The organism is Companilactobacillus musae, assembly GCF_003967595.1.
Classification (GTDB): domain Bacteria; phylum Bacillota; class Bacilli; order Lactobacillales; family Lactobacillaceae; genus Companilactobacillus; species Companilactobacillus musae.
The window spans coordinates 288357-346027 of sequence record NZ_BIFW01000001.1; the positions used below are offsets into that span (position 1 = coordinate 288357).

Here is a 57671-nt window from a genome sequence, read left to right on the forward strand (position 1 = left end):
CCTGTGCAACTAGATTCAATAATTTAGTCGCTATAATTCCTAAATCTCTTTTTTGAGAGTAACTGTTACTTCTATGTGCTCCACCTAGATTCAAAGCACTGATAGTAATACCCTGCTGAGCAAGAAAATTCTGATCAATCGATTCTGGAGCTTCGTTGATCCAAACTAATTGTCCGTTATAAGCCAGTCGTTCTTCAATATCTGTTTTTGCTTCACCACTGACTGTATTCAAAATCAAATCGACGCCAACTCCATTGGTATACTTCATAACCTCGGTAGTTACATCTTCTTTTTTGTAGTCAATTATTTTGTCAGGATGAAAAGATTTAACAAATTCTATCTTGGATGATGAAACTGTGGTAATTACAGTTAAGCCCATTAACTTTGCCAATTGAATCGCAATCAAGCCAACACCGCCCGCACCAGCATGGATCAAAATATTTTTCTTACCGGTTAAATTCATTTTTCGAAAAATAGCTTGATATGCCGTCATGGCTCCACATAACATAGCTGCAGCCTGCTCAAAAGAAACTTTATTAGGAATTTTGGCTAAACAATAATCGGGAAAGATTGCGTATTCTGCAAAGGTTCCATCGTTTACTAAGTTATTGTGTCCCGAAACGCGCTCACCAACTGTAAAATCTGTGACATTTTTACCAACAGATACTACTGTACCAGCAGCATCCAAGCCAAAAATATGCGGATATTCAAAATCAGATGATGGTGATCCAATCAATTTATAATCGACTGGATTCAAACCAATACTATCTACCTTAACCAAAACTTCGTCAGGCTTTGGACTGGGAATTGTCGATTCATGTATTTTTAAATCTTCTAAGCCAGCCTGTTTTGGGGAAGTAAAACTGTATCCTTGCATTTAAAATCCTCCTGAATTATTTAGTGTTATTAAATATGATAATACAACTAGGAATGATGTTTCATTTCAATATCAGTTAACCAATTACTAAATTCAACCAATAAGTGAATTGCGTGTTGGTTGATGAAATAATTTGGCATCGATGCGGGAAACTCAACTTGTAGTCTCGCATGAAAAACACCATTGCTAGATGTCATTAAATGTCTGACACCACCAATCACAAGTCCAGAATCATTTTTTCCAGTTCCTGCAGACTCAAATTGAAAATCGGGATTAGGATTAGTCTTTAGTCCTGATTCATCCCCATAAACGAGAGTAAATTTATTTGCAATCCTTGTGCCACCAGTCATTTCAACGACCGTTTGACTAGTATCTGAGCCACTGCTGTAGAAATGGTTCGGATTAGCCTTAAAATTGTAAAATTGGTTTTCTTCACTATTTACGGTCATCATCTGATTAAAAGTATCAATAAAAAATTGTGAATCAATATCAGTATCTAAATAAAGATCCGCGACAGAGACTTTTCGCCGTTGAAAAGCTGTTTTTACCCCAGCAATCGTAGCTAAGTTTCCCAGTTTCAATTGTTCTGAAAGCCGTCTAGATAGTGTTTCTTGACCAATAGCCATTTTAAAAGTTATTACAGATTTCTTTAAATCAAGATATGGCAAATTTAAATCTAAATTGGCATTAAACAATTTATTCAACAATGTGGCTGTCTTTTTATATTCTCTGTATTGCCAGTCAGTTAAATCTTCTTTTGAAAAAGCCTTGTTTCTAATAATAAAATTAAAAGGTAATTGATCATACATAGATTCAGCATTTTGAACATTATCATAAATGTCTTTTTCTAGCATTAGCTTTCTCCAATCTTTGTATAACATATATATTAGAACTTTAATGCCTTATTGCATATCCTAAGTGCAAAGATTCATAAACCAATTTGTCATAGTATGTAATTTTCTCTTATAATAAATTTGAAACACAGTAATCGACAAACAACTCTATCTCACTTAGATTAGGATTAAGAATTAGGAGTAGATACTCATGCAGCTTTCTAAAAAGATAAAAATATGTCGCCAAGAAAATCATCTAACTCAAGCTGAATTTGCGGACTCTTTGAATGTCTCCAGAAAAACAGTTTCTGGTTGGGAAAATGATCGTAGTTTTCCTGATATAACAACATTAATTAAAATCAGTGATAACTATGATATTTCATTAGATAGTTTATTAAAAGATAGTGGAACTGTTAATTACTATCAAACTCAAATTGAGGGTAACATTAAAAATCAAAAAAGAATTCTTCCATTATATCTGATATTAATGGCAAGTTCTATTCTGCTTTTCATACAATTCCTAACAGAATGGAAGTTGCCCTTTCATATTGTCATCATTGTCTTTTTGATTACTTTGGTGTCCTATCTAATCAACTACCCGTTTAACAGAAGAGCTAATTCAATTGGCAATTTAATCAAATTATCGACCTTATTTACGATCATATTTATTGTTAATGCTACATTATTCGTCGTAACCGGGAATCTTGCAACGTCAAATGATGTCTATTGGAATTATGGAATTATTATCGGTTCCATCTTTTTAAATTTCTTACTTAGTTTGGCCTTTGTTATTTTGATTTCATTCATACCAAGAAACGTTACAGACTTCATAAATGAATTTAACCGCAAAAAAATAAGCCATCATAATTGATGACTTATTTTTTATTCTTAAAGTTGAGCCAATTGATTTTGTTGAATCCAAGCATTAGTACCGATACGGTACATCTTTACATTTGTCAAAGGATTTGTGGCACGTCTGTCAACGATCCATTGAGTTCCAGCAGCTACTGTTTGACCAGTATAAACACCAGAATCATTATAAACTTTAGCAGTTGTTGTTGCTTTAACTGTTGTACCAGCTAAGAATGTTGCCCATGGGAGTGCATCCTCAGCAGCAACGAAACCATTGGTACTTACATGATAGTAGAAATTACCATCGATAATTGCGATAACATCTGAGATCCATGATGAATTTGGTGCTAATTCATAATCAGTACGTTGATTACCATAACGATCGTAAACTCTTGTAAGCTTATCCTTAGTAGTTACACCACCACGAATATCGGCTGTCTTATAGTTATCACGGTCTTGATAATCAGCGCCAGTTTTACCGGCATCAGCAACATCATATTTTGACACATTAGCGTAATCATTTTCGTTAGTTAAATAGTATGAATAAATATCGCTGGCATCATATTTACTGTGTGCTGCTTGGTCATTTCCCATTTCCTGTGAAAAGTAAACCATACCATTGCCGCCAACACTGACACCAATTCCAACATAATTAACATAAGGATTCAGCATGTTCTTTCTGTGACCATAATTTGGTTCAGGATCATATGTTTCACTGTAAAATTCATGTGTGATCTTTTGGGCAATAGTTGCGGGATCAATAGTACCCAACATTGAGTAAGGCATTTGAGCAATGTTTTCTTCAGCATCTAAATTATAAGGATACATATATGCAGAGTTCCAACCAGCATGATTATCAACCCCAGTATTGGTAAAACCATCAGTTCTTGACTGTGCATATGAATTTAAAGTATTAACCGAAGTAAGTGCTGAAAGGCCATTTTGAGCACGTAAACGATTCAATTCAGTTAACATTGCTGACTTAACTGCTGCTACATCAATATTATTATACTTAGCCTGAGTTGTAGCCACACTATTATTAGAATCAGTAGCATTTGAGTTGGCAGTAGTTGCGTTATCCTTTGAATCCAAAGTGGTATTATTAACAACTTGATTATTCGTATTATTGGTGTCGTTAGTAGCAGTTGCTACATTGGTATTAGTAGTAGTCGTAGAATTAGTATCTGCGGTTACATCAGCATACGCAATATTACCTCCTAAACTTGTTGCAAGAAGCGCACTTGCAGCTACTAAAATAGCTGCTCTCTTAGTCTTAGAAAACATGATACTTCCCCTTTTCATCGTGAAAATAATGGTTACATTTATTTTAACTCAATGGGTATATTAATAAAGCATTAATTATAATAAATATTTTATATTAATCTGGAAAAATAAAAAAGCCTTACGGCTTTTTATAGTTATGATTTATCAAAATCCCTAATCCAGGCAATGGCAATGGCACCTTTACCCAAATGAGCTCCAATAACGGGGCCGAAATATGAACGGTCTAGTGTAACGTGAGGGTACTTTTCATGAAGTTCTCCCGCCCAACGATCTCCAGCTTTGGGATCATCAGCGTCAATAACTAACAATCGTAATGGATGTGTTGCCTGATCCATAGCTATTGCAAGTTTTTCTTCGGCCTTTAATTTGGCTTTTTTCATGGAGCGGACTTTATCATAAGCCACAATTTTATGACTATCATTGTCAAATTCCAGTAAAGGTTTAATATTTAATACAGTACCAATAACAGCAGAGGTATTAGATAATCTGCCACCTTTAACTAAATTTTTCAAATCATCAACGACGAATGATTCACCAATTGAATCTCTCAGCGTATCAAGACGGGCAATGATATCATCCAATGGTTTATTTTCTTGGGCCATTCGTGCAGCTTCTTGAGCCAAATAGCCCATCAAACGCACTGTGATCTGAGAATCGTAAACAACGACGTTAATATTATCAATTGTTTGAGCAGCACTTTTAAGATTATTTACAAAACCTGAAATAGTGCTTGCTAAATGAATCGAAATTACGGTATCATAGCCTTCTTTAGCCAGTTTATCGTATATGTTCATCATTTCACCAATCGAAGGTTGAGCCGTTGAAGGTAATTCTGGTGATTCTTGTAATAAATCATAGAATTGGGATGTAGTAATATCAATATCTTCACGATATGTTTTAGTATTAAATACTACTTCTATCGGCACAACTGTTATATTATATTTATCGACGATTTCTTGTGGCAAATAAGATGTACTATCTGTTACAATGGCTATTTTCATAAATTTATCAATTCCTTGTTTGGTTACGTATAATGATTGTATAACCATTAGATTATATCATATTCATTCATTTTATTTTTACTACAGAATAAAAGTTTCAGAAATTATCAAGTATTTTTAGAAAGGACTTAAAATATGTCTTTTGACGGAATGTTTACCCACTCAATGGTAAACGAATTAAATCAGAACCTCAGTGGCGGTCGAATCAGCAAAATTCAACAGCCATTTGCTAACGAACTAATTCTTACAATTAGAAGTAATCGTAAGAATCGTCAGCTTTTATTATCGGCTCACCCATCATATGCTCGTGTTCAGATAACAGATCAACCTTTTGCTAATCCTGCTAAACCATCAACCTTTGTGATGTCTTTGAGAAAGTACATTACTAGTGCCATCGTTCAAGAGTTCAGACAACTGAACAATGATCGTGTAGTTATGATTGATCTTTCAGCTAAAAATGAATTAGGAGATATTCATGATTACACCCTAATTACTGAAATCATGGCTCGTCACAGTAATATCTTTTTAATCAGTAAAGAAACTGGAAAAATAGTTGATTTAATCAAACGTGTTTCTCCAGAAAATAATAGTTTTCGTGGTCTATTACCAGGAGATGATTATAAACTACCGCCTGCACAGAATAAAATCAATCCATTTTCAACAAAAAATGAGAACCTTCAAAATTTATCTGCTAGCGATATTCGTAAAAAGTATGAAGGTATCGGTTTAGATACTTCGATGGAATTGGAAAAATTCATCGCCCAAGGTAATTCTTTAAATGATTTTCTCAGTTTATATCAAAATGATCTTCACCCTAATACAGCCAATTCTAATAGTAAAAATAAATTAGGATTTTTCCCAATTGCTTTTACTAATACAACTAAAGAAGTAAATGATTATCCTAATTTAAGTACACTTTTAGATAATTATTATCTTGATAAAGCACGTGTTGACCGAATTGAGCAACAAACCAAGAGTATAACTCATCGCTTAGATATTATTTTGAAAAAAGATAAGTCCAAGGTTAAAAAGCTTAACAAACAGTTGCAACAAACTGATGTTATGAGTAAATACAACCTCTATGGTGAACTACTAACGACTTATATGTCACAAATCAAACGCGGTTCTAGTTCAATTACTTTGACCAACTATTATAATAATGAAGAAGTTACAATCAAACTTAACCCTGAGTATTCTCCTTCGTTAAATGCTCAAAGTTATTACAAAAAATATCGTAAACTTCAAAATTCAATTCCTCATATTAAAGAACAACTCGAAATCACTACTAACGAAGTCAACTATCTAGAATCTGTCTTGGCATCGTTGGAATACGTTGATATCGAAGATGTTGATGGTATTGTCGATGAATTGATTGATTCTGGCTATATTAAGAAGAAACGTAAGAACGCTCGTAAGAAACGTAAAAAGAAGATTGGCGAAAACTTCAAGTCAACGACTGGTGTTGAAATTACAGTTGGTAAAAATAACCTTGAAAATGACCAATTGACTATGAAGATTGCTCAAAAGAATCATTATTGGTTCCATGTTAAAGACATCCCTGGTTCCCACGTCATTTTAAAAACTAGTGAACCAGATGAACAATCAATTACTCAAGCAGCTACAATTGCTGCCTACTACTCTAAGGCTCGCGACTCTAGCAAAGTTCCCGTTGATTACGTTCAGGTAAAACATATCCGTAAACCTAATGGTGCTAAGCCTGGGTTTGTGATATTTGAAGGACAAAAAACTATTTTAGTTGATCCTGACCGTAAACTGGTTGCAGAGTTGCAAGAAAAGTAAAAAAATATCTATTTAGAGATACAGTACCCATATTGAGTACTTAATCTTAAATAGATATTTTTTTATGCTTCCGTTTTACTTAACTCGGTAAGTTTATTTTGGATTTCTTCTTTATCTAATAGTTTGTACTTTTTATCATCAATAGTTAAAAGATATTTCTCATCAAAATTATCAAAGATTTTTTCCAAACTCAAATCAGAATCAATTTTATTACCAAGCAATAATTTTACTAATGTGTCGATAACATGGACTGAACTTGCCAACTCATGACGAATAATATCGTTCGTCATGCCTCGATATTTTTTGGTTACTAACCAATGATCATGATTTTTGACCATTTCAAAATTATAGATATCAACATTATGATCATCTTCTAATTCTTGAGTGATAAGTTCGGCAATATCAGCTCGATCTTCTGGTGTCATAAAATTATTAACTGAACTGATCTCATAAAGATGATTATCTCGTTTAGCTTGATAGATCACTGAAGGAGCCAAATAGTTCTCACCATCGCTGACGACCATAACTCTAACAGAAGTATTACCTTCAAGATCAATATTCTTAATCTCTTGAGCACTGAATTGAAAGACTCGCTTATCATCTGTGTCGACTAAATTCTTTGATAAGTCAATAATATTTAAAACACTATCATTGTCAATCAAACCTAAGCTCTTTACTTCCATGTGTGGATCATCAATCTCAACAACCTTTCGGCGCATCTCTAATGGTGCATTCCAAGGTTCTCGACCAATAATGATTGGTTCTAAACCATTTTGATCAATGGATTTTGCTAATTGGAACAAAACAAACTGGCGAATCATTATATCGGTTTTGGATGTAATGATCGGTGTTCTAACTACAAATTTTTTACGATCACTCAATTCTAGTTCATTACTAATGCCGCTAGTAACAAAGTAATTGTGATTCATAAAATCATTGTTAGCTACGGAAACAGCTTGTTTATTCTTAACAACCGTTTTAGTAACGATATCAGAACTATCTAACAATAATTTACTATGACCTACTCCTTTGACGCCCATTTCAACCATACGCTCAACGTTTTTTCCATCAATTTCGCCTTCGCGAATAATCAAGCTATTATCAATGATATTTTGTAAGGCTGATAAATATGGTGGATTAATGCCCGTAATCTCAGACAGAACAGGTTTTTCAAAGTTTCTTCTTAAAGCTTCAAGTAAAACATCTAGCATCCAGTTGGTAGGATGAATAATCTTTTCAAATAACTCATCATCATCGAGTTTTCTCAACTCGTTGTAACGATCAAAATTATTGTTTAACTTGTCATTCAAGGCACCCTTGTTTAAGACCTCTTCCAAGCTAAAGCCATTCACGACAATACTGGAATCAGAAGTCTTACTTGGACCTAGATATTTTTGACCGGGAGTCTTCCATTGTGGGAAGCGAGATGTTATATGGTCCACAAAGGGCTCTGTTGCCCCGTTAAAGAAACTTCCGGCATCTAATTGTAACTTATCTAAATGATATCCCAAACAAAGCTCAGCCACTGCTGTGGCAACTGGATAACTAGTAGCATATTCAAGAAATTTAGTTTCTTCACTCAGACGAGGAATAAATTCAGTAATATAAGACTCATTTGTTACATGATTATAGGCAAAATGGACTGTACAAATACCAATAATATTGAAAGCTCGAGCCAATTTAATAGAGTAGTTTCTTAAGCGCTGCAACTTGGAATCATTCAAAGAAATAGCTGGAGAAATTAAATTTGAATCCAAATGATGAATACCAATAGGTTCAATATCTTCAATCGTTCCAACTAGTGAAGAATTATCATAACGATCACGTAAAATTGTGAACGAATATTCACTAAAACCACGAATACTACGTTCAATTTCTATTTTGGTATCTTCGATATCTTCCAAGGCCATGAAATTATCAAGTTCAAACAAATTATTAATATTAGTCCAGCCACTGGAATGACGATTAGAATAACGTCTTCTAGCAATAATTGGAAAACCGATCGAACGAATGAAACTATAAATTTCTTTTTCGTCATCAGAAGAGATAAATTTAATAACTGGCAAGTGTGCTTTTGTCAATCGTTTAATAAATAACTCTCTTTTGAAAGTAGCTAATGAAGCGGCAAAATTAGGCCCTAAAATTTTAGTAGTACCGATTTTACCATTCAAACTAGAAATAATTCCCAAAGCATTACGATCCCCAACGGTTGGTAAAATAGCGTCGGGATGATATTTATTGACATACTTTAAAACATTTTCACCTGTCACTTTTTCGACCATAGTTTTATCGTAAAAGACTCCCGATGAAAGTAGTGAAGTAGGATTTTCGACAATTATCGACGTTTTATAACCTAATTGATGCAAAATGTTTACAGTATCATACAAGGCGGTTGAAAGATCAACATTTTTATCACTATTAGTTGGTCCAATAATTAAGATAGTATGTACATCATCTAACTCCATTGACTTCTAACCCCCTCTTGCTGTTTAACCGATTCAATTAAATCAATAAATTCGTCAAAAACATAATAACCATCAGTGGGTCCTGGAGCAGCTTCTGGTTCAAACAAAACGCCCATTATAGGTAAAAATTCATGACGAATACCTTCGATTGTTCCATCAGCTACACAGACATTTGTAACGATAAAATCAGATGAACCAATATACTTTTGGTCCAAAGTATAAGAGTGATTATGATTAACAAAATCAATTTTGCCACTGGCAACTTCTTTAACTGCTAAAGAAGATTCATGATGTGGATGCGCCAATTTTACAATTTGACATTCATTTGCCAAAGCTATCAAAAGACTGCCCAAACCAATTCCTAACAAAGGATACTTTTTTTGAAGGATTTGAATGTTTTTAATGGTTCTAGGTAAATCTTTAGGGTCCCCAGGACCATTTGAATAGATAATTCCATCGGGATGGAGATCCTCTATCTCCTCAACTGTCGAGTTATAGTTGACGATAATAGAATTACAGTCACGATATGACAACTGTCTAAGAATTGAATACTTTAATCCTAAATCTACAATAACGATTTTTAATCCCATATTAGGATTAGGATACGATTGACGAGTTGAAACTCGTTTAACAAGGTCAGGAGGTAAAACCAAAGCCTTGATCTGGTCAATCGCGTGTTCGTCATGGGTATCCATAATACTAGCTTTCATTTCGCCATGTTCAGCGATATGTTTTGCCAAGGCTCTAACATCGACGTTTTTTATCCCAGGTATTTTTAAACTAGTGATCCAATCTTCAAATGAAATAGAACCATCAACAGTTGATCGACTTGAAGAGCCAATAACCACACCTTTGCACTGTGAATTGATTGACTCATAAAAATCACGATTAATTCCTGAGTTACCAACAGAAGGAATCGTAAAAGCTAAGATTTGGCCCTCAGCATCAGGGTCAGTAACCGATTGCTCAATTCCTGTACGATTATTTGATATTACCAATTGTCCAGTGGTAATAATAGAAGATCCAAATCCTTCACCAGGAAAGACAGTTCCATCTTCTAAAATTAAATAACGTTTCATCTATAGCAACTCCCCAAAATATTTATTCGATTTCGATCTTATCTTCTCCATCGATCTCTTTCATAGATACTTTTATCTTTTCCTTTTGAGAAGTTGGAATATTTTTACCTACAAAATCAGCTCTGATTGGTAATTCACGATGTCCACGGTCAACCAAAACTGCCAAAGAAATCTTCTTAGGACGTCCAGCACTCATCAAAGCATCCATTGCAGCTCTAATTGTTCTACCAGTATAAAGAACATCATCAGTCAAAATAACGTGCTTATTATTGATATCAATATTCAAAGGTTCAGTCTTTACTTTAGAAATATCTTTTTCCTCATGTGTTTGGTCATCACGGTAAGGTGTAATATCAAGCTCGGCCACTGGAATATTAATATTTTCCAATTGTTTTAGTCGAGATTCAATTCGATGAGCCACAAAGACACCGCGAGTCTTAATTCCAACTAGAACAAGATCTTCGATCCCCTTGTTTCTTTCAATAATTTCATAAGTGATTCGGGTCAAGGCACGAGTCATTGTTTGACCGTCAATAATTTCTTTAGCCATAAAATTCTCCTTACTTTCAAAAAAGCACTCACAAAGTGAGTGCTTTACTTTTTTTATAATCGCACACAATTCTATTTTTAGATTATAGCACGAAGGTACGACTGTCAACGACGTAATTGTGCTAAAGTATCTAGAAAAATCTTAGGAGGTTCAACAGAAAATTCCATCCATTTATTAGTTCGTGGATGAACAAAACCTAAGGTTTCTGCATGTAAGAATTGTCCCTTACCAGGTAAGGTGTTCTTAGGTCCATATAAAGGGTCTCCCGCTACTGGATGACCGATATATTGCATATGAACTCTAATCTGGTGCGTACGACCGGTTTCTAATTTTAATTTTAAAAGAGAATAATTTTCAAATTGTTCTAAAACTGTAAAGTGCGTAACCGCATGACGACCATCTTCCACAACTGCCTGTTTTTTGCGATCAAACTTTGAACGCCCCAAAGGAGCATTGATCTTACCAGTTTTTTCTTTGAAGTTACCATGAACGATAGCCAAGTATTCACGTAAATTACTCTTCTCTTTCAATTGTTTCATCAATGATTGTTTAGCCAAGTTATTCTTAGCAACCATCAACAAACCTGAAGTATCTTTATCTATTCGATGGACAATACCCGGACGAACCATATCATCGTCATTGATCTTGGAGTGATAAAGGATAGCATTGACCAGAGTTTTGTCAGGATGTCCCGCTGCGGGATGAACTACCATCCCCTGTGGCTTATTAACTACAAGTACATCTTGATCTTCATAGATAACGTCAAGTGGAATGTTTTCCGGAATTGCCTTGATGGGTTCTTCTTCAGGAACATTAACTAAAATTTTATCTCCATTAGTCAATTTATAACCATTTTTGCTGACAGGTTCATCATTCACTAGAACATTTTGTTCTTTGATCATTTTTTGTAACTGTGATCTAGTTAGATCACTGAGTTGCTCGTTTAAAAAAGCATCCAAACGAGTTTTTTTTGTTTCGTCATATTGTAAATTAAAGGACTTACTTATTATTTTTCTCACCTGCTAATTGGATAATCAAGGAACCGATAATCAATACCACACCAATCGTGATATAAGTATCAGCCAGATTAAAGATTGGAAAATTGATAAAGTCCAAGTTAAACATATCGACAACAAAATGTCTTGTAAAACGATCAATGGCATTACCAATTGTTCCCGCTAATAAGAATATCAAAGAAAATCGATAAAGATAATCTTTTTTATCAGCTTTCACAAATAAATATATTAACACGACCACTGCGATGATAGTAACTAGATAGAAAAATAACATTTTCCCTTCCAACATACTCCATGCAGCACCTGTATTTGTAATATGAGTTATAGACAAAACTCCAGGAATAAAATCATGGACGCTCATTGGAGCAATGTTATTAGTCACATAAAACTTCAGACTTTGATCCCCAACTACCAGAGCTGCAAAAAGCAGCCAATAAATCAACTGCACTAGAATAAGCCTCCGATAGTTCCTTCATTATCAACGTCCATTCCTAATGCTGCAGGCTTTTTAGGTAATCCTGGCATTGTCATAACATTACCAGTCAAAACAACCACAAATCCAGCACCAAGCTTAGGTACAATATCCGTAACATGAAGAGTAAAGTCACGAGGAGAACCTAGTTTTTTAGGATCATCACTTAATGAATATTGAGTTTTAGCAATACAGATTGGTAGATCATCCCAAGCGTTGTCTTTTAATACTTGCAACTGTTTACGAGCTTTGCTGCTATATTCAACATTGTTAGCTCCATAAACTTCAGAAGCAATTGTGGCAATTTTAGCTTCAGTAGTTTCTTCATCTTCGTATAAACGAGTATAGTTTGAGTCCTTTTCAGTAGCTTTGATAACAGCTTTAGCTAAAGCTTGTCCACCTTTACTACCATTATGATGGATTTCAGCTAGTTCAACATCTACGCCTACTTCATCGCAAAGACTTGTTAATAGTTTGATCTCATTATCAGTATCAGTTGCAAATTTGTTGATAGCAACAACAACGGGAATATGATAATAACGCATATTATGAATGTGACGTTTCAAATTCTTAAAGCCGAGATTTAAGGCATTAAGATCTTCATTTTGAATATCAGCCAAAGTCTGACCACCGTTGTATTTCAAGGCACGAACAGTAGCAACAATAACAATCGCATTAGGTGCGTGATTCAATCTAGGTGTAACGATATCAAGGAATTTCTCCCCACCCAAATCAGCTCCAAATCCAGCTTCAGTAACAGCATAGTCGCCTAACTTCATTGCTAATTTAGTTGCTAAAATACTGTTACAACCATGAGCAATATTAGCAAATGGTCCACCATGAATAATTGCTGGTGTGTTTTCCAAAGTTTGTACTAAATTAGGTTTTAAAGCATCCTTTAAAAGAACTGTAATAGCTCCCTCTACATGTAGATCTCTAACAAAGATTGGTTTTTTGTCATATGTATAAGCAATCAAAATACTTGAAATACGTTCTTTTAGATCATCAATATCTTGAGCTAAACAAAGAACTGCCATTAATTCACTTGCTACAGTAATTTCAAAATGATCTTCACGAGGTACTGAACTGAATGGTCCACCCAATCCAATAACAATGTTACGTAATGAACGATCATTGATATCAAGTGCTCGTTTCCAGACAATTCTACGAGGGTCAATGTTTAAAGTATTACCTTGATGAACATGATTATCGATCAAGGCAGCTAAGGTATTAACAGCACTAGTTAAAGCGTGCATATCACCAGTAAAATGAAGGTTAATATCTTCCATTGGCACAACTTGGGCAAAACCACCACCAGTAGCTCCACCCTTCATTCCCATAACAGGACCCAATGATGGTTCACGTAATGCTAAAACAGTTTTCTTACCTAACGATTGCAATGAATCTGCTAAACCGATAGCAACAGTTGACTTACCTTCACCAGCGGGAGTGGGATTGATAGATGTAACAAGAATTAACTTACCATCGTCCTTCTCCTCCATTGTCTTAGTAATACTACGACCAGAAAACTTAGCCTTATAGTGACCATATGGTTCAATATCATCTGGTGTTAAACCAATCTTATTAGCAATTTCGTTAATATTTTTCATATTGTCATGCTCGTTTATTTGAGCAATTTCGATATCACTTGGAAATGACATTGCTTTCACCTGCTTCTTTTTTTATTATATTTAAAATTCCCTTTGTAGAAGTGACCCTAAATGGAAAGAAATCTCGACTATTAAAGTTGAATTCCAAAGTCCACTTATTATTCGCTTTTATACTCACGTCGGTATGATTAAACCTTCGTGTTTTATAATATGGTTCTTTGACGATGACTTCATCGGCCGTTATGCTAACCCAAGAGTTAGTTATAATATAGACAATGTAGATTGCATCAATTATCCAAATAAGAAAAGGAATAAAACTGAACGCCATGATCTCCAGTTGCAAAATAATACCTAGACAAGCCAGGCTCAAAGCAATGGACCACATGATTATTCCCCAGGCGCCAGTTGGTTGAACGAAATGTTTCTTTGACATAAATATCTCCTGAAAGGTTCTAAATAATATGATTAAATTGTACACCGATGCCGGATTAAATACTAATCTAAATCTTGGTGTAGTGGCTTATGTAATAAGGATTAATAATAATACTTATAAAGAAGCGACTCAAAAAAATAACGCCGATAATCACTATCTTGAATTCTTAGCATTAAAAATGGCTTTGAAAAAAATTATAGAAAAACATTGGAATAATGACATTCTTTTAATCCATTCCGATAGCCAAATTGTCATCGACAGTATAGACAAAAATTATTCTAAACACTACCAACCGATATTAGATGATATTCTTGAGGAACTAAAAGCCTTTCCAGAATACTTTGCCAAACATATCAGTGACAAGGATAATGGTGAAGCTCACGGGCTTGTTCATCAAAAAATGTTAAATATTCGGACACATGGCAATAAATAGTTTCTGAAATTCACAAACTGTGCTACTATAAAAACGTTTTCAATTCTGATGAGGGGGTTTTCCTTATGTACTACGTTGTAATGAAAGATCGCGATATCCGCGATAACTTAGCTACCGAGCAATATTTAATGAATAATGTGAAATTTGATGAACCATTAGTGCTATTTTACATTGAAAAACCTTGTATTATCGTCGGTCGTAATCAAAATACGATCGAAGAAATAAATAGTGATTATATTAAGGACCACAATATTACTGTCACTCGTCGTATTTCTGGTGGCGGTGCGGTCTACCAAGATCTTGGTAACCTTTGTTTTAGTTTCGTTGTCGACTCAGATGATAAGAACTTTGGTGATTTCAAATCATTTACCCAACCTATTATTGATGCATTACATCAAATGGGTGCCACTACAGCCGAAGTTTCTGGTAGAAACGATCTTCTAGTTGATGGCAAGAAATTCTCTGGTAATGCTATGTACTCCAGAAATGGAAAAACATTCTCTCATGGAACACTTTCACTAGATGTAGATTTAGACGTCTTAACAAAGGCTCTACATGTCCAAAAGGATAAAATCGCATCTAAGGGTATTAAATCAATTAGAAGTCGTGTAACTAATTTACGGCCTTATTTAGCTCCTGAATATCAAGATCTTACAACTGAACAATTCCGTGACAAACTACTTTTGGAATTATTCCATGCTAATAATTTAGACGAAATTAAAGATCATGAATACATCGTATCTCCAGAGCAACAAAAAGATATCGATAAAATTAAAGAAGATTATTATTACAATTGGGACTGGGTTTACGGCAAATCTCCTGCTTTCACTGCTAAATCTAGAAAACATTTTGATATGGGTACAGTTGATGTCCGTTATAATATCGAAAATGGTAAAATCGAAAACATTGAAATCTACGGTGACTTCTTCGGTATGAAAGATGTTAATGATATTAAGCAAAAATTATTGAATGTTAAATTTGATCGTGACGAAATCTTAAAAGTCTTAGATCAATTCAATCTCGATGATTACTTTAAAGGTATCCCTAAGGAAGATTTAGGCAAACTATTTACTCCCTAATCTAAATAAATTCAGACTTATAAGAATTAAAAAATGAGCCGAGAAAAATAATTCTCGACCCATTTTTTATTTTTGATATGATTATCATTAATGAGGATATAAAAAATGATTAATGAAATAGTTTTAAATGAAAAGATTCAATTAATTGATGTTCATTCAACTCAAAATCTCAATGACGATGATCGTTCTCAATTAATTGAAAAATATCAGTTAACTAACGAAATCTTAGATTACGCCGATGATGAAAATGAACGAGCTCGTTTTGAATATGACGAATTTTCAGATACTTATTTGATCGTCTACAACGTTCAAAACGAAAATGATCAAACTACTGATCTTTCACAGCGAGTTTTGCCGATATCTCTAGCAATTAAAAATGAACAGCTCTTTTTATTCACAAATGATGCGACCCATTACCTAAAAGATTATCTATTATCTGCCAAGGATCACTTAAAAACATCAATTCAAGGCGAAATATGGGAATTCATTTTTAATACTTTCGATCAAATATCAAGTGATTATAGTGATCAAATCAGTGAGATTGACGTTCGCCGCAATAAGATTCAAAGGTTGATCAAAAAACACCACTCATCTGAAAGCCAAATTTTAGACTTGGCCGACCTAGAAGATTTAACTACTTATTTAAACACTGCCATTAATGGTAACTTAACTGTTGTTAAACAATTAGAATTAATCTCTTCAGGTAATGTCCAAAGTTTACATCTATCTAAGACTACTCGTGAGCATCTTCATGATTCTTTAATTGAAATCGAACAAATTAAAAATCAAGCCGATCTCAGTTCTGATATTATTGATCGTATCTCTAATACTTATAATAATATTTTAAATAATAGAACAAATACGACCATGAAGGTACTGACTATCTACACTATTGTGCTCAGTATCCCCACGATCGTATCAGGATTTTACGGAATGAACATGAAACTACCTATTGCTGACCAAAAGTGGTCTTGGGTATTTTCATTGATCATTACTATTATTATTATTTTAGTTATTTTATGGGACTTACATCGCCGGGATAGTCTTTAGTGTCTAGCCCAGTATTGGTAAAGGTCGGTTCTTAAAGAACCATTATAAAGTTTACGCTTTTTAGTAGCCTTTTGACCGTAGTAAGTTTCAAATTCAGTATCACTAGTCAAAATATATTTATTCCAAGTGGGAGCGGTCGCAAAGACTTCTCCCATTTCTTTATATAGCTTACGAACACTTTCCATATCACTCATACGTTGACCATAAGGTGGGTTGGTAATAATTGTTCCATACTCCCCTTCAATCTTAAGGTCCTTAAGAGCAATTTGCTTAAAGTTGATATCATGCAGTACTCCTGCATCATGGGCATTAAGCTTAGCAATATCGATCATTGAACCATCAATATCACTTGCGAAGATATCTAAATCAACATCTTTAACGTTTGCTTGTGCCTCTTCTTTAAGATCTTCTAGAAGCTTATTGTCAAACCAATCAAAATCTTCAAATAGGAAGTGACGTTTGATACCAGGTGCAATGTTCTTAGCCATTCTGGCGGCTTCAATAGCAATTGTCCCTGAACCAGTAGTTGGGTCCATGAAAGGATCTTCCTCTGGATGCCAAACTGTTAATAGGATCATTGCGGCCGCAAAATTTTCCTTCAAAGGAGCAGCACCATGTTCAACACGGTAGCCACGCTTATAAAGTGATTCACCAGTCGTATCCAAGGTTACTTCAACTTGATCTTTATGAATTCGAGTTTCAATTTGAAATTTTGCTCCAGTCTCTGGTAAACGTCCACGACGCATGAAAACATCGGCCATTTTATTAACAATGGCTTTTTTAGTGATTGCTTGAATATCACGTTCGGAATGCAATTGTGATTTAACAGTTCTGGCTTTAATAGGAAAAGCTGCGTTTAAAGGTAGCCAATTATCCCAGTCAATAGCGTAAACCTTATCAAAAAGTTCCTCAAAGGTTGTTGCTTTAAAAGTACCAATCAAAATTTTAATTCGATCAGCACTACGCAACCAAAGATTAGCTTTTGCAATATCTTCGTATTCACCATCAAAATAGACTTTACCATTCTCAGTCTTTGTATCGTATCCCAAATTTTGTAGTTCTTTTGCGGTTACAGATTCAAAGCCGCTTGACATAGTCGCAATTAATTTCATATTGCCCCTCTTGTTTTTTAATTTTTTGTATAAAAAAAGGACGAACAAGGTCGTCCCTTTGCCTCGATAAACTCCTATAGGCCACGTTCTGTTCATGTGTTAGGCTGGCAATCCTAACACAGTTAGTAATCATCTATCTACAATTAAGCCTTCACAGTAGATTCATTTCTCGTTATGAAGCGCCCCTACCAAAGTTTGGGTTGCCCGCTTGCGGGGTTTACCTCGTTCCACTATTGCAATTTCTCACAATAATACGTCTCTGTGGCACTTTCAAGCTATTAACACATAGTCAAAAGACCTTAGTGGTTTCGCTGCCGTTACCCGAAGGTACCTTGGCTTATTGGGCCAAGCACAAACACTGCAAGCATCTCAGCTCGCGCGGGCGTGGACCTTCCTCAGCCTAGAAAACTAGACCGCGATTACTCGTAATTTACCGACTTGAATAGTATACACTAAAACTTGTTGAATTTGTTAAAATAATTCATATTTTTTCAAAGAACATGGCTTAAAAGCTATTCATCAGCATCGCGTTGCTTTGATTTATAAATATAAACTTGAAGTGCTAAATTAGCCAAGCTCAATCCTAGACCAATACAATCCAATTTAAAGTAAAACTTTTCTTTATCAGTCATAAGTACCCTTCCTTAAAAAATAACCAAATCAAGTATCCACCTTCATTATAAAGACATGATATTGATCTGGTTATTAAATATTAAAATTGATTAAAGTTATTAGAATTATTCATATTTCCATTGAAATTGTTTTGTCCAGGATTAGCATTGTTATTCATTGGACGATTTGCTTGGAAATTATTAGGGTTAGCATTAGGATTATTAAATCCATTGTTACTCATAGGTCTTTGTTGATTCATACGAGGATTGATTTCTGTATGACCGCTTTCGACACCATCATGATTGCCCATATTATTGGGAACAACAGCCGAAGCAAATTGTTTAGCTTCGTTATTTTCTGGAAGACCGTTAGCAAAGTCATGACCAAAGACACGTTTTTCAAGATTTGAAAGACGTCTTAAAATATCATAATTTGTAGATGTTTCGGCCGTAGCACTTGTACTTGGTTTTGTTTGAGGTCTCATTCGATTACCTTGTTGTCTTGGTTGTTGAAAATTTTGATTGGTATTGGCAGCAGTATTACCTGCCCCAGCATTACGAGCTTGCATCAATCTTTCATTTTCAGATTTTAATTGACCGATTTCATTTTGCATTGTTTCGTAATCTTTGATAATTCCATCTAAGAATTGATCAACTTCTGTTGGATCATAACCACGCATCTTTGTTTTGAATTCTTTTTGCAAGATATCGTTTGGTTGATAATTCAATGAGAAGTCATTACCATTTCCGTTAGCTTGTTGTTGATTCATTCCATTCATGTTATTCATATAAAACACCCCAGTGTTAATTATTGTCGATTTATCTTATACCTTAACTATCATATAACATATTAGCAAAATCTTGCATAGAATCAAAATCTATTAACTCTAATTGATAGTCATTGCCTTGATCTTGATATTCTTTGATAGCTTCAAAATCATATTTTGGTTTGCCACCACTCTCAGGATCATAAAAAATCAATGCTCCGTCAGTATGTTGCAACATAAATTGTTGCCATACTTTCAGTTGTCTAGGACTATGATAACTCATATTGGAAACTTTATTGACATAGTCAGCCTTTCTTAAAAAAACATTTAACAATGCCTGATTATTCTCATTCCATTGATTCCCAAACTCTGCAAACGGTAGCATAACTGCATGCTTTATATTATAGTCTTTTTTTTGAATTTCTTGTACAGCTTTTCCAACTATTTGTTCAGTCCCCATTTGAGCACCGGTAATGATCCATTCTGTTCCATCTTCAGCATAATCAGTTAACCTTTGTTCAAAAAAATCTTGAATTACTTTAGCTTTTGGGTCATTATCTTTAAAAATACCCAGCTCATAAGAACGGTATCCAGTGACCCATAAATTTTTGATCATAAAGAATCTCCCCAATAATTAATATCTTTGCTATCATGGTATAATTTGCACAGTAGGAGTTGATATTTTGAAAATAAACTACCCTGATGGGCGAATCTTCAACAGTCCATCAAAACCTTCGCTGCATACAACGAATGCCAAAAAGAAACTTATTTTTGGTGATCGTGGAATGACTTTGGAGGAAGAAATTAATGAAAGCAATAAGTATTATCGCAGTCATGAAGTTGCCGTTATTTACAAAAAACCAACGCCAATTCAAATCGTAAAAGTCGATTATCCCAAACGTAGTCGTGCTGTAATCAAGGAAGCTTATTTTAGACAAGCATCTACCACTGACTACAATGGCGTTTATAATGGTTACTATGTTGATTTTGAAGCTAAGGAAACAAAGAATAAGAATACCTTTCCCTTAAAGAACTTTCATCAACACCAAATTGATCACCTACGGATGTGCCAAAAACAAGGCGGTATCTGTTTTGTTATTATAAAATATGTTACCTTAAAACGCTATTTTGTAATGCCTGCTGATGATCTTTTTGAACATTGGGATGCGCAAAAACACGAGGGTGCAAAATCTATTCAGCTTAAGGATATTGTCGATTGCTCAATCGAGATCCAAGCCAATTACGATCCTACTTTACCCTACATTGATGCGATACAACAACTAATAGAAAGTGGGAAAAAGAAGAAATGAATAATAAGAATACCAATATATTCACCTTCAAGAATATTTTAAAATGGATCATGTCCATTGTGGCTGTTCTAGTTGGAATATTCTTGTTCATCTTCATATATTATGCTTTTAGTGCACCAACTGTTAGTCAAGAAAATCTTCAAAGTGGTGGTTCCTCCACAATTGTCGATTCGAGTGGCAAACAAATTGCCTCTTTAGGTGATAATAAAAGAAACTACGTAACTATTGATAAAGTTCCCCAACAAATGGAAGATGCCGTGGTTTCAATCGAAGATAAGAATTTTTACAATGAACCATTGGGTATTGATCCCATCAGAATTGCTAAATCTGCCTTCAACAACATTACCAGGGGAACGATGCAAGGTGGAAGTACCTTAACTCAACAATTGATTAAATTGACAGTTTTCTCGACTGAAACCAAAGACCAGACTTTTAAACGTAAAATGCAAGAAGCTTGGTTGGCTATGCGTGTTAGTCAGAAATTCTCGAAGCAACAAATTCTTGAATTCTATATGAACAAAGTCTATCTAAATAACGGTATTTATGGTGTTGAAACCGGAGCTAAATATTATTATGGTAAGAGTTTAAAGCAACTTACACTGCCAGAAATGGCATTATTAGCTGGCTTACCAAATGCTCCAAGTAATTATGACCCTTATACTCATCCTACTGAGGCTAAACAACGTCGAGATCTTGTTATTCGTGCTATGTATAACAACAATAAGATCACAAAAACTCAAGCTCAAGAAGCTATCAATACGCCAATTAGTACCGGTTTACAGCCATATAAGAAAGTAACTAACAGCAATAATAATAAACGTATCATTGCTGATCCTTATATCAAAGAAGCTATTACTGAAGTTAAGAAAAAAGGCTTCGATCCTTATCGTGATAATTTAAAGATTACGGTAAACATGGACTATGATGCACAAAAACGTCTTTACAATATTGTTAATACATCAAATTATGTTCAATTCCAAAGTTCAAAAATGCAAGTTGGGGCTTCAATTGTTAACCCTAACAACGGTAAAGTCGTTGCTATGATTGGTGGGCGTAATTTAGGAAACGTTCAATTTGGATTGAATCGAGCTGTTCAGACTACACGTAGCAATGGTTCAACTATGAAACCAATTCTTGACTATGCTCCAGCAATCGAATATCTTAATTGGTCAACTTACCATCAATTGGAAGATACTGAATATACCTATCCTGGAACTGATATCCAATTGAAAGATTGGGATGAACAATATGAAGGTCAAATGAGCCTTCGTAAGGCATTGGTAAATTCTAGAAACGTTCCTGCTATTAGAACTCTTTCTGCTGTTGGTTTTACTCAAGCTAAAAAGTTTGCTTCAAAACTTGGTATTACAATTGCTAAGGATCAAGGATTATCAGCTGGTATTGGTAGTGATGTATCTTCATTACAAGGCGCTTCAGCCTATGCAGCCTTTTCGAATGGTGGTACTTACTACAAACCATATTATGTTTCAAAAATTGAAACAGCTGATGGTATAACACACAATTACAGTAAATCAGGCAAACGTGTGATGAAGGATTCTACCGCTTATATGATCACTGATGTTTTAAAGGGTGTGCCAACAAGTTATGCAACCTATGCAAATATTTCAGGATTACATCAAGCTGGTAAAACTGGTACAACTAACTATGCTTCCGAATCCTTAGCAGCTAATCCTGCATTAAGCGGTACAGCCAAAGATTCATGGTATAACGGTTATACTAAGAATTATTCAATGAGTGTTTGGACTGGTTATGATTCTCCAAATGAAAGTGGTGTTTCCTCAACCTATCAAGAAGTTGCTGGTAAAATTTATAAAGCTGAAATGAGTTATCTAGCAAATCAAACCAATAGCAACCCTGACTGGAAGAAACCAAGCTCAGTTGTATCAATGATGATTCGAAACTCTGGTTCAACTACTCCAATTGTAGCTTCACCAAGCTCAAGTTCATCATCTTATACCAAAGAATTATTCGTTAAGGGACATGCTCCATCAAATCCTTACAAGAGCTCTGATTACAATACAAGCAGTGCTTCTGGATCAAGCAGTAATGAAGTAACTACACGTCGTCCTTCAAGCAGTTCTTCCGAATCAAGTGACGAGGAGAACGATACGACGACTGATAGAACTGAAACAGGATCTGGAACTAACTCAGAAAATGAATCAAATTCTAATGAGAGCACCAATAGTAATTCCAATAGTTCTACAAATAATAACAATAGTAGTAATACTACTGGTGGATCTTCATCAACTAACACTGGTGGCAATTCTAATACTGGAAATACTGGTGGTACCTCTGGCGGCACAAATGAAAATAATAGTTCCAATAGCGGCAGTACAAATTCTGGTGGTTCAACAGGTAACACTGGTGGCAGTACCAACGGTGGTGCTACAACTAACGGATCATCTACTGGTGAATAATAAATTTTAAAATTAAAGCACTATTCAATTCAAATGAGGATTGAATAGTGCTTTTTTGTTATAAAAAATCCCCTTGAAATGGCCATCTCTAATGGTCACTACAGGGGGATTCACTGTTATTCTCTTCTAAATTTAATTATTTATTTCATCATTAGCATTAGCTTGATTCAACTTATCACATTCAATAATCAATTGATTGGTTTCTTTTTCCGGAGCTAATTTCATTGAATACTTACGTCCATATTCAATCATCGTATGATGAGCTCGATGTAATTCTTCAGGCTTTAACACACTAACAATCTTTTTTTCAACTTGTAAAGGATTAGCTTTTTGATCAACAAAATGTAATCGTTTAGAGATTGCTGAAACGTGTGTATCAACAGCAAAGGTTGGTTGATTGAAAACATCGCTTAAAACAACATTGGCTGTTTTTCTCCCTGCTCCAGGCAAGGCCATAATTCCCTTACGTGTTTCAGGTACAATGTCATTTAATTCCTCATGAACTACTTGAGCCGTTTTAATAATATTCTTAGCTTTATTATGAAATAATCCGACGCTTTTAATGATCTGTTCAACATCCTCAATATCTGCATTCATTAAATCCTTAGGGGTCGGATACTTGGCAAAAAGAATCGGTGTAACTTTGTTAACAGAAACATCAGTTGCTTGTGCACTTAAAATTACTGATACCAAATATTGAAATGGCGTTCTTGAATCCAATGACGGACCAACCGGCCCAATATCTTCTTCCATCTGGTGAATAGCCCAGACAATCTGTTCATCCTTTAACATTAATATCCCAACTTCTTTCGACGTTCTTGTAATTGTTCTGCTGACTTAATATTACTCTTTTCCCAGCTGATTAGAATTCGATCCATATATTTCAAAGAATAAGCCTGATTCAAAACCGCTTCACGTAATGAAAGATCAATTAATTCAATACTGTAATGATCGTCATCAATCCATTGATGAATTTGTTCTTGTTCGATTGGTGACAAAGGACGGCCAAATTCAACTTCGATTTTTTTGAATAATTCCTCGGTATCAGACATTAACTTGTCCTGCTTATTAGCTTGATGTTCTTGACTTAAAAGATTCTTGATTCGATGAAATATTGGTGTTAAAGAGTAAATATCTCGTTGTTGATGATGATCCATGACTGTTTTTAACTCAATAATACCCAGTTTGATCAAGCCCTGAATGATTGTATAAATACTAGCTTCATCCATACCAGTATCTGAAGCTAAATCTTTTGCCATAGGAAAAGTATTTCCCTTTTGAGCATACATGGAAAGTGCCAAATAGACAATTAAGTCTTTTTCAGTCATACCCAACTTATGATAATTTTTTAAAATCAAATTATTAATGCTAGTGTTGCCGCTATCGACAAATGTATTGAATAAATCATCGTTCATATTAATTACTCCAATGAATAAAAAAAGCCCGAGAATCCTTTTTTCATCTCGACTTTTTTTAAGAAAAATTTTTTTAAATATTATTTATGATCTGCACACTCTTACCCGTTTTAAAATCAACCAAATTGTAACCGATACTTCCATTCTTTTTCTGGAAGGTTACCTCCCATGTTGGTTTATCTTTATAAAGGCCTAAGTTGATGTGTAAGATCTTTTTAGCATTATATCTATCTACTACCCCATTAACAATTGATTGTCTAACAGGAGCACTGTTTTTATTGAAAGTATCAGTTTTACCACTCTTGGCATCAATTATAATATAACGATACTTCTGGCCTTTAGTTAAGCCACCTACTGCGTAATATTGCTTTTGACGAGTATAATTTCCGAAATAATCGGGTTCCACAATACCCGCTTTCTCTTTAGCAATATCATTAGCCTGTGACTTAGCGCTGGCATAAGGTTCAAAAGAAAGATTCAAATAAGTTAATGCTGAAACTATTGCTAATGCAATTAGAGAAATGGTCAATAAAATTTTTGTACTTCTATTCATAAAATATGTCCTTTTTTTAACTAACAAAAATAGTATAGCAATAATTTACTTAATTCAAGGTTGTTTCTTGAATCTGATTGTAGTTATACACTGCCCGTCCTACAAAAAAGAAAATTAATTCAAAAACTCATTTATATCTTTTTTAATTAAATTCATATCTTCATTGATTACCGGCAATCCCTTTGGTAGAGAATCAAGAATCGTCTTACCATAATTCTTCGTTAAAATCCGATTATCCAACAATAAAATCACGCCTCGATCATTTGGAGTTCTAATCAAACGACCTAATCCCTGTCTTAATTGCAGAATAGCATTAGGCAATGAATCAACTTTAAAAACATTCATATCTTGTTGTTTTAAGATATCTTGCTTAATTTTAACGTCTGGTTGTTCTGGTGATTCAAATGGAATTCTTGTAACAATCAAAATTTCCAAGACCTTCTTAGGAAAATCAACGCCCTCCCAGAATGAATTAGCTCCTAATAAAACTGAACGCTGTCCAATCGCAAAACGTTTCTTGATTTTTTCGTTGGATCCTGTAACTCCTTGAGCCAGAATCTCCCATTTACCCTTAACACTAGTTTCCATCAAACGGTTATAAACATTGCTCAAAGTATTTAGTGAATTGAATAAAATCATTGTTTGATGATCTAAATTATCTAAAATATCGACAATATATTTAGTTACCATATCAAAATATTCTTCACTATTCAGAGATTGAATATCAGGTAAGTTAGACGGCAAATAAATTTTACTGTTCTTAGAAATGCTATTTGTATCTGGCAAAATAACCATCTGGTTGATCTGTTTTTCGCTCAATTGTGTATCCAAAATAAAATGAGAAAAATCTTTTTGAATTGTTATTGCTGCTCCGATTGCAAAAATCTGACTAAACCTATCAGTCGTTTCTTCAATTAAGCTATGAATGTCATACTGACGCCAACTTAATTTAAGCGATTTTGGATCATAGTAATCACGCATTTCAATTTGAATACCAAATTTATTATCAGAACCTTGCAAAGCTTGCAACAACTCGTCTAAATTCTTAATGACATTTTCTAATTTACTATTTTCAATCGTAAGATTAGAGATAACTTTAGACAACTCAACGGAAATAAAATTCTTTTGAAAATTGTATTGATCAAAGAGTGTTTCAACTCGATTAGAAATCAAGGACAATTCTACAATCAAATCTGATAGCAATTCTATTAATGAATCATTATCTTTACCAAATTTATTGCTACTATCTAAAATCGAAACAAAATCCTGACGATCTTTGAAACGTACTTTATTACGAACATAATTACCAAAGATATTATATTCAAGCCGTTCCATCAATTCATCGACAGCTTGGAAGTGAGTTTCCATAGTTTGCAAATCTTGATAGTTCCATAATTGCGTTGTTACTTCGGTAAAGGCATAACGCAGAGTAACTCGATTTTGATACAAAATGTCACTAATCTTTTTAACATAATCGTTCAGTTGAACAAAATCAATTGTCGGCGAACTTGCATCGCGAAGACTACCTGCAAAATGATTAGCCTCATCAATTACTAAGTATGAATTATCACCCCAATAAGCACTATCCAAATGACGTGACAAGAATGCTTGATTAGTAACTAAAATCTTTGACTCTAAATAACGATTCTGTTGATACAACCAAAAATCATCGTTACTAAAGATAGTATTCTCCTTAGGTTCTCCACGATGACGAATAATACTAAAGATAGGACTGTTGTAATTAGTCAAATGCAATTCACTAAGATCACCAGTAGTTGTCATGGTTAACCAAACAATAATTTTCATCTTTAAAATTGCCGTATGACTATGTAACCGATAATTATCCAAAGCTTCATAAAATCTATCTAAATCAATAAAATTGTAACTACTTTTAACAATTTCAGCATGGTAATTATTATCCGTAACTTGATTCAATAGTGGAATTGATTGTTCGACAATTTGTTGCTGCAAAACTTTAGTTGTTGTCGCAATAACAAGTTTTTGATTGCTATTTATCAAATAAGACAGTGGCAATAAGTAGCCCAAAGTCTTCCCTGCTCCAGTTGGAGCTTCGATTAGATTCCACTTTTTGACCTTATCTCGATGTTGACTTGTTCGATAAATATTATCCATTAATTTTGATTGATTAACTCGATAATCTAGGACACCATCAAGCAATTCTTTCTTGGCATCCCTAGTTAAAGGATATTTAGTCGAATGATCAATCTGTTCACTTACGTGATAATCTTTTTTACGTAAAATCAGACCATTACGCTCGTACAAATAAGCCGGCAAGACCTCTGTCCGAGCTTTTTTTTGACGTTCCTCTAAAACTGTCTTAAAAACCAAGTCAGTTTCACGTAAAGTGTTTTTGCCAAATTTAGCTAATAATTTTAAGGTTTCCAGTGGCAATTGTTGAACTCGTTTTAAAATAATCAAAAATAGTTCTGCTGTAACATGAGCATCACTATTGGCACTATGTGGATTCTTATGTTCAATGCTTAAATAATGCGTTAAATCTTGTAGTTTATAACTACTAATGGTTGGAAAGAGTATCTGCGATAATTCAACAGTATCGATAGCTTTGACATTGAGTTGGTTCATTCCGATACGTTTAAGTTCTCGATTTAAAAAGGTCAAATCAAAATTCACATTATGTGCAATAAAAACTCGATTTTTTAAAAGTTTAAAAATATCAGGTGCAACTTCTTCAAATGTAGGTGAATCTTTAACATCTTCGTCACTTAGACCGGTTAAAGCAGTAATTCTACCAGGAATTGGTACTTTGGGATTGATCTTTTGATCATAAATATGTGTAATTTCACCATTTTCGATAAGGGCACAGCCGAATTGAATTATACGCCCGTTGTCATGCCAATTAGAATTGGTTGTTTCTAAATCAACAACAGCGTAAGAATTTTTCAAATCATTCACCTCTCATCTTTTAATTTTCTTGTAAATCAACTGCTTGGTTAACCTTCAAGAAATAAAGATATTTGCCCACGACGGGCTTGTTTTTAATTACAGAAATAGCTTCTGCATATAAATTGACTTGTCCGGAATATTTAGAAATAAGTTCACTCATATTTTGACTTGTGACGCGATCAGTCTTGTAGTCAAAAATGATTATTCCGTGATCTAATTCAATCACACCATCAATAATACCATGAACTAATATTTTATCGTTAGTGGAATAGTCTTTTGAAGACTTTTTAAACAACTTTTGTGCGGGCATTAGAATAGAACAAGGAAATTCGCGACTAACACCTGCTTGGTGATCAATAATCATCTGTCCTAAATTGCTTTGATAGAAATTGGCCAAACTTTGACAATCGATTTTTTCAGCCAATTCCTCTGTTAAAAGCCCTTCATTTGTTAATTGAGTTACCAGCTCTTGAAAATCCTCAAGAGTTGGAGTGTGATCAAGGCCAACTTTTTGTAGAACTAAATGCGTTGCACTACCAATTTCAGCATTAGTAACCTTTTTAGTCTTAGTTAAAAATTGTGGTTTGGCAAAAGAACCTAAGTTATAACGAGTTTTATCATTCTCTTCTATCAACAAGTCTTCTGCCATATTCTCGTCATCTGGATCAGCAAACAAACCTTTGATTTCAGATACAGACTGATAAGCTGTTGTATCAACTGAATCTTGATATTTATATTTCAAATCTAAAATATCGTTAACAGATTTCTTAAATAACTCACTTGGTTCAGTTGGGGTTATTTTAATACGAGCTGTATTTAACTGTGTTTCATCTTCCTTAGTTGCTTGAATCAATTTGAAGTTCAATTGGCAATTTTTATTAAAGAACTCCGGTTCATTGACATCGGGCAAAGTACTAATACCAACTAAATTTTGAAAATTATTAGCCTTTAAACGATCAGATTCACTGACTAAGCCACTCTTATCTATTTGAATATTACTCCAAGACTTATAAAGATCTTCTTCTTTTTTAGTAAATCCAAGCATAATCAATTTTTGCCGTGTTCTAGTCAGAGCAACATATAATAGTCGCATTTCTTCAGAAACCGTAGCAATTTTCTTTTGATTGCTAATGATACCACGTTGAATAGTCCGATATTGAACTCGAGAATCATTGTCAGCAATAGTAATCCCAATACCTGCCTGCGCATCAAAAACTGTATTATCGTTAACATCCATCATGTTGAAATTTTTAGCCATATCGAGATAAATAACTACTGGAAATTCCAATCCTTTCGAACCATGGACAGTCATGACTTTAACAGTATCGTCGTTAGCTTCAATACTATTAGGTTGGGATAGATCCTTATCAAGATCTTGCATTCTTTGGATAAAAGCAATAAATTGATGCAAACCTTTATAATTATTTTCTTCATAAGAATTAGCTCGTTGATAAAGTGCATGCAAATTGGCCGCTCTTTGCTTACCACCAGGCATTCCCGAAACATATTCTAAAATACCCGTTTCTTGATAAATTTTCCAAATCAAACGAGCAATACTGTTTTTATTAGCAAAATCACGATAACTTTCCAACTGTAATAAGAAAGACTTGAGTTTATTCTGAATGTGCTTATCAGCACTATCGTCCAATAGGTACTCATTAATAGCAGTGTAATAAGTATTTCTCTTGTCGACTAATCGGATTTCAGCTAATTCTTCTTCATTCATTCCAACAATTGGCGAACGTAAAACTGCCACCAAAGGAATATCTTGATAAGGATTATCGACAATATTTAACATCGACATCATGATCTGTAACTCAGTCGTTTGGAAATAGTTTTGAGCATCAGTTACCATGATAGGAATATTGACTTTTGAGAAGTAAGAAATGATATCTGTATTGCTATCACGAGTACGAGCTAGGATTGCAATATCAGAATATTTCAAAGAACGAATCTTTTTAGTAGGATCATCAGATTTGATCTTATTATCATAAATTTGAAAGTCGCTATCCATCAGAGCTTGAATTTTCTTAGCAGCAGCAGTTATCAAGGTTTGACGTTTAGTTATTTCCTCAGATTCATCACCAACATACACTTCAAATTCATTTTGAGTATCAACTGTATCGGGAAAATCCGTTCCAGTAATCAATTCAGAATCTTTGTCGTAATTTATATCACCTATTTTTTTATCAAAGATCTTCTTAAAAATCTGATTAACAAAATCATCAACATTTTTAGAAGAACGGAAATTCTTTGATAATTGAATCAACTCGTTAGGATTGTCATCTTTTTGAAAGGCATCATACTTTTCCGTAAAAAGCCTTGGTGCGGCTTGTCTAAAACCATAAATTGACTGTTTGATATCACCGACCATAAAGCGATGATTATTTTCACATGAAAGTAAATCGATGATTTTATCCTGCATAGGGTTAACATCTTGGTATTCATCAATCATTAATTCATGGAACTTATTTTGATAATATTCTTGAGCAATCCTGCGACCGTCGACCTCTCCTTCCAAAATATCAACAGCACGATGCTCCAAATCGTTAAAGTCTAAAACATGACTATTAGTTTTCAAACTATGAAATTTATCAATAAACTTATGTTCCACCTCGACCAATTTTTCAACTAGTTTTTGTGCCTCAATTAAAGAGTCATTAACTTCTGATTCCCCTTTAAGAAAGTAATCATTGATCAATCCATCAAGCTGAGTTTTGATATTCTTACGAATTTCATCGGCCTCTTCTAAAAAGGAAGTATCTTTTCCTTCCATATCGGCTTTCTTCAGGGAAGTTTTTCTAGCTTTAATTTTAAAATTAACAATAGCAGCTCTTAATTCATCGTAATTTTTAAAACCTGGTACAGCATCTATCAATTCGGATAATTTTTCTTCATATTCTTTAAAAACATCTAAAAACGAACTGGCCAATTCATCTTCTGAAGCCAAATTATTTCCATGTTCACAAAGAGTTAACATATCAATTAATCTTTGCTTGATTTGTGGCAAAAAATTATTGTTATAAAACTCTGAATCAGAAAACGTTTCAGTAAACTGATAGTTTTTCTCTAAATTATCCAACCACTCATCAGTATCACCGTTCGTGATAGCAAAATTATAGAGTTTAAAAACAATATTCTTTAAACCGTCATCGGTTCGATCATTAGTAAAGTTATCACTTAGACGAAAGAAGTCCGGATCAGCTTGACTGTAATAATTATCTCTAACATTGTCATAAGCCTGTTCTTGAATAATTGATTTTTCAGTATCATCGCTTAATAAACGGAAATTAGGATCTAAATCAATCACATAATAAAATTTCTTGATAACACTCAAGCAAAAAGCATGTAAGGTACTGATATTAGCCATTGGTATATGAAAAATCTGTTTTTGAAGACGTTTCTTCATTTCAGAATCAGTTGTTTTGTTAGCAGCATCCTTTAATGCATTTAAAAGTCGTTCTTTCATTTCTTGAGCAGCGGCTTCAGTAAAGGTCGCAACTAATAAATTGTCGACATCCTCATCAGTTTCTAGTTCTTGCAAAATACGTTCGATCAAAATAGTAGTTTTCCCTGAACCAGCTGCGGCAGAAACTAGGATATCGTGCCCATGATGGCTGATTGCGTCTTGTTGTTCCTTAGTCCAATTAGTCATTTTCTTCTACCTCCAAAATTTCGCCAATTTTTTCTAAAACATCTTCCTTGTTGTAATTAATAATATCGTGATATTCATTTTCAGGTAACATGGCATCAAATTCGAAGATAGGACGATAATCACTATATTGCAATCCAGTGACTTTTTGGTATCTATAAGGATTCAAGTTCAATTTTCCAGAATAGATCTTTTCACCAGCATTTTTAATTAAATGACGATTATAATTGAGAATTCGGAAAAGATCATTGTCAGAAATAACATCATTTTTTCCGAAACTGACTACAGGTGACCTCGATGAACGTACTTGTTTACCTGTCCGAGCTTCAACATCAAAGTTATCTAGTAAGTCCTCATCATCTAACAATATTCCCTGTAATTTAAACTTGCTGAGAATCTGTTTTTCAATAGGTGTCTTAGTCTTAGTTAAACGAATAAAAGGATTACTGATGTGTTCATAAAGTGCCCCACCAATTTTGACTTCTTTATCTTCAGGTTTAAATAGTTCCAAGTTGTCACTTAAACTTTGGATATATGTTGGCATCTGCATAGTAATACCATCAAGAAATTGTGGAAAATTAAAGTTTCTCTCGCTTGACTTGTAATCAACAATTGTCAAATAAGCCTTATCCTCATCACTCAAATTCATTTCATCAATTCGGTCGATTTTTCCACGGACATTGATCAAATGATTTCCTGAAATTGGATATGATAATCCAGGCAGATCCTGTTGCTGATTGATTCGGCCGAAAGTAACTTCAGAACGTTTTGGAACAAAGTGATTTCTAGTATATTGAACTTTCATATTTTTGATCAACTGAACTAAAGTACTTTGTAATTTATCAGAGATGTATAACATTCTAGCTGAAGATCTAAAGATTCTATTCTCAGGCAATTCAGCTTGTTCAGTAAATAAATCACCAACTAATTCAGTTATCTCAGTATCGGCAAAATCAGTTAATTTTTTACCCGTCTTATTAAGGTATTTTACTAATCCATCTAGTACAGCATGGAAGATCGAGCCTGTTTGAGCTGGTGTGATTTCAAAGAGTTGACGTGGATAGAGCCGCAATCCATACTTTAAGAAATATTCATACTCATTCATATAAAATGTTTCCAATTGTGAAATTGAAACATTGATATTTTTGCCATACAAAGCATTGACCGTTTCGGGTTTCAAATCAAATGGTTTATTCTGGTAACTCAAGGAACCCAAGGCAAACTCCGATGTCTCAGGTTGTTTTTGAATCAATTGCTGACGTACATACTGCCAAGCATCTGGTAAACTGACATTTTTATCCAAAGCAGCTCTTGAAACACGAATCAAATAATTCAAAGTTGATGCTTTCGACCCTACGTACTCCAAAACATGATTAGCATCTTGATCGTCACTATTAGGATTCAAAAGTTTATCTTCAATTGTTAAACCAAAATGTTCCTGAATTCGTTTGACATAACTAGACAATTCCTGTTTTTTACTATCTTCTGACAAGTTTGGATATGTGAAGATCAAACGTTGTGAAGCCGTTGTGAAGGTTATGTCATGTAAAAACGGCTCGGAATTATTAACAACCTCATCAGATTCTTTTAAAAACTTACTATCATGTAAGTTCTCATTTAGGAAACCACGTTCATCGTCTGTAACTAAATTATTTGAAATCGTAGCTCCAGGCATATTGCTAGTTGTTGAGCCAAGGATAATAGTGATTTTACGATTATTAGGTTGAATCATCCCTATTTCTGAGATACTTACGGCATCAAGTGTTGAGGGAATTTGCGAGTAAGTAGCATTTTCAAATGCAGCATCTAGAATACTGATGAAGTCATCAGTTGCAAACTCCTGTTCACCAAACACTGTCACGTATTCATCTAGTATCTGATTGAACAAGTTTATGATTTGTTCTGGTTGATTAGCTAATGTCAAATTCTTTTGTTCCGTAGCTTGAGTTTGCCATTTTAAGAGAATTTCAAAGACATGATTTTTAGTCAGAAAATCATATAGCAAACTAGCACTATCTAATGAACTATGACTTGCGCCTAAAAACTTATCTAATTCAGAATAAAGTTTTTTAACATAATCTTTAATAAGATTGATTTGTTGATATTCTTTAATTTTGACTTGATCGACTTTGGCATCTAATTTGACACTTGGCTTGAATTTAGAACCTAACCAAGCCCTTTTACCAATGCCGTTGGCTAAAGCATAGTTTTCTGTAATATCAACTGCCTGGCGAAATCCTGCCAAATCGTCTTGAAACTCTTCTGGAATCAGCAATTCTGTTCGCAATAAACTGATTACATCATCTTCCTGCATCCCATGACCATAAACTGCAAATAATAAATCAATTAGGCGTTTGAAGGGATGATTTGCCATTTTCTTTTGAAGATCTATGAAATATGGAACCTCATTATTCTCCATAAACGATTCAATGAAAGAGCCATACTCCGATAAATTTCTGGCAACAATCAAGAAATCTTTATAACGATAATCTTGACGTGCTACCATTTGCCGAATATAAGAACTTATTGCTGAAACTTCAGTTTGCTTATCTGTACACTTCCAAATTTGAACTGCATTATTGTTATCAAAACGACTTTTTTGAATGCTGCCGACACCACTAGATTGCAACCAATAGTCTTCTAATTTGGCAAGGTCTGCACTAACCCGCAATTCATCAGCAAAGTAATTTCGTGTAATAATTTTTTGACTCTTAGCAAAGTCATGTAACTGCTTATAAGTTGAATTAGAACGATAAAAGAATTCGGATTCCTCTTCAGTTTTTAAAATTGGTTTATCTAAAACTAAAGAAACATTCAAATTGTTGCTATTAATCATCATTGACTTGACTAGATTCAATTCAGTGGCTGTAAAAGAAGAAAATCCTTCAATATAAAAATGATACTGGCTGGTATGAATCTGTTTATTCAAAAAATCGGCCAAGGCATTTAATTGAAAATCATTAGTATTATATGATTGAATTCTTTCAAGATAAGCCTTATAAATTAGGTTCAGTTCTTTGATTTTATCAGCAAAAACATCCTGTTCATTGCTATTAAGTACAGCGTCGATATCATCTGGTTCAACTTGACCATTCAAAAACTCATTGAATTGAGAAATCATTTGGTCAATAAAACCTGGTTTGTTGATCATGCCGGAAAATATTTTTAATTTTTTTTGATTATTTTGAACAATTTCTTTCAATAGCATTGCAGCTTTAGTTTGCGTTAAGGTTTCTACATTATACTCACTGCTATCACGCAAAAAATACCAAGCTAAACGTGAAAACGAAAAAGTCTGAACATTATTTGTCGCTACCAAAGAATCGTTATCTTTAGCAAACGATTTGAGGATATTTACTTCTGATTCAAATTTAATATGATTAGGAACTAAGAAAAAATATTGTCCTTGAGGATCTTTTTTTAAATCTTCTTGGAACAGCGCCATCATTTTTTTGTGATGGTCATATTGATTCTTACCTAGTACAAAATTCAATGTCATTTTTATTCACCCGCAAAAATTTTATCATAGTTAGTTGCCGTAAAGTGGAAATCATCTCAATAGATGTATAAAATAAAGACTTAGAGAAACTGAGGTGAGCATGTGCTTAAAGGAATAGGTAAAAGTCACGGAAAAACAATTATTATGGGAGAACATGCGGTAGTTTATGGCTATCCTGCGTTTGCTATCCCACTACTTAGTACACCCGTGATCGTTAAAATAAAACAAAGTCAGACAAGTTCTTTGATTTCCAAGTACTATGCTGGAAAAATCGATCAAATCCCCGATTCGTTATCCGGAGTAAAATATTTGATCAATCTATTAAATGAAGAATTAAATCATCAACAAATCCAATATACGATCAGTATTGACAGTGGTCTACCGATCGAACGTGGAATGGGCTCTTCAGCAGCCATTGCCGCAGCATTAACTAGAGCTTTTTTTGATTTCTTCAACAAATCATTGAACCATGCAACACTCCTAGATTACGTTAACAAATCAGAAACAGTTACTCATGGAAAAGCTAGCGGCTTGGATGCCTTAACAGTCAGTTCTGATTACCCAATTAAATTCGGTCAAAATGAATCACCAAAGAGCTTCACTTTTAACTCTGAAGGCTTTATTGTAATTGCTGATTCTGGAGTTAAGGGTAAAACTAAAGAAACTGTCGCTGATGTAAAAAAAATGTACGATCAAAATCCTGTTAAAACTGGTGCTTATTTGAAACAGCTAGGCGACTATGCTACTAAAGCAAGTTCTTATTTAATTAAGGGCAACCTAAAGCAATTAGGACTAGTTTTTTCTTTAGCAAATGAAATTTTGACCAAACTAAATTTAGCAATTCCTAAGACCGATAAATTGATTGATGCCGCTAATCATGCTGGAGCTCTTGGTAGTAAAATCACTGGCGGTGGCCGCGGTGGCTGCATTATTTGTTTAGCTCATAACCTTAAAAATGCTCAAATGATTCAAAAGGCCCTAATAAAATCTGGAGCCGAACAAACTTGGATTCAACCACTATCAATTTATGCGGAGGATTCTGATCTTGACTAGAACAGCACGAGCTTACACAAATATTGCCTTAATTAAATATTGGGGCAAAAAAAATAAACAGTTGAAATTGCCTTTTACAAACAGCCTATCTTTAACTTTAGATAGATTCTATACAGACACAAAGGCCACTATCATTAATAACGATGAAGATATTGTTTACTTAAATGGTCAATTATTAAATACAACACAAAATAAACGTATTTTAAAATATCTAGATACAGTTAGACAATTTTATTCATTTAATGATCACTTTCAAATTGATTCAATTAATCATGTACCAACCTCGGCTGGATTTGCTTCTTCAGCATCAGGATTTGCAGCTTTGGCAGCTTCTATTAATGAAACAAAAAAATTAAATTTGAATCGTCGTCAATTATCAATTTTGGCTCGTAATGGTTCTGGCTCTGCTAGTCGCTCTATCTATGGTGGTTTTGTCGAATGGATTGCAGGTGCCGATAATGAGTCTTCTTTTGCCGTGCCCATTGACGAGAACCCAGAGATTGATTTAACGTTATTATCGGTTGTGATAAACAAACATAGTAAAAAGATTTCTTCAACCGTCGGAATGGAAAATTCCGTAAAAAGCTCCCCTTTTTATGAAAATTGGGTTACACTAGTGACTTCAGAGATAAAAGAAATTAAGCAAGCAATTGCTCAAAAAGATGTCCAAAAAATTGGTGAAATTTCCGAACATAATGCAATGTGTATGCATGCCTTGACCCTTTCGGCTAACCCTTCGTTTACATATTTTGAACCGGAAACATTACAAATAATTCAAATAATTAAAGAATTACGTCAAAAAGGTATCTTTGCGTATGCTACAATTGATGCCGGTCCAAATGTTAAAATTATATGTACGAAAGAATCGCTCCCTAAGGTTCAAACATACATCGAACAACAACTATCAAATGTAACAACTGTCATTGCCAATATAGGTTCTGGTATCCAATACATCTGATATAAATTGAAAGGTATGATATTTTTGTCTACAGGAAAAGCACCTGGAAAATTATATTTAGCTGGAGAATATGCAGTCGTTGAAACTGGCTTTCCGGCTGTCCTTACTTCAGTAAATAAATACGTCACCGTAACGATCAATAAAGCTCAAAACGGTGGAACGATTCAGTCTAAGAATCTTAATAAGGAACTGATTCACTGGAATCGTCAAGGAACAGAATTAATTTTTGATGATTCAGAAAGTCAATTACAATATATTCTTGCTGCCATTAAGTTCGTTGAAAAATATGCACTTGAGAAAAATAAAAAATTAAATTATTACGATCTTTTAGTTACAAGTGAACTGGATTCAAAAGATGGTAAAAAGTATGGCTTAGGTTCTTCAGCAGCTGTCACCGTTGCCGTTGTAAAAACACTAGGTGATTTCTACAACTTGAAGTTATCGGCCATGGATATTTATAAGATATCAGCCATCTCCCACTTATCAGTTCAAGGCAACGGTAGTCTAGGGGATATCGCAGCAAGTGCCTTTGGTGGTATTGTTGCTTATTATTCACCTGACCGTAACTGGATTTTTAATATGATCCGTAATCATAGTATTACTGAGATCTTAACTTTAAATTGGCCTCAATTAAAAATTCAAAGTCTTGTTTTACCAGACGATTTAGAGTTAACTGTCGGTTGGACTGGTTCTCCAGCATCGACCTCGATTTTAGTTGATCGAATTGCTTTGACTAAAGCCCAAAAAGTCGAAAAGTATCAAAACTTTCTCCATGCTAGTCGCAAGAATGTTGAAAAATTAATTGATGGCTTTAAAACCAATAATTCCACTTTAATCAAAGAAACATTCAGCAAGTATCGTGATTTGTTATCCGATTTAGCTGATTTCAGTGATGTTCATATTGAAACAGAACTCTTAACTAAGCTTTGTGATATTGCTGAAAGACTTGGTGGCTCAGCCAAAACTTCTGGTGCCGGTGGTGGTGACTGTGGCATCGTTTTAAGTGATAAGCTGTTAAACGTGACTGAACTAAAAAAAGAGTGGCAACAAGTTGGTATTACCCCATTAACTTTAAAAATTGGAGAAACGATTGCTCATGCCTAAACAAGATGCCCAGATTCAACGTAAAGTTGAACATCTTTTCTTAGCTGAAAAATTTTTTACTGACGAATCATTTGCTGGTTTTGATAAGGTTCGCCTACTTCATGATGCCCTACCAGAATTACAAGTTAAAGACATTGATCTGACAACTGACTTTTTAGGCAGTTCGATATCTTTGCCTTTTTATTTTAATGCTATTACTGGTGGCTCTCATCAATCGGATCATTTTAATACTGAATTAGCACAATTGGCTAATAAATTAAATGTTCCTGTCTCGAGCGGTTCAATGGGAGTATTTTTGCGACTACCTGAAGAAACTAAAACTTCTTTTACCACTTTAAGGGAAAATAATCCTGAAGGATTCGTCATAGCTAATGTTTCTGCCAAAGTTAATGCTCAGCAGGCACAAAAAGCCATTGATCTAGTTCAAGCAAATGCTTTGCAAATTCATCTTAATGCCTTGCAAGAGTTAGCTATGCCGGAAGGAGATCAAGAATTCTTCTGGATTGATAACATAAAAGATATTGTTGCTACGGTCAAGATTCCAGTTATTGTAAAAGAGGTCGGTTTCGGTATCTCTCAAAATAATTTGGCCCAGCTCTATGAAGCTGGTGTTAAATATGTTGATATTTCTGGTTTTGGAGGCACTGATTTTGCTCAAATCGAAAGTGCTCGTAATCATGAGTTTGATTTGACTTATTTGGATCAATTTTCACTTTCAACCGTGGAATCCTTGCTTGAATCTCGATCTTATCAAGGCAAGATGACTATCCTTGCCTCTGGCGGTATCAGAACGCCAATGGACGTTATCAAATCTTTACGTTTAGGTGCAAGTGCTGTGGGAATGTCAGGGCTAGTACTCCATCACTTGCAAAAGCATTCCTTAAGCGAAACAGAAATCTTCTTTGATGGATTTATTAAACAATTAAAATTGATCATGGCTGCTATTGGTGCTAAATCAATTTCAGACATCAAAAAAGCTCCCATCATTCTTGATGAGAGCTTGATGAATTATATGAAACAACGTAATTTAAAACTCTAACGTCTTAATCCCTTGGGATAGACGTTTTTTATTTGCTGATTACTATATCTTCCCCAGCTAAATAATTTATTTTGATAAGATAAACCAATCCACTTATTATCAAAAGCGGGTTTATTAGCTAAAATAACTGATTCACCATGCAAATATTTCTTAAACTGATCTTGATCTAATTCAAAACTAGTCTTTAACAATTCAGGTTTGAGTGCCAATATCCAAGCGATATCGGGCTCAAATCTATTTTTTTTGAATTCCCCTAGCTTCAAACCATTTCTCAAAATATGTAGTCCTTTAAAACGACTATCCAAACTAGCTGCCTGATACAAAAAATCACTGATTTTGAGCCAATTTTTTTCTGATAAATTAGTTAAATTAACTTTAGCAAATTTTTGGACAAATTGAATATCGTCCTTTTTTACACCATCATTGATCTGACGTTCTTTTATTTCAACTGGTTCGCCATCTTTAACTAGTTTACACATGAAGTGCCCTTCACCATTGAATTGATCTGGGAACATTCGTAATGCCTTAGATAATTCAGTATTGCCATTACCCCACTCAGGTTTACCATCTTCCATACCGGCATACTTCTTTACCTCAGCTAAATGCATATCAGGATATTTATCTAAGAACCAAGCAATATTTTGCTCGTTTTCTTCCGGTGAAAATGTACAAGTTGAATAAACAAAAGTACCACCATTATTTAGCAACTTATAAGCTGAATCTAAAATATGTCTTTGACGATTAGCACATTGTTCAACATAATCTAAAGACCAATACTTAACTGATTCAGGATCTTTTCTAAACATTCCCTCACCTGAACAAGGTGCATCCACTAGAATTTTGTCGAAGAAATTTTCAAATTTCTTTTCAAAATCCTTGGGTGAATTATTGGTTACCACCGTATTAGTAATTCCCATTCTTTCGATGTTAGAGGACAACACCTTAGCTCGTTTAGCGTTTATCTCATTACTTACTAAAAGTCCCTGAGAATCCATTTTTGAAGCTATATAGGTTGTTTTACTCCCAGGTGCCGCACAAAGATCCAGAATTCGATCATCTTTTTGAGGATTTAAGATTTCTGTAACATACATTGCGCTTGGTTCTTGACTATAGACGTAGCCAGACAGATGATCAATTGAGTTTCCATCAATATCACCATAGTAGCCAATGTTACTATATTCAATTGGCTTATCTAACGAATAAGATACATTTTGATAATTTGCCTTAAGGGGATTCAAACGAAAAGCCTCTTGACTATCCGATTGAATAGCAGCAAAGAGTTTTTCCGCTCTATCTCCCATCAAATTACGATATTTTTCTTTAAAGTCTGGACTTAAATCGACTTTCATTAAATTATTCACTCCGTTTAACAAAGAATATTTGCGACAATCCGATTAGTATAGTAATTAAAACCGAAATTGTCATGAACAAATTGAAGGTATTATGACTGATAATAACTATCTTCCAGTTCACAGCTGCAAATCCAACAGCAAATGGCACTAACGTATAAATTAAATAACGAATCATCAAACCATTACGATAATTATTCTTCAAATCTCCAGTTAAATGTGATCTTGATAGATCATATTTAAGTGGTACTAAAATATAGAAATCTACTGCCACAATTAAGAAGACTAACAAAACAATTCCAACGAGATACAACTCACCATTGTTGCTTGTTTCAGCATTGGTAAAATCATCAGTCTGCGGTACATACTTATGTGTTGACTTAACATGCAGAACTTTTTTGATCTTATTGAAACTTTCTTTATTGCTGACAGCTCGACCATCTAGTACTGTTGTTACTTGGTTTAGATGATACTTAGACTTAGGTTGATTGGGTGACAAAGATACCAAGGTTTGCGAATTCAAAATATCTGCCCCATCGAATCCAACATTTCCAATTACAGAAATATAGCGATTATCAACTTTAATGTAAGCCTGACTTTGTGGCTTATATGCTTCTAGTTCTGAACTTTTCCCTTGAATGGCAAAAGGTATTTGCGAAATAAAATCATCCGCTGAGAAATAACGACCTGAAGTAATCGGCAATTTGTTAATATTCCCATGACTATATATATAGCCTATATCACTATTGCTTTTTTCAAAGAAAATCAACTGATAACTAGATACTTTCTTTTTGGCTGTTAGATCTTGAACTGCCGTTACTAAATTCTTTTTGGACTTTGTATGCAAAACAACGGCTTCTTCACTCATACCTAGACGATTCATTGTATTATTATACTTGATTGAGTCACTCTTAGAGATCGCCACTCCAGTGAGTAGGATAATCAAAAAGATAATTAAACTCGAAACTATTTTTTTCATAAAAATTCACCTATAAATTTGTCTTACTGATATATCATTTTACACTAAAGACCAAGTGAACGTGACAAAACATAGATAGCTTTTGCATAATAATGTAAAAGTAACCACCAGCAAAATATTGTTAGTGGTTACCCTTGTTTTATTTAACTAAATAAAGTTGATCATGAACCAAATCATAACGTGAGTAGACTTCATTTATTTCATCAATTCTTGGATCTGATAGTAGTTTAGCATCTTGCCAAAACTCTTTACTATCAGTAGCACCATCTTTTTCACCAATAACTAAGAAATTAACGTTCATTTTACGGACCCTTTGTAAAATTTGATAATCAATATCTTCGCGGTCTGGACTCCAAGCCAAAATAACATTATCCACTTGCGAACCATATTTATCTAAGGCCGACAAGGCATCTAATGACTCCACATCAGTAAGCTTTAATTTTCCTGTTTGATTATATTGAGACCAGCTCAAATTGTCTGTACAGTAAGTTTTGACATCCAAGTCACGTAACCCCTTAGAAAGATATCCATTTCCGGCCATTAATTCTAAGAAACCTTGTTCAGGAAAGTTCTTTTTAATAGCTGCTACAAAATCCTGAGTAATCGTTGCCCAGTAACCGAAACGTGTCTGTAAATATGTACGAAATTCACCGAGATCATGGTCGAATTCTTCTAAATGAGCTGACATAGCTTGAAATTCAATTTCATCCAAACTAGTATTTTGTTCCATGTAAGATGTAATTTCTTTTTCGCTCAATTGAAGTTGTGGAAAGTGATACTTTGGCAACTGATTATTATTCAAAGCCTCACAAATTCGTTCCATAAACTTGATACGGGCATTAAAAACCATTCCATTTGGCAATTTGCTTGTATCCTGTCTCAATCCATCTATATAATTCATACTTTTCTCCCAGAAATAATTTACCGATATAATGATTCATTTCGTGAATCATCTTACTAGAGATTAGACAAAACATAAAGCAATTATCCTTGTACGGCCATAAGGATCCATGCTTTTTTAACATTAGATTAAATTTTTATGATGAAAATAATACAATTATTTCCAATAATTGCGAAAAAGTGTAATATCTTAGTTAGTACATGTACGAGGTGAAATATGGCAGAAAATAATAGAAGACGACGGCCTCAAAAGGAAGAAGAAAGCGGTTGGCAATTTTGGTTGCAAACCATTGCATTAACCATCGCAATTTATGCAGTTTTCTTCCTTGGCTTTAAGTTTATTCTTTCAAACGATAAAGTATCTGGACCTTCGATGCAACCTACTTTCGAGAATGGCGATAAAGTCATTGCCACAAGACATTCAAATATTACACGTGGTGATGTCATTGTTTTGAAGGCTCCTGATGAACCTGGATCATTTTATATCAAGAGAGTTATCGGTTTACCTGGTGATACAGTTGTTTCTAAGAACAACAAGATTTACGTTAATGGTAAACTATTCAAAGAGGACTTTCTCAAGGCGGGTAACAAAGTTAAAGAACCTGATACTAATGTTTATGCGGGCAAGCCTTACAGTTTCACGTATAATTTCACTTTAAGCTCTTTAGCTAAGGATTCACCTGAATGGCAACAACGATACAGTGATTCTTATCTAAACAAGATCAAGAAGACTAATAAGGTCCCTGCTGGTACTTACTTTGTTATGGGAGATCACAGAACCGTTTCCAAAGATAGTCGTATTATCGGTTTCATCAATAAGAAGAGTGTTATTGGTGAGGTCAAATGGCGTTACTGGCCATTGAATAAATGGACAGTCTTTTAAAATAAAGATTAGATAACATATTGGAGGTATTTTTCATGGATAAACCAAATATTGCTGAAATGATCATTCAGTACGAAAAAGATAAAGATATGACAGATACACGATTTGCTTTTGAAAGTCATCTCTCAGTAGAACGCGTTCACAATCTCAAATCAGGTGATTACGAACCAACAGCAGATGAATTAAAAACTGTTAAAGAATACATTAAATTACATCAATAATGCAGTATTTGTAGCTTACCCTGATAACGATAACCTCCAATAGGTTATCGTTTTTTTATACAAAAAAGCCCAGTGCAAAAATCATCGCACTGAACTCCTATATATTTTTACTTTTAACTAAATAATCATAAATACGACTGTCATGGAAATAGACAAAACAACCTTTAACACCACGTTTTAATAAGACATTTATCGAATTTAGAATAATTTTTTTCTTGCTATTATCAAGATTGTCTAAATCATCTTCGTGCCGATTTTTAAAGGCTTCGCGATCTTCATAAGCGTTCAAGTTCACTTTGATCTTCCCTGCACCATCATAAACTATTGAAGGTCCAATAATAACTGCCACATATTGTAAATCAAACCCCTGGACTGTATAAATAGATCCAATTTCATTAATTGTTTCTGGCTTTTGAGCCCAGGTAGTATTGGAATAATTGTATTGATCCCAAGGCAAATGAAATTGTCCCTCATTTACGAAATGTTTCTTTCCGTCCAATGTAGAAGGATAATCTGCTGTAGCAACAATTCTAGATTCTCCTAATTGCAAATTTTTCTCTTTTAGAGCTTGATACATTTTTGCTGCATCCTCATAAATTCGAAAGTCGTAATCGGCTTTTAAAGTTAAATAGTCCAACCTCTTTTGATCAATTGAATCAACCTTTAGATTCTCAGTTAAATCATCAATCCAATGAATGATTTTTTTTGGAGCTTGCATTCGCATTTGAGTAGTTAGTGTAGCTCTTTGATAATTTGCTTGTTGCCGTTTAATAATATTGTCTAACAACGTTTGTGACCAATAGCTTTTTAATTTCAGAACTTGACGTTCATCAAAAACAAGAATAACCACCTTACTTAGCTTAATGATTTCCTCAAGTTGATTTTGTTGAGTAAAATTGTTGTAGTTATCACTTTCACTTAATAATAAATGTGCTTCATCAATTACAACAATATCAGCTTTTTTATTAGCCTTATTCATTCGATTAATAAAGGTTGTTGGCCGTAAAAAACGATTCTTACGTAGTTCCGTAAAATGGCCGGCGTTTTCTTGGTAAACTTTTAATAGTTCTGGATGATTGACTAAAAAGTAATTATCGGTTCCTTCGGATTTAGACTGCTGCTCTATTTTCAAGAACAACTTAGTCAAAATAACACTCTTACCAGTACCAGCATCACCATTCAGTTGAAAAACTGATTTTTTATTATTAGCTAAGTTTTCTTTGCTGAACAACAAAATTTGATCAAAGATTGTTTGTTGCTCTTTAGTAAGTTCTTTATTTGGAAAAACAGATTCTAACATAAGTCACCTTCATACATAAAAATAAACTATGATCTAGTTTGAACGAAACTTTATACTGGGTCAATGTTTTGTCCTTGTTTTTTTGTTATATGTTTTCGTAAAACATATATTTTAATTGTATGCAAGGTTACATAACAATAAATATAAGATGTTATTTGCAATTAATTTGTCCACAAAAAAAGAACCTTTAATTTAAGGTTCTTTTTTGATTCTAAATCACGTAAGCCATATCGACCCATTCATTCGTTGCTACTCGACGATATGTAACCCCATTAAACTGCTTAGTTTGATCAGTATACCAAGGAGTATTATTTGCTAAGGCACGATTAGTTATTTTTTTTACGGAACCGTCATTTTGGAACGCTACTAGTGGAACATATGTCCCATTTACATTATTGACTTTAATTACATTATCCGCTGCAACTCCCGCATTGCTTGGTGCATTAGCTCCATAAACGTCACCTGAAGATTTGAGATTATTATAGTAATAACCCACTAAATCATTAAATTGATCCATGTTATAACCGAAACGAACAAAATATTCATCTGGATCAATATGAGTAGTTTCATGCCATTTCTGTGATACTTGATTATGAGATAGAACTGTTACACCAGGTGTATCTGGCAATTTATACTGAATTAGTTTAGATGCAACATAATAAGCATCATTAGCGACTGATTTAGCAAATCCATCTTGATTGTTTTCATGACAAAGTTCTACTTGTACAAATTTATAATTAGCCGTTGGTCCGGCACCCCAAACGATATAATCGGTATTATGAATTTGAATAATATTACTATCATCTACAAAAGCATGGACATATGCTTGATACGTTGGCCAATTATTATTAAAAGATTGTTCTTCAATCGGAGCTGAGTCACCATCTACAGCTGTATCATGGACTACGACACCCTCAGGTTTTCCAACACCATTTTCGTAACCGTCCCATTCACTAAAAGTACCCTCTCGATAAGTGATCGGAACCGGTTTGATTTTATTACCAATAATATAGTCATTGATTGCAGATGCTTCAACTCTAATGCCCGTGACTGCCATTAGAAAGATACTTAGCAGTGTTACCAATCCACTAAGAATGAGCAAATTTTTCCTTCTATTCATAAAAAATCCCCCTTATCATTCAATGTCCATAATAACTCTTAATCCTATCTTCCGGACTTTACAATTAGATTACATCTAGACCAATTATCAAATTTTTTAGATTATCCTTCCGGCAACAAATAATAAAAAAAAACTAGTTTAGTAACCATCAAAATGGATACCAAACTAGTTTTAAAAATTATAATTACTTATTTTTCATCGCTCTTTAAAACACCGCCGACAGCATAGTGTTCTTTGGCCATTTCGTTTAGAACAACATGAACATGCTCTGCTGGTGCTCCTGTATTCTTCACAATAGCTTCGGTAACGTCTTTGACCATTCCACGCAATTGTTCTTCTGAACGTCCTGCAATTAAATCAATATGTACTAATGGCATAATAAACTCTCCTTGAAATTAGATGTTAATATTATACCAAAAAAACTTTCAAATAATTGTATTTTTGGTGTTTTGAATTTTATGTTTTCGTAAAACTTTTAAATTTAAATTAAATAAACATCAAAAAAAAGACCCAATCAACATGATTGAGTCTTAATTAAAAATTACTTCTTATTTTCACTATTTAGTTTAATGATTTCAAGAACTACATCAGCAGCTTTTTCCATAGCTTGTTCTGAAACATATTCAAAACGTCCATGCATATTCTCGCCACCAGCAAATAAATTAGGTGTTGGCAAGCCCATGAAGGAAATAGTTGATCCATCTGTTCCACCACGAACAGGTGCTTCATCAGGTTCAATGCCCAAATTCTTCATTGCTTGTTCAGCAATTTTAACTACATCCATATGATCTTTCATAATCTCATACATATTGTAGTATTGGTCACCCATATCAATTTCAACGGTGCCCTTACCGTACTTATCATTTAACTTTTTAACAATTTCTGTAACTTTATTCTTACGAGCTTCAAGTCCATCACGTTCAAAGTCACGAATAATATATGACATATCAGTATGATCAATTGTTCCTTGTTCATCAGTTAACAAGAAGAAACCTTCGCGACCTTCAGTCTTTTCTGGTACCTCATCAGCTGGCAACATACTTTGGAACTCATTAGCAATCAACATTGAATTAATCATGATTCCCTTAGCACCAGATGGATGAACATCTTTACCAGTAATATGAACTTTTAGACTAGCAGCACTAAACGTTTCAAATTCTAATTGTCCGACTGGACCACCATCAACTGTGTAAGCAAAGTCGGCTCCGAAATCCTTAACATCAAAATTCTTAGCACCTGTACCAATTTCTTCATCAGGTCCTAAACCAATTTTGATTTTACCATGTTTAATTTCTGGATGACTGATCAAGTATTCCATCACTGTTATAATTTCAGATACACCAGACTTATCATCTGAACCCAAAAGTGTTTCACCATTTGTAGTAATCAAAGTTTGGCCAGCATACTTCTTTAGTGAAGGGAAAATAGCAGGATCAAGCGTGTACTTGCCTGCCTTATCCAATTTAATAACACTCTTGCCATCATAATTTTCGACAATTTGAGGTTGGATATTTTCTGAATTAAAATCAGCAGTATCAATGTGAGAAATTAATCCTAATACTGGAACATCATAATCAAGATTTGAAGGTAACTCCGCAGTCAAATATGAATCAACCTTGCGAATCTTAACATCCTTCATACCAATTTCGTTTAGTTCCTCAGCCAATTTCTTCAAAAAAACTGTTTGTCTTTCAGTTGAAGGAATAGTCGTTGAGCTCTCATCTGAACGAGTATTTTGTTTTACATATCCCAAGAAACGAGGAATCAATTTTTCATATTTTATTGCCATTTTTATACGCTCCCTACAAGAAATTATATGGTTCTGTATCTACTTCAGATTGTACTATATCTAATTCTAATTTATTAGATTTTTTCCAATCATTTAAGATATTGGCCATTTGTTTTATAAAGACTGCTTCAATATGGTGTCCAGGATCAATTACATTCAAACCGTTAGCCATCATATCGTGGGCTGTATGATAATATACATCACCTGTAATAAAAGTATCAGCTCCAGCTTTTAAGACCTCTGGATAAAACTTACCAGCATCTCCACCGATAATAGCAACCTTTTTGACCTTTTGACCTAAATCTGACTTAACATAGCGCAAATTTTTGACATGATAAGCATCACGAACCATCTTGGCAAAGTCAACTAATTCCATTGGTTCAGGTAATTCGCCCATTCGACCGATTGAATAATCGTCGTCCTCATCTAAGAAGCGAACATTTTGCAAACCAAGTTCTTCCATCAACCAATCGTTCATCCCGTTATGTGCTTTGTCCAAATTAGTATGACTAGCATAAACAGAAATATTATGTGATAACAAATCACGATACATTTTGTTTTGTGGTGAAGCTAAATCTAAATTGTGGGCCGCATGAAACATTACTGGATGATGAGCTACAATCAAGTCTATCTTCTCGTCAATCGCCTCAGCTACAACGTTAGGACGAACATCCAAAGTAGTCATAACTCGATGAACTTCTTGTTGACGATCTCCTAATTGGAAACCAGTTGGATCGCCCTCCATCTTAATTGATAATGGAGCAAATTCTTCTATTCTATTAATAATATCTTGAACTTTAACCATTAGAGTATCTCCTCAATATATTTAATATATTGGTTCATTACATCAATTTTTGCTTGATCAATCTTTTTGGCATGACCCATATTTTCAACCGCCTTTTGATAACCATGTAACTTATGTTGCCATTTAGCGGTAAAAGTTGGTGTCTTTTTCTTGATCAAAACTGGTCCCATTAAAAATTCAGGTTCAGTTAAAGCAACAGTTTTTTCAACTTTCTTAGCCTTAATAATTTCATAGACATGATGATCTTCAGAAACAATATCTTCATCAACAATCATAAAATCATTCTCAACTAACCAGTGACGCACAAGAGGTTCACCAATATTAGGCTGTAAAATCAAAGTTTTTACATTAGATAATTCTTCAGCCGTAGCATTAGACAGAATATTTTGAATCAAAATTCCACCCATTCCAGCAATTACTACAGTATCAATCTTGTCAGTTCCATTAATAACAGCCAAGCCGTCACCCAAACGAACATCGATCTGATTACTCAAACCAAACTTATCGACATCTTCTTTGGAACGCGACATTGGTCCTTTAGCAACCTCACCTGCAATCGCATATGAAGCCACCTTTTGTTCAATTAGTTCTACTGGCAAATAAGCATGGTCCGAACCGATATCGGCCATTCTTGTATCTTTATCAACCATCTGGTAAACAGCTTGTAATCTCTTCGAAAGTAAAGTCACTTTAACCTCTATTCTGCAGTCTTTTTGTCTAAGTCTGTCATGTATTCACGTGTCATTGGCATAGCAGTTCCACTAGGACCGTTTGTTAATAAGAATTGGATAACATCAATGTTACCACTTTCAAATGATGCAGCACAGGCTTGTAGATACAAATCCCACATACGGACAAATCTTTCACCATACATTTCATCAACTTTATCTTCAACCTTATGGAAATTACGATCCCAAATTTCAACGGTCTTTTGATAATGACGACGTAGTGGTTCTAAATCATCAATTTGAAGACCAGCATCTAAAATGTGACCAACATTTTCTTTTACATCGGGAATGTAGCCACCTGGGAAGATATATTTAACTAACCAAGCATCGACACCGACACCATAATGTTGACCTGTAATACCATGAATCAAAGCATTACCGTTTTCCTTCAAAAGCTTCTTAACCATTTCAAAGTAACCAGGTAAGTTCTCTTTACCAACATGTTCGAACATACCAACAGAAACAACATGATCGAATTTCTCGTTAACTTCACGGTAATCTTCAAGCATAACTTCCATCTGGTCACCCAAATTTTCGTCTTGAATCTTTTGATTTACAAAATCATATTGTTCCTGACTTAAAGTAACACCCTTAGCCTTCAAACCATATTCTTTAGCAGCTGTAAACATCATTGTTCCCCAACCACAGCCAATATCAAGAATAGTTTCTCCAGGCTTTGTGTTCAATTTATTTAAGATATGGCGCACTTTGTTCATTTGAGCTTGTTCAAGTGTATCTTCAGGAGTTCTGAAATAAGCACATGAATATGTCATAGTGTCATCAAGCCATAACTTGTAGAAATCATTACCGATATCGTAATGTTCTTGAATTTCTTTTTTATTTCCCTCTTCAGAATGACTGAACTTAGGAATGTACTTCTTTAATTTGATACTGGACATAAAACTATCAGATTGGGTATATGCTGAAGTAATCAATTTTTGAATTGAACCTTCAATCTCAATCTTCTTATCCATATATGCTTCACCAAGTGTTAAAGTGGCATGTTTAACAACTTCTTTAATAGGAACTTTCTCATTAAACTTAATAGTTATATCAGATTTTCCTTCTGGTCCGTAATTCTTTTCCTTACCATCCCAAAAAATCACTTTAATAGGAATAGTGAATGAACGTGAAAATATTTCGTCGTAAATCTTTTTATCTAACATAACATCCTCCAAAAAATAGATATATTAATTGTAAATCAAATCATGAAAAAATATAAACGAAAACTCCCGATTTTCAGAAACATATTTATAAAAACGTCTCTTTTATAGGAATTTTATTTACCATGAGATAGACTTTGACATTTTTTTAATTCGAGTATATTCTAATTCTCCAATATATAATATATAAGTTTGACTGATTATCCCAACAAAACGATTAAATTTGATAGGGATTTTATCTGTTTGCCGTCCTCCGCAACAAAAAAAATTGGGCTGGAACGTAGTGGGCACGAATTTGAACCGATTCTACGAATCGTTTCAAGTCTCGGCCTTTATCTAAGTGACTTCGTCACTAAGATAAATTTCACTACTGAGCCCATTTCCTTTGCTACTCCGGACCAATTCTCTTTTAACCGAATTTATAATTCTAGATTCTAAATATTACAAAAAAAGTCAAAGCCAAATTCCATACATGATACCAATATACGCTGAATTTTTAGTGCCATTATTTTTTAGAAAAAAAAAGACCACCAAACGGTGGTCTTCATTACTTATTATTCGAGGAAATCTTTAAGTTGTTTTGATCTTGATGGGTGACGTAACTTTCTCAAAGCCTTGGCTTCAATCTGACGAATACGTTCACGAGTAACACCAAAGACTTTACCAACTTCTTCAAGTGTTCTTGTACGTCCATCATCGAGTCCGAAACGAAGACGTAGAACATTTTCTTCACGGTCTGTTAAAGTATCTAGAACATTCTCTAGTTGTTCCTTTAACAATTCATAAGAAGCATGATCTTCAGGACTAGTTGCATCAGAATCTTCAATGAAATCACCTAGATGTGAATCGTCCTCTTCGCCAATAGGTGTTTCCAATGAAACTGGTTCTTGAGCAATCTTCAAGATATCACGAACCTTACCAGTAGGCATATCCATTTCGGCACCAATTTCTTCTGGAAGTGGTTCACGACCTAAATCTTGAAGCAATTGACGTTGAATTCTGATCAATTTATTGATAGTTTCAACCATATGAACAGGAATACGGATAGTTCTAGCTTGATCAGCAATGGCACGAGTAATAGCCTGTCTGATCCACCAGGTTGCATAAGTTGAGAACTTAAATCCTAGACGGTAATCGAATTTTTCAACGGCCTTCATTAGACCCATGTTACCTTCTTGAATCAAGTCCAAGAATTGCATCCCACGTCCAACATACCTCTTAGCAATTGAAACAACCAAACGAAGGTTAGCTTCAGCCAATTCTTGTTTAGCTTCTTCATCACCTTGTTCAATCTTCAAAGCTAAATCAACTTCTTGTTGAGCATTAAGCAAAGGAACACGTCCAATTTCCTTCAAGTACATACGAACTGGATCGTTTACCTTGATATCAGTTGGGGCTGTTGTATCATTTTTCTTCTTGCTCTTCTTTTCTTCACTTTTTTCCTTAAGAAGTGCAAGTTTACTTGGGTTACCCTTATCATCAACAACACCGATACCAACATCTTCAAGTTCGCTGATAAAGTTGTTCAATGCATCGCCTTTTAACTTGTAAGGTTTGATGATTTTTTCTTGTAAATCATCTTCAGTGATCTTACCAGTCTTTTTAAGGTCTTTGATAAGTTTCTTTGTTGCAGCTTTTAATTCTTTTGATACTGCTGGTTTTTTAGTAGTTGCCATATATATTATTCCTCCAGTACGCTTAATTGCTAAGGATTCTTCTAACATTGATCAATTGCTGAGTTAATTCTAACTGCAATTTGTTATCACCAACCATCGCCGCCTTTTTAAGTTGTTCGTTGATCTCATTTAATTGAGATTCCAAACCAGAATTTTTAATGTTGGTAATATAATCATCAATCTCTTGATCATTATAATCATCAGGCATATTCATCATTTCTAAATCGGCCAATAAATTTTTATCATCGTTGTCCAAAACATTCATAAAATCAGATATATTGATTTCATCATCAATATTTTCATCTTCTACATACGATAACAACGATTCAAAGATTCGCTGATAATTCTGATGAACGAACCTAAATCCATCACCTTTTAAATTAATTCTGACCTCTGGAAAATTAATTGCCCAGTACAATAAGTAACGTTCTGATTTTTCCAAACGATTGTACTTCGGCTTAACACTCGAGGTTACTTTATCTAAAGCTTTTTGTTGAACATCTTTATAATTATTAGCCGGTTTTTGGATTTCAATTTGACGTCGTAATGCATCCAATTCTTTATTGATTGCATCTTTTGAAACGTGCATCTCATCGGCAACCTTACCAACATACATATCGATTTCAACTGGTGACTGTAACTTAACGATTTCTCTTAGTGATTGATTCAAGAATTCCAATTGATCATGTTCGTTATTTAAATTATAGTTACGCTTGAAATAATTCAGAATAAAAGCAATCGGCGTTTGAACACCATTTTTAGCCAAATTTTGAAATTTCTCAGGACCCTCAGAACGAATAAACTCATCCGGATCCTTCTTATCAGGAATACTGATTACACCATAACTAAAACGTTCATCGGTCAACTGTGTCAAAGCTCGATAAGTAGCTTCAACTCCAGGATCATCACCGTCATAACAGACATTGATTTTATCAGTCAAACGACTTAAAACATAAAGCTGTTGATCTGTTAAACTAGTACCCATTGAGGCCACTCCATTGGTAACCCCAGCCTTATAGGCACTAATAACATCCATAAAACCTTCAAACAATATTACATTGCCGGATTCACGAATCTCTTTTTTGGCATTATTCAAATTAAACAATGTCTTACCCTTGTTAAAGATCTCTGTTTCAGGACTATTTAAATATTTAGCCGTTGAAGCATTTTTATCTAAAATACGTCCGGAAAAAGCAATGATATTGCCTGATTCATCTGTAATGGGGATCATTATTCGATCACGAAAACGATCAAACAATTCTCCTTCTTGGTTCTCAGCAAATAACCCTGACTTTCTCAAGATATCTTCGCTGATCTGACGGTCCTTAAAGAATTGTAATAACAGATTATTGTTATTTGGCGCATAGCCAATTCCAAAGGTTTGAATCAAATCATTCGACAAATCACGATTCTGAAGGTACTTCAAAGCTGGAGTACCATTCTCAGTCTTAGTCAGAATATGGCTATAAAGCTTAGCCGCTTCTGAATACATTTTTAATAATGTTTGACTGTCGGAATTTTGATATTGTGTGTTTCTAGCTTCATATTGATCAGGAACAGGAATATTTCCCATTTGAGCAACTTCAATTACGGCTTCCGGAAAAGTTTTATTTTCCATTTCCATAATGAACTTATAAACATTGCCACCACGACCACAACTAAAACAATGAAAAATTTGCTTGTCCTCTGCTACTGAAAACGAAGGTGTTCGTTCCTCATGAAACGGGCAAAGTCCAAACAAATTTTTACCTGATTTTTTTAATTGTACATACTTACTGATAACATCAACAATATTAGTCTTCGAGGTAACTTCATCAATGAATTCCTGAGGAATTCTCGTTGCCATGGCCGTCACCTCCCACGTTTATAAAATGTAGAAACATAATCTAGCACATTCATTTTGAGAAAACAAACATGTTGAATCATCCACCAGTGACTTGGAAATAAAAAAGTGCTCCCACAAAAAGTGCAAACTGGGACCACTGGTCACTTGTCAATATCTTATTATACACGGTTTGATATAGATGTCACGTTTTTTGAATAATTTATTAATCTGTCTATGAAATTTTTCATGTATTCAAATGACTGTTATCATATTTATGTTAATTAAATTTTATTTACGATATGGGGGATATCAAAATGAAACGCTTTATTACTTCCGCTCTATTAATTGCTGCCGTTTTATCCTTAACAGCATGTTCTAACAATAAATCGGCCACCTCTTCAACAGAGAAAAAGGATAAAACTACTGCAGTTGCTAAAAAGAAACACACTACAAAAAAGAAGACCTCTTCTAGTAAGAAGAAGACTTCCCAAAGTACTAATCAAACTAATGATACAAATAATAATCAACAAGTCTCAAATCAAAATGATACACAGCAAGACAGTAATGCTCAGCAAACTCAAACATCTGCATCTGATCAATCTCAACAAACTTCAAATACAAACAACCAACAAAATACACAAAGTAGTCAACAACAAGCTAATGGTATTTCATATGACGAAAATACTTTGACAGGTTTTGTTAACAAATACGGCGTCTCACCCGCTCTATACAAAGAACAACATGGTATGTCCACTATTGAAGCCTTAGAAAGTACACCTGACAATATGAAAACTTTTGGAGAGCAACAACTGCAAACTGGTATTGAAAAAGGATACGCAGATGAAAATGGAAACTATATTGGTCCTGATTACTCAGACCAATAATCTTAAAAACTATTAACAAAAAGACAAAAATCACAATGTTCATAGAGAACACTGTGATTTTTTTAATACTAATTATTTAGTAACGATCTTAGACAAATCACCCAAATTAGCGATTAAATGGTTAGCAATAACCAATTGTGTTAAACGATTATTCTTAACCTTTTCATCTTTAGCCATGATCATATTCTCATCGAAGTATGAATCAATTACAGGACGTAAAGCAGCTAATTGTTTGAATAAATCTTCAGCGTTATTGTCACTAACTTTGGCAACTCGTTCTTTCAATTGTGATTCAGAAGGATTTTCAAACAATGAGTCATCAACTTGTAAATCATCTGAATAACCAAATTTAGCTTTCTTAGATAAGTTAACAATTCTACCGAGGGCTTCCATGACTACCTTGAAGTCATCATCTTGAATATGATTTTGTAGGACTTCGGCAACATCGATCATTGCTATTGGATCAACATTTGAACCAGCAGCAACTGCATCGATGATATCGTTTCTAACTTTCTTTTGTTTCAATAATTGACGAACACGATCGATCATAAAGTCATTAACAGCTTTTTCATTCTTAGCTAAATCAAGTTTTGCAGGAACTTTTAAATTAGCTTTCAAGTAATCTTGAAGATTATTCAAATCTAATGACCATTGATAATGATCAAGGATTCTAACGATACCATAAGCTTGACGACGTAAAGCATATGGGTCATTTGAACCACTAGGAATCAAATCAACTGCGTAGAAAGTAACTAATGAGTCAATCTTGTCAGCAATAGCTAAAGCTGCTCCCACTTTGCTTGCTGGTAACTCTCCTTCAGCAGAAATAGGCATGTAATGTTCGCGAACAGCATGTGCTACGGCTTCAGTTTCACCCATAATCTCAGCATACTTCTCACCCATAACACCTTGTAATTCAGAGAATTCATCAACCATATTAGTTACAAGATCAAATTTGTAAATGTCACTAGCACGAAGTAAGTCTTTAGTTTCAGTAGCATCTAGTTTAAATAATTTGGCTAAATGTTCAGCAATTTGGTGAACACGTTCCATTTTTTCATACATTGTACCGATCTTAACGTGGAAGTTAACTGATTTAAGTTTTTCAACGTAATCAGCAATCGACTTCTTTTGATCTTCTTTGAAGAAGAAATCGGCATCTTCCAAACGAGCAACAAGAACTTTTTCATTACCACGAATAACGTTTTCAATATGTTCTGTATTACCATTTCTAACACCAATAAAGTATGGAGCTAATTTACCGGCTTGATCACGAACGTAGAAATATCTTTGGTTATCCTTCATTGAAGTAATCAATACTTCGTCAGGGATTTCCAAATACTTCTTGTCAAATGAACCATAGAAAGTAGTTGGGAATTCAACTAAGTTATTAACTTCTTCTAGTAAGTCAGGATCAACGTCGATGTCCCAGTTATTATCCTGAGCAATTTTAGCAATTTGATCAGAGATGATTTGTTTACGTGCTTTAGCATCAACGATAACAAATTGTGATTTTAGTTTTTCAACATAGTTCTTAGCATCATCAATTTCAACGTCTTCACCTAAGAATCTGTGTCCACGTGTCATGCGTCCTGAAGTAATATCAAGGATCTTAACTGGCACTTCTTCATTATCAAGTAATGAAACTAACCAATGAATTGGTCTAATGTATTCAAAATCATATGAACCCCAACGCATTCTTGTAGGGAATGTGATAGATTTGATAACTTCATCCATATGGTTCAAAACATCTTCGACTTTTTTACCATCTTCATGTTTTTGAATATAAGCATATTCAACGCCTTTTAGATCTTCAAAGAAGATATCGTCAGCAGTCATCCCTTGTCCACGAGCAAATCCTTGAGCAGCTTTAGTCCAATTGCCATCAGCATCTTGAGCAATTTTCTTTGAGGGACCTTTGGCTTTGACATCAATATCATTTTGTTTTTCAGCAATACCTTTAACCAAAATAGTTAAACGTCTAGGAGTTGAAAACTTTTCAATTGAATCAAAAGAAATACGGTTTTCTTTCAAGAATTTTTCAGCTTTTTGAGCAAATTGGTTCACACTCTTAGTTACAACATGAGCTGGCATTTCTTCCAAACCAATTTCTAATAAGTAATTTTTAGTCATTTTCATTCTCCTTTGCTTGACTGTTTGCTAGAAGTGGGAAGCCACGTTTCTTTCTTTCTTCAACGAAGGCCTTAGCAACTTTATGAGCCATCTTTCTGATACGTGATAAGAATGCGGCACGTTCAGTAACAGATACAGCACCACGAGCATCTAACAAGTTAAATGTATGTGAACACTTCAAAATATAATCGTAAGCTGGGTGAACTAAACCTAAGTCCATCAAACGGTTAGCTTCTTTTTCATACTCATCAAAGAACTTGAACAACATATCTTGATTACTTTCCTCAAATGAATACTTTGAATGTTCATATTCTGGTTCTTTAAAGATATCACCATACAAAACGCCGTCGCCCCACTCAAGATCATAAACGGAATTAACATCTTGAATATATGAAGCTAAACGTTCTACACCATATGTAATTTCACTAGTTGTTGGATGACATTGAAGTCCACCGACTTGTTGGAAATATGTAAATTGTGAAACTTCCATACCGTCAAGCCAAACTTCCCAACCAACACCGGCACAACCCATTGAAGGGTTTTCCCAGTTATCTTCAACGAAACGAATATCATGTTCTAGAGGTTCAATACCTAATGCACGTAATGAATCCAAATAATATTCTTGAATATTTTCTGGAGCTGGTTT

Annotated in this window: 47 protein-coding genes, 1 other RNA gene and 1 pseudogene (2 of these 49 cut by a window edge); 14 read left to right on the plus strand and 35 right to left on the minus strand. The window is 34.2% G+C overall.

Features of this window, described 5'->3' with window-relative positions:
- Both LAB100_RS01405 and LAB100_RS01410 read right to left on the minus strand, forming a co-directional pair.
- Positions 1-877: the 5' portion of a zinc-binding dehydrogenase gene (locus tag LAB100_RS01405; RefSeq protein ID WP_119326301.1), read on the minus strand. 116 nt of this gene lie to the left of the window's left edge; only the first 877 of its 993 coding nucleotides appear in the window; it begins with the start codon at positions 875-877; the stop codon falls past the left edge of the window.
- 47 nt (positions 878-924) lie between these two features.
- Positions 925-1731, minus strand: coding sequence for a hypothetical protein (locus LAB100_RS01410; protein WP_119326300.1), 807 nt, complete (start codon positions 1729-1731; stop codon positions 925-927).
- A gap of 190 nt (positions 1732-1921) precedes the next feature.
- Between LAB100_RS01410 and LAB100_RS01415 the strand changes: the two genes are divergently transcribed.
- Positions 1922-2581 carry a helix-turn-helix domain-containing protein gene (locus LAB100_RS01415; protein ID WP_119326299.1) on the plus strand — a complete coding sequence of 220 codons (660 nt, stop codon included), beginning with the start codon at positions 1922-1924 and terminating at the stop codon, positions 2579-2581.
- 17 nt (positions 2582-2598) lie between these two features.
- Here LAB100_RS01415 and LAB100_RS01420 read toward each other — a convergent pair whose 3' ends face one another.
- Both LAB100_RS01420 and LAB100_RS01425 read right to left on the minus strand, forming a co-directional pair.
- Positions 2599-3846: a CAP domain-containing protein gene (locus tag LAB100_RS01420; RefSeq protein ID WP_162894190.1), complete on the minus strand. Its 1248-nt coding sequence runs from the start codon at positions 3844-3846 to the stop codon at positions 2599-2601.
- A 134-nt stretch (positions 3847-3980) separates the two neighbouring features.
- A complete protein-coding gene (locus LAB100_RS01425; RefSeq protein WP_119326297.1) occupies positions 3981-4847 on the minus strand; it encodes a DegV family protein in 867 nt (288 codons plus the stop codon).
- Positions 4848-4982: 135 nt separating this feature from the next.
- Between LAB100_RS01425 and LAB100_RS01430 the strand changes: the two genes are divergently transcribed.
- Positions 4983-6647, plus strand: a complete 1665-nt coding sequence (locus LAB100_RS01430) for an Rqc2 family fibronectin-binding protein (RefSeq protein WP_119326296.1) — start codon at positions 4983-4985, stop codon at positions 6645-6647.
- 62 nt (positions 6648-6709) lie between these two features.
- Here the strand turns inward: LAB100_RS01430 and LAB100_RS01435 are convergent, their stop codons facing one another.
- The 7 genes from LAB100_RS01435 to LAB100_RS01465 form a co-directional block, all read right to left on the minus strand.
- Complete coding sequence (locus tag LAB100_RS01435; protein WP_119326295.1) at positions 6710-9112, minus strand: ATP-binding protein; 2403 nt, start codon at positions 9110-9112, stop codon at positions 6710-6712.
- Positions 9103-10191, minus strand: coding sequence for a carbamoyl phosphate synthase small subunit (locus LAB100_RS01440; protein ID WP_119326294.1), 1089 nt, complete (start codon positions 10189-10191; stop codon positions 9103-9105). The genes LAB100_RS01435 and LAB100_RS01440 overlap by 10 nt, the downstream gene beginning before the upstream one ends.
- Positions 10192-10213: 22 nt before the next feature.
- Positions 10214-10741, minus strand: a complete 528-nt coding sequence (pyrR, locus tag LAB100_RS01445) for a bifunctional pyr operon transcriptional regulator/uracil phosphoribosyltransferase PyrR (protein ID WP_119326293.1) — start codon at positions 10739-10741, stop codon at positions 10214-10216.
- Between the two features lie 104 nt (positions 10742-10845).
- Positions 10846-11748 (minus strand): RluA family pseudouridine synthase, encoded by a 903-nt coding sequence (locus LAB100_RS01450; protein WP_162894204.1) that lies wholly within the window; start codon positions 11746-11748, stop codon positions 10846-10848.
- Positions 11741-12205 (minus strand): signal peptidase II, encoded by a 465-nt coding sequence (lspA, locus tag LAB100_RS01455; RefSeq protein WP_119326291.1) that lies wholly within the window; start codon positions 12203-12205, stop codon positions 11741-11743. Before lspA ends, LAB100_RS01450 begins: the two co-directional genes overlap by 8 nt.
- Positions 12205-13890 (minus strand): formate--tetrahydrofolate ligase, encoded by a 1686-nt coding sequence (locus LAB100_RS01460; RefSeq protein ID WP_119326290.1) that lies wholly within the window; start codon positions 13888-13890, stop codon positions 12205-12207. Before LAB100_RS01460 ends, lspA begins: the two co-directional genes overlap by 1 nt.
- Entirely contained in the window at positions 13874-14272 is a 399-nt protein-coding gene (locus LAB100_RS01465) for an EbsA family protein (protein WP_119326289.1), read from the minus strand. Before LAB100_RS01465 ends, LAB100_RS01460 begins: the two co-directional genes overlap by 17 nt.
- Positions 14273-14300: 28 nt before the next feature.
- Between LAB100_RS01465 and LAB100_RS01470 the strand changes: the two genes are divergently transcribed.
- The 3 genes from LAB100_RS01470 to LAB100_RS01480 all read left to right on the plus strand — a co-directional run bounded on the left by LAB100_RS01470 (position 14301) and on the right by LAB100_RS01480 (position 16834).
- Complete coding sequence (locus LAB100_RS01470; RefSeq protein WP_119326288.1) at positions 14301-14705, plus strand: reverse transcriptase-like protein; 405 nt, start codon at positions 14301-14303, stop codon at positions 14703-14705.
- Positions 14706-14770: 65 nt separating this feature from the next.
- Positions 14771-15784, plus strand: coding sequence for a lipoate--protein ligase (gene lplA, locus LAB100_RS01475; RefSeq protein ID WP_119326287.1), 1014 nt, complete (start codon positions 14771-14773; stop codon positions 15782-15784).
- A 105-nt stretch (positions 15785-15889) separates the two neighbouring features.
- On the plus strand, positions 15890-16834 hold the full coding sequence (locus LAB100_RS01480; protein ID WP_119326286.1) for a magnesium transporter CorA family protein: 945 nt from the start codon (positions 15890-15892) through the stop codon (positions 16832-16834).
- Here LAB100_RS01480 and LAB100_RS01485 read toward each other — a convergent pair.
- The 4 genes and pseudogenes from LAB100_RS01485 to LAB100_RS01500 all read right to left on the minus strand — a co-directional run bounded on the left by LAB100_RS01485 (position 16831) and on the right by LAB100_RS01500 (position 19940).
- On the minus strand, positions 16831-17946 hold the full coding sequence (locus LAB100_RS01485) for a THUMP domain-containing class I SAM-dependent RNA methyltransferase (protein ID WP_119326285.1): 1116 nt from the start codon (positions 17944-17946) through the stop codon (positions 16831-16833). The two genes, LAB100_RS01480 and LAB100_RS01485, sit on opposite strands and share 4 nt — an antisense overlap.
- Positions 17947-18018: 72 nt before the next feature.
- Positions 18019-18377: RNase P RNA component class B (gene rnpB, locus LAB100_RS01490), an RNA gene on the minus strand.
- A gap of 563 nt (positions 18378-18940) precedes the next feature.
- Positions 18941-19327: pseudogene (gene gpsB, locus LAB100_RS11640) on the minus strand (cell division regulator GpsB); the annotation flags it as partial.
- A gap of 61 nt (positions 19328-19388) precedes the next feature.
- Entirely contained in the window at positions 19389-19940 is a 552-nt protein-coding gene (locus LAB100_RS01500; protein WP_119326284.1) for an SLOG family protein, read from the minus strand.
- A gap of 67 nt (positions 19941-20007) precedes the next feature.
- On the opposite strand from LAB100_RS01500, the gene recU reads away from it, so the two are divergent.
- Both recU and LAB100_RS01510 read left to right on the plus strand, forming a co-directional pair.
- Complete coding sequence (recU, locus tag LAB100_RS01505) at positions 20008-20634, plus strand: Holliday junction resolvase RecU (RefSeq protein ID WP_119326283.1); 627 nt, start codon at positions 20008-20010, stop codon at positions 20632-20634.
- On the plus strand, positions 20631-23072 hold the full coding sequence (locus tag LAB100_RS01510) for a transglycosylase domain-containing protein (RefSeq protein WP_119326282.1): 2442 nt from the start codon (positions 20631-20633) through the stop codon (positions 23070-23072). Before recU ends, LAB100_RS01510 begins: the two co-directional genes overlap by 4 nt.
- Before the next feature lie 132 nt (positions 23073-23204).
- On the opposite strand, the gene LAB100_RS01515 is transcribed toward LAB100_RS01510, so the two are convergent.
- From LAB100_RS01515 to LAB100_RS01540, 6 genes are all read right to left on the minus strand, one after another.
- Complete coding sequence (locus tag LAB100_RS01515; protein WP_119326281.1) at positions 23205-23864, minus strand: endonuclease III domain-containing protein; 660 nt, start codon at positions 23862-23864, stop codon at positions 23205-23207.
- Complete coding sequence (locus LAB100_RS01520) at positions 23864-24487, minus strand: DnaD domain protein (protein ID WP_119326280.1); 624 nt, start codon at positions 24485-24487, stop codon at positions 23864-23866. Before LAB100_RS01520 ends, LAB100_RS01515 begins: the two co-directional genes overlap by 1 nt.
- A 73-nt stretch (positions 24488-24560) precedes the next feature.
- On the minus strand, positions 24561-25040 hold the full coding sequence (locus LAB100_RS01525) for a hypothetical protein (RefSeq protein ID WP_119326279.1): 480 nt from the start codon (positions 25038-25040) through the stop codon (positions 24561-24563).
- 114 nt (positions 25041-25154) lie between these two features.
- On the minus strand, positions 25155-27965 hold the full coding sequence (locus LAB100_RS01530) for a helicase C-terminal domain-containing protein (protein WP_119326278.1): 2811 nt from the start codon (positions 27963-27965) through the stop codon (positions 25155-25157).
- A gap of 19 nt (positions 27966-27984) precedes the next feature.
- Positions 27985-31620, minus strand: coding sequence for a helicase-exonuclease AddAB subunit AddA (gene addA, locus LAB100_RS01535; RefSeq protein ID WP_119326277.1), 3636 nt, complete (start codon positions 31618-31620; stop codon positions 27985-27987).
- Positions 31613-35116 carry a PD-(D/E)XK nuclease family protein gene (locus LAB100_RS01540; RefSeq protein WP_119326276.1) on the minus strand — a complete coding sequence of 1168 codons (3504 nt, stop codon included), beginning with the start codon at positions 35114-35116 and terminating at the stop codon, positions 31613-31615. Before LAB100_RS01540 ends, addA begins: the two co-directional genes overlap by 8 nt.
- Positions 35117-35218: 102 nt before the next feature.
- Here LAB100_RS01540 and mvk point away from each other — a divergent pair, with 102 nt between their 5' ends.
- Genes mvk through fni form a run of 4 tightly spaced genes read left to right on the plus strand, consistent with a single transcriptional unit; the run spans position 35219 to position 39270 of the window.
- Positions 35219-36169, plus strand: a complete 951-nt coding sequence (gene mvk / locus LAB100_RS01545) for a mevalonate kinase (protein WP_119326275.1) — start codon at positions 35219-35221, stop codon at positions 36167-36169.
- Entirely contained in the window at positions 36162-37127 is a 966-nt protein-coding gene (gene mvaD / locus LAB100_RS01550; RefSeq protein ID WP_119326274.1) for a diphosphomevalonate decarboxylase, read from the plus strand. The genes mvk and mvaD overlap by 8 nt, the downstream gene beginning before the upstream one ends.
- Positions 37128-37151: 24 nt before the next feature.
- A complete protein-coding gene (locus LAB100_RS01555) occupies positions 37152-38231 on the plus strand; it encodes a phosphomevalonate kinase (RefSeq protein ID WP_162894189.1) in 1080 nt (359 codons plus the stop codon).
- On the plus strand, positions 38224-39270 hold the full coding sequence (fni, locus tag LAB100_RS01560; protein WP_119326272.1) for a type 2 isopentenyl-diphosphate Delta-isomerase: 1047 nt from the start codon (positions 38224-38226) through the stop codon (positions 39268-39270). The genes LAB100_RS01555 and fni overlap by 8 nt, the downstream gene beginning before the upstream one ends.
- On the opposite strand, the gene LAB100_RS01565 is transcribed toward fni, so the two are convergent.
- The 3 genes from LAB100_RS01565 to LAB100_RS01575 form a co-directional block, all read right to left on the minus strand.
- Positions 39267-40619 carry an RsmF rRNA methyltransferase first C-terminal domain-containing protein gene (locus tag LAB100_RS01565; RefSeq protein WP_119326271.1) on the minus strand — a complete coding sequence of 451 codons (1353 nt, stop codon included), beginning with the start codon at positions 40617-40619 and terminating at the stop codon, positions 39267-39269. The two genes, fni and LAB100_RS01565, sit on opposite strands and share 4 nt — an antisense overlap.
- A gap of 4 nt (positions 40620-40623) precedes the next feature.
- Positions 40624-41598, minus strand: a complete 975-nt coding sequence (locus LAB100_RS01570) for a hypothetical protein (RefSeq protein WP_119326270.1) — start codon at positions 41596-41598, stop codon at positions 40624-40626.
- Positions 41599-41737: 139 nt separating this feature from the next.
- Complete coding sequence (locus tag LAB100_RS01575) at positions 41738-42499, minus strand: hypothetical protein (protein WP_119326269.1); 762 nt, start codon at positions 42497-42499, stop codon at positions 41738-41740.
- A 216-nt stretch (positions 42500-42715) separates the two neighbouring features.
- Here LAB100_RS01575 and lepB point away from each other — a divergent pair, with 216 nt between their 5' ends.
- The gene (gene lepB / locus LAB100_RS01580; RefSeq protein WP_119326268.1) at positions 42716-43381 is read left to right on the plus strand and encodes a signal peptidase I; all 666 of its coding nucleotides are present in this window, start codon (positions 42716-42718) and stop codon (positions 43379-43381) included.
- A gap of 35 nt (positions 43382-43416) precedes the next feature.
- Positions 43417-43602 carry an LBP_cg2779 family protein gene (locus LAB100_RS01585; RefSeq protein ID WP_119326267.1) on the plus strand — a complete coding sequence of 62 codons (186 nt, stop codon included), beginning with the start codon at positions 43417-43419 and terminating at the stop codon, positions 43600-43602.
- Positions 43603-43699: 97 nt separating this feature from the next.
- Here the strand turns inward: LAB100_RS01585 and LAB100_RS01590 are convergent, their stop codons facing one another.
- The 9 genes from LAB100_RS01590 to dnaG all read right to left on the minus strand — a co-directional run bounded on the left by LAB100_RS01590 (position 43700) and on the right by dnaG (position 54029).
- On the minus strand, positions 43700-44902 hold the full coding sequence (locus LAB100_RS01590; RefSeq protein ID WP_119326266.1) for a DUF2075 domain-containing protein: 1203 nt from the start codon (positions 44900-44902) through the stop codon (positions 43700-43702).
- Positions 44903-45113: 211 nt separating this feature from the next.
- A complete protein-coding gene (locus LAB100_RS01595; protein WP_119326265.1) occupies positions 45114-46022 on the minus strand; it encodes a peptidoglycan recognition protein family protein in 909 nt (302 codons plus the stop codon).
- Between the two features lie 188 nt (positions 46023-46210).
- Positions 46211-46399, minus strand: coding sequence for a 2-hydroxymuconate tautomerase (thmT, locus tag LAB100_RS01600; protein WP_119326264.1), 189 nt, complete (start codon positions 46397-46399; stop codon positions 46211-46213).
- A gap of 164 nt (positions 46400-46563) precedes the next feature.
- Positions 46564-47811, minus strand: a complete 1248-nt coding sequence (gene pepT, locus LAB100_RS01605; RefSeq protein ID WP_119326263.1) for a peptidase T — start codon at positions 47809-47811, stop codon at positions 46564-46566.
- 13 nt (positions 47812-47824) lie between these two features.
- Positions 47825-48616 carry a Nif3-like dinuclear metal center hexameric protein gene (locus LAB100_RS01610; RefSeq protein ID WP_119326262.1) on the minus strand — a complete coding sequence of 264 codons (792 nt, stop codon included), beginning with the start codon at positions 48614-48616 and terminating at the stop codon, positions 47825-47827.
- Entirely contained in the window at positions 48616-49305 is a 690-nt protein-coding gene (locus tag LAB100_RS01615) for a tRNA (adenine(22)-N(1))-methyltransferase (protein WP_119326261.1), read from the minus strand. The genes LAB100_RS01610 and LAB100_RS01615 overlap by 1 nt, the downstream gene beginning before the upstream one ends.
- An 8-nt stretch (positions 49306-49313) precedes the next feature.
- Positions 49314-50510, minus strand: coding sequence for an SAM-dependent methyltransferase (locus tag LAB100_RS01620; RefSeq protein ID WP_119326260.1), 1197 nt, complete (start codon positions 50508-50510; stop codon positions 49314-49316).
- Between the two features lie 551 nt (positions 50511-51061).
- Positions 51062-52183, minus strand: a complete 1122-nt coding sequence (gene rpoD / locus LAB100_RS01625) for an RNA polymerase sigma factor RpoD (protein ID WP_119326259.1) — start codon at positions 52181-52183, stop codon at positions 51062-51064.
- A gap of 22 nt (positions 52184-52205) precedes the next feature.
- A complete protein-coding gene (dnaG, locus tag LAB100_RS01630; RefSeq protein WP_119326258.1) occupies positions 52206-54029 on the minus strand; it encodes a DNA primase in 1824 nt (607 codons plus the stop codon).
- 293 nt (positions 54030-54322) lie between these two features.
- Between dnaG and LAB100_RS01635 the strand changes: the two genes are divergently transcribed.
- On the plus strand, positions 54323-54892 hold the full coding sequence (locus LAB100_RS01635) for a hypothetical protein (protein WP_119326257.1): 570 nt from the start codon (positions 54323-54325) through the stop codon (positions 54890-54892).
- 72 nt (positions 54893-54964) lie between these two features.
- Here the strand turns inward: LAB100_RS01635 and glyS are convergent, their stop codons facing one another.
- Both glyS and glyQ read right to left on the minus strand, forming a co-directional pair.
- Positions 54965-57025, minus strand: a complete 2061-nt coding sequence (gene glyS, locus LAB100_RS01640) for a glycine--tRNA ligase subunit beta (RefSeq protein WP_119326256.1) — start codon at positions 57023-57025, stop codon at positions 54965-54967.
- Positions 57018-57671 carry the 3' portion of a glycine--tRNA ligase subunit alpha gene (glyQ, locus tag LAB100_RS01645; RefSeq protein ID WP_119326255.1) on the minus strand. It continues 255 nt past the right edge of the window, so the window shows 654 of its 909 coding nt (coding positions 256-909); its start codon lies beyond the right edge, outside the window — the gene reads right to left on this strand; its stop codon occupies positions 57018-57020. Before glyQ ends, glyS begins: the two co-directional genes overlap by 8 nt.

Coding starts and splice junctions, on each gene's coding strand:
- LAB100_RS01410 (WP_119326300.1), bottom strand. CDS start 1,731: ATGCTAGAAAAAGACATTTATGATAATGTTCAAAATGCTGAATCTATG.
- LAB100_RS01415 (WP_119326299.1), top strand. CDS start 1,922: ATGCAGCTTTCTAAAAAGATAAAAATATGTCGCCAAGAAAATCATCTA.
- LAB100_RS01420 (WP_162894190.1), bottom strand. CDS start 3,846: ATGTTTTCTAAGACTAAGAGAGCAGCTATTTTAGTAGCTGCAAGTGCG.
- LAB100_RS01425 (WP_119326297.1), bottom strand. CDS start 4,847: ATGAAAATAGCCATTGTAACAGATAGTACATCTTATTTGCCACAAGAA.
- LAB100_RS01430 (WP_119326296.1), top strand. CDS start 4,983: ATGTCTTTTGACGGAATGTTTACCCACTCAATGGTAAACGAATTAAAT.
- LAB100_RS01435 (WP_119326295.1), bottom strand. CDS start 9,112: ATGGAGTTAGATGATGTACATACTATCTTAATTATTGGACCAACTAAT.
- LAB100_RS01440 (WP_119326294.1), bottom strand. CDS start 10,191: ATGAAACGTTATTTAATTTTAGAAGATGGAACTGTCTTTCCTGGTGAA.
- pyrR (WP_119326293.1), bottom strand. CDS start 10,741: ATGGCTAAAGAAATTATTGACGGTCAAACAATGACTCGTGCCTTGACC.
- LAB100_RS01460 (WP_119326290.1), bottom strand. CDS start 13,890: ATGTCATTTCCAAGTGATATCGAAATTGCTCAAATAAACGAGCATGAC.
- LAB100_RS01465 (WP_119326289.1), bottom strand. CDS start 14,272: ATGTCAAAGAAACATTTCGTTCAACCAACTGGCGCCTGGGGAATAATC.
- LAB100_RS01470 (WP_119326288.1), top strand. CDS start 14,301: ATGATTAAATTGTACACCGATGCCGGATTAAATACTAATCTAAATCTT.
- lplA (WP_119326287.1), top strand. CDS start 14,771: ATGTACTACGTTGTAATGAAAGATCGCGATATCCGCGATAACTTAGCT.
- LAB100_RS01480 (WP_119326286.1), top strand. CDS start 15,890: ATGATTAATGAAATAGTTTTAAATGAAAAGATTCAATTAATTGATGTT.
- LAB100_RS01485 (WP_119326285.1), bottom strand. CDS start 17,946: ATGAAATTAATTGCGACTATGTCAAGCGGCTTTGAATCTGTAACCGCA.
- LAB100_RS01500 (WP_119326284.1), bottom strand. CDS start 19,940: ATGATCAAAAATTTATGGGTCACTGGATACCGTTCTTATGAGCTGGGT.
- LAB100_RS01510 (WP_119326282.1), top strand. CDS start 20,631: ATGAATAATAAGAATACCAATATATTCACCTTCAAGAATATTTTAAAA.
- LAB100_RS01515 (WP_119326281.1), bottom strand. CDS start 23,864: ATGTTAAAGGATGAACAGATTGTCTGGGCTATTCACCAGATGGAAGAA.
- LAB100_RS01520 (WP_119326280.1), bottom strand. CDS start 24,487: ATGAACGATGATTTATTCAATACATTTGTCGATAGCGGCAACACTAGC.
- LAB100_RS01525 (WP_119326279.1), bottom strand. CDS start 25,040: ATGAATAGAAGTACAAAAATTTTATTGACCATTTCTCTAATTGCATTA.
- addA (WP_119326277.1), bottom strand. CDS start 31,620: ATGACTAATTGGACTAAGGAACAACAAGACGCAATCAGCCATCATGGG.
- LAB100_RS01540 (WP_119326276.1), bottom strand. CDS start 35,116: ATGACATTGAATTTTGTACTAGGTAAGAATCAATATGACCATCACAAA.
- fni (WP_119326272.1), top strand. CDS start 38,224: ATGCCTAAACAAGATGCCCAGATTCAACGTAAAGTTGAACATCTTTTC.
- LAB100_RS01565 (WP_119326271.1), bottom strand. CDS start 40,619: ATGAAAGTCGATTTAAGTCCAGACTTTAAAGAAAAATATCGTAATTTG.
- LAB100_RS01570 (WP_119326270.1), bottom strand. CDS start 41,598: ATGAAAAAAATAGTTTCGAGTTTAATTATCTTTTTGATTATCCTACTC.
- LAB100_RS01575 (WP_119326269.1), bottom strand. CDS start 42,499: ATGAATTATATAGATGGATTGAGACAGGATACAAGCAAATTGCCAAAT.
- lepB (WP_119326268.1), top strand. CDS start 42,716: ATGGCAGAAAATAATAGAAGACGACGGCCTCAAAAGGAAGAAGAAAGC.
- LAB100_RS01585 (WP_119326267.1), top strand. CDS start 43,417: ATGGATAAACCAAATATTGCTGAAATGATCATTCAGTACGAAAAAGAT.
- LAB100_RS01590 (WP_119326266.1), bottom strand. CDS start 44,902: ATGTTAGAATCTGTTTTTCCAAATAAAGAACTTACTAAAGAGCAACAA.
- LAB100_RS01595 (WP_119326265.1), bottom strand. CDS start 46,022: ATGAATAGAAGGAAAAATTTGCTCATTCTTAGTGGATTGGTAACACTG.
- thmT (WP_119326264.1), bottom strand. CDS start 46,399: ATGCCATTAGTACATATTGATTTAATTGCAGGACGTTCAGAAGAACAA.
- pepT (WP_119326263.1), bottom strand. CDS start 47,811: ATGGCAATAAAATATGAAAAATTGATTCCTCGTTTCTTGGGATATGTA.
- LAB100_RS01610 (WP_119326262.1), bottom strand. CDS start 48,616: ATGGTTAAAGTTCAAGATATTATTAATAGAATAGAAGAATTTGCTCCA.
- LAB100_RS01620 (WP_119326260.1), bottom strand. CDS start 50,510: ATGTTAGATAAAAAGATTTACGACGAAATATTTTCACGTTCATTCACT.
- rpoD (WP_119326259.1), bottom strand. CDS start 52,183: ATGGCAACTACTAAAAAACCAGCAGTATCAAAAGAATTAAAAGCTGCA.
- dnaG (WP_119326258.1), bottom strand. CDS start 54,029: ATGGCAACGAGAATTCCTCAGGAATTCATTGATGAAGTTACCTCGAAG.
- LAB100_RS01635 (WP_119326257.1), top strand. CDS start 54,323: ATGAAACGCTTTATTACTTCCGCTCTATTAATTGCTGCCGTTTTATCC.
- glyS (WP_119326256.1), bottom strand. CDS start 57,025: ATGACTAAAAATTACTTATTAGAAATTGGTTTGGAAGAAATGCCAGCT.